Origin of the sequence: Campylobacter sp. JMF_11 EL3 (assembly GCF_027736965.1) — a bacterium.
Lineage (GTDB): Bacteria > Campylobacterota > Campylobacteria > Campylobacterales > Campylobacteraceae > Campylobacter_B.
The window spans coordinates 57335-115005 of sequence record NZ_JAOVTJ010000002.1; the positions used below are offsets into that span (position 1 = coordinate 57335).

59 protein-coding genes, 1 tRNA gene and 3 pseudogenes (2 of these 63 running past the window's edge) are annotated in these 57671 nt (G+C 41.0%); 22 read left to right on the top strand and 41 right to left on the bottom strand.

What is annotated here, in order from left to right; translation table 11 throughout:
- The 4 genes from OFN67_RS03815 to OFN67_RS03830 form a co-directional block, all read left to right on the top strand.
- Positions 1–987 carry the 3' portion of an L-lactate permease gene (locus OFN67_RS03815; protein ID WP_270868538.1) on the top strand. 642 nt of this gene lie to the left of the window's left edge, so the window shows 987 of its 1629 coding nt (coding positions 643–1629); its start codon lies off the left edge, out of view; it ends in the stop codon at positions 985–987.
- Between the two features lie 245 nt (positions 988–1232).
- Entirely contained in the window at positions 1233–1970 is a 738-nt protein-coding gene (locus OFN67_RS03820; RefSeq protein WP_270868455.1) for a (Fe-S)-binding protein, read from the top strand.
- Entirely contained in the window at positions 1967–3394 is a 1428-nt protein-coding gene (locus OFN67_RS03825; protein ID WP_270865878.1) for a LutB/LldF family L-lactate oxidation iron-sulfur protein, read from the top strand. The genes OFN67_RS03820 and OFN67_RS03825 overlap by 4 nt, the downstream gene beginning before the upstream one ends.
- Positions 3387–4007 carry a LutC/YkgG family protein gene (locus tag OFN67_RS03830; RefSeq protein WP_270858394.1) on the top strand — a complete coding sequence of 207 codons (621 nt, stop codon included), beginning with the start codon at positions 3387–3389 and terminating at the stop codon, positions 4005–4007. The genes OFN67_RS03825 and OFN67_RS03830 overlap by 8 nt, the downstream gene beginning before the upstream one ends.
- Positions 4008–4035: 28 nt before the next feature.
- On the opposite strand, the gene OFN67_RS03835 is transcribed toward OFN67_RS03830, so the two are convergent.
- The 22 genes and pseudogenes from OFN67_RS03835 to OFN67_RS03935 form a co-directional block, all read right to left on the bottom strand.
- On the bottom strand, positions 4036–6957 hold the full coding sequence (locus OFN67_RS03835) for a RecB-like helicase (protein WP_270868456.1): 2922 nt from the start codon (positions 6955–6957) through the stop codon (positions 4036–4038).
- Positions 6950–9391, bottom strand: coding sequence for a PD-(D/E)XK nuclease family protein (locus OFN67_RS03840; protein ID WP_270868457.1), 2442 nt, complete (start codon positions 9389–9391; stop codon positions 6950–6952). Before OFN67_RS03840 ends, OFN67_RS03835 begins: the two co-directional genes overlap by 8 nt.
- A complete protein-coding gene (locus tag OFN67_RS03845; protein ID WP_270868458.1) occupies positions 9321–9857 on the bottom strand; it encodes a 4-hydroxy-3-methylbut-2-en-1-yl diphosphate synthase in 537 nt (178 codons plus the stop codon). The genes OFN67_RS03840 and OFN67_RS03845 overlap by 71 nt, the downstream gene beginning before the upstream one ends.
- Complete coding sequence (locus tag OFN67_RS03850; RefSeq protein ID WP_270868459.1) at positions 9844–10443, bottom strand: TPM domain-containing protein; 600 nt, start codon at positions 10441–10443, stop codon at positions 9844–9846. The genes OFN67_RS03845 and OFN67_RS03850 overlap by 14 nt, the downstream gene beginning before the upstream one ends.
- Positions 10444–10546: 103 nt before the next feature.
- Positions 10547–10768, bottom strand: a complete 222-nt coding sequence (locus OFN67_RS03855; protein WP_270858399.1) for a DUF4006 family protein — start codon at positions 10766–10768, stop codon at positions 10547–10549.
- Positions 10769–10778: 10 nt separating this feature from the next.
- On the bottom strand, positions 10779–11630 hold the full coding sequence (locus tag OFN67_RS03860; protein WP_270868460.1) for a c-type cytochrome: 852 nt from the start codon (positions 11628–11630) through the stop codon (positions 10779–10781).
- A 1-nt stretch (position 11631) separates the two neighbouring features.
- Positions 11632–11850 carry a cytochrome c oxidase, cbb3-type, CcoQ subunit gene (locus tag OFN67_RS03865; protein WP_270868539.1) on the bottom strand — a complete coding sequence of 73 codons (219 nt, stop codon included), beginning with the start codon at positions 11848–11850 and terminating at the stop codon, positions 11632–11634.
- Positions 11851–11860: 10 nt separating this feature from the next.
- The gene (gene ccoO, locus OFN67_RS03870) at positions 11861–12553 is read right to left on the bottom strand and encodes a cytochrome-c oxidase, cbb3-type subunit II (RefSeq protein WP_270868461.1); all 693 of its coding nucleotides are present in this window, start codon (positions 12551–12553) and stop codon (positions 11861–11863) included.
- A gap of 10 nt (positions 12554–12563) precedes the next feature.
- Positions 12564–14015 (bottom strand): cytochrome-c oxidase, cbb3-type subunit I, encoded by a 1452-nt coding sequence (gene ccoN / locus OFN67_RS03875; RefSeq protein ID WP_442867883.1) that lies wholly within the window; start codon positions 14013–14015, stop codon positions 12564–12566.
- 182 nt (positions 14016–14197) lie between these two features.
- Positions 14198–14446: pseudogene (locus OFN67_RS08055) on the bottom strand (helix-turn-helix domain-containing protein); the annotation flags it as partial.
- Between the two features lie 90 nt (positions 14447–14536).
- Positions 14537–14884: pseudogene (locus OFN67_RS08060) on the bottom strand (response regulator transcription factor); the annotation flags it as partial.
- A 65-nt stretch (positions 14885–14949) separates the two neighbouring features.
- A complete protein-coding gene (locus tag OFN67_RS03885) occupies positions 14950–15612 on the bottom strand; it encodes a sulfite exporter TauE/SafE family protein (protein WP_270868462.1) in 663 nt (220 codons plus the stop codon).
- Positions 15609–16727, bottom strand: a complete 1119-nt coding sequence (gene carA, locus OFN67_RS03890) for a glutamine-hydrolyzing carbamoyl-phosphate synthase small subunit (protein WP_270864827.1) — start codon at positions 16725–16727, stop codon at positions 15609–15611. The genes OFN67_RS03885 and carA overlap by 4 nt, the downstream gene beginning before the upstream one ends.
- On the bottom strand, positions 16724–17275 hold the full coding sequence (locus tag OFN67_RS03895; RefSeq protein WP_270858407.1) for a DUF507 family protein: 552 nt from the start codon (positions 17273–17275) through the stop codon (positions 16724–16726). The genes carA and OFN67_RS03895 overlap by 4 nt, the downstream gene beginning before the upstream one ends.
- Before the next feature lie 12 nt (positions 17276–17287).
- Positions 17288–18538 carry an adenylosuccinate synthase gene (locus OFN67_RS03900; protein ID WP_270868463.1) on the bottom strand — a complete coding sequence of 417 codons (1251 nt, stop codon included), beginning with the start codon at positions 18536–18538 and terminating at the stop codon, positions 17288–17290.
- A gap of 2 nt (positions 18539–18540) precedes the next feature.
- Positions 18541–19398, bottom strand: coding sequence for an ATP phosphoribosyltransferase regulatory subunit (locus OFN67_RS03905; protein WP_270862199.1), 858 nt, complete (start codon positions 19396–19398; stop codon positions 18541–18543).
- Positions 19395–23504, bottom strand: coding sequence for a sensor domain-containing diguanylate cyclase (locus OFN67_RS03910; protein ID WP_270868464.1), 4110 nt, complete (start codon positions 23502–23504; stop codon positions 19395–19397). The genes OFN67_RS03905 and OFN67_RS03910 overlap by 4 nt, the downstream gene beginning before the upstream one ends.
- 49 nt (positions 23505–23553) lie before the next feature.
- Positions 23554–24243 (bottom strand): molybdate ABC transporter permease subunit, encoded by a 690-nt coding sequence (gene modB, locus OFN67_RS03915; protein ID WP_270868465.1) that lies wholly within the window; start codon positions 24241–24243, stop codon positions 23554–23556.
- Positions 24236–25099, bottom strand: coding sequence for an ABC transporter ATP-binding protein (locus tag OFN67_RS03920; RefSeq protein WP_270868466.1), 864 nt, complete (start codon positions 25097–25099; stop codon positions 24236–24238). Before OFN67_RS03920 ends, modB begins: the two co-directional genes overlap by 8 nt.
- On the bottom strand, positions 25092–25475 hold the full coding sequence (locus tag OFN67_RS03925) for a hypothetical protein (protein WP_270868467.1): 384 nt from the start codon (positions 25473–25475) through the stop codon (positions 25092–25094). Before OFN67_RS03925 ends, OFN67_RS03920 begins: the two co-directional genes overlap by 8 nt.
- Positions 25472–26239 carry a molybdate ABC transporter substrate-binding protein gene (gene modA / locus OFN67_RS03930; protein WP_270868468.1) on the bottom strand — a complete coding sequence of 256 codons (768 nt, stop codon included), beginning with the start codon at positions 26237–26239 and terminating at the stop codon, positions 25472–25474. Before modA ends, OFN67_RS03925 begins: the two co-directional genes overlap by 4 nt.
- A gap of 51 nt (positions 26240–26290) precedes the next feature.
- Positions 26291–27067, bottom strand: a complete 777-nt coding sequence (locus tag OFN67_RS03935) for a TOBE domain-containing protein (RefSeq protein ID WP_270868469.1) — start codon at positions 27065–27067, stop codon at positions 26291–26293.
- Between the two features lie 186 nt (positions 27068–27253).
- On the opposite strand from OFN67_RS03935, the gene OFN67_RS03940 reads away from it, so the two are divergent.
- From OFN67_RS03940 to OFN67_RS03955, 4 genes are all read left to right on the top strand, one after another.
- Positions 27254–27964: an MlaA family lipoprotein gene (locus OFN67_RS03940; protein ID WP_270868470.1), complete on the top strand. Its 711-nt coding sequence runs from the start codon at positions 27254–27256 to the stop codon at positions 27962–27964.
- 2 nt (positions 27965–27966) lie between these two features.
- Positions 27967–28554: a Tgt2/MlaC family protein gene (locus tag OFN67_RS03945; RefSeq protein WP_270868471.1), complete on the top strand. Its 588-nt coding sequence runs from the start codon at positions 27967–27969 to the stop codon at positions 28552–28554.
- A gap of 3 nt (positions 28555–28557) precedes the next feature.
- A complete protein-coding gene (locus OFN67_RS03950) occupies positions 28558–31050 on the top strand; it encodes an efflux RND transporter permease subunit (RefSeq protein ID WP_270868472.1) in 2493 nt (830 codons plus the stop codon).
- 38 nt (positions 31051–31088) lie between these two features.
- Positions 31089–31186, top strand: a tRNA-Sec gene (locus OFN67_RS03955).
- A 182-nt stretch (positions 31187–31368) separates the two neighbouring features.
- Here OFN67_RS03955 and trxB read toward each other — a convergent pair.
- The 18 genes from trxB to mqnP all read right to left on the bottom strand — a co-directional run bounded on the left by trxB (position 31369) and on the right by mqnP (position 44051).
- Positions 31369–32310 (bottom strand): thioredoxin-disulfide reductase, encoded by a 942-nt coding sequence (gene trxB, locus OFN67_RS03960; RefSeq protein ID WP_270862209.1) that lies wholly within the window; start codon positions 32308–32310, stop codon positions 31369–31371.
- Positions 32311–32391: 81 nt separating this feature from the next.
- Positions 32392–32709, bottom strand: a complete 318-nt coding sequence (gene trxA, locus OFN67_RS03965; RefSeq protein WP_270862210.1) for a thioredoxin — start codon at positions 32707–32709, stop codon at positions 32392–32394.
- A 78-nt stretch (positions 32710–32787) separates the two neighbouring features.
- The gene (locus tag OFN67_RS03970) at positions 32788–33126 is read right to left on the bottom strand and encodes a YraN family protein (RefSeq protein WP_270868473.1); all 339 of its coding nucleotides are present in this window, start codon (positions 33124–33126) and stop codon (positions 32788–32790) included.
- Complete coding sequence (locus tag OFN67_RS03975) at positions 33126–34391, bottom strand: homoserine dehydrogenase (protein WP_270868474.1); 1266 nt, start codon at positions 34389–34391, stop codon at positions 33126–33128. Before OFN67_RS03975 ends, OFN67_RS03970 begins: the two co-directional genes overlap by 1 nt.
- Positions 34388–35599, bottom strand: a complete 1212-nt coding sequence (locus tag OFN67_RS03980; RefSeq protein WP_270868475.1) for an LL-diaminopimelate aminotransferase — start codon at positions 35597–35599, stop codon at positions 34388–34390. The genes OFN67_RS03975 and OFN67_RS03980 overlap by 4 nt, the downstream gene beginning before the upstream one ends.
- Position 35600: 1 nt before the next feature.
- The gene (locus tag OFN67_RS03985) at positions 35601–36356 is read right to left on the bottom strand and encodes a hypothetical protein (protein WP_270873967.1); all 756 of its coding nucleotides are present in this window, start codon (positions 36354–36356) and stop codon (positions 35601–35603) included.
- Positions 36350–37300 (bottom strand): helix-turn-helix domain-containing protein, encoded by a 951-nt coding sequence (locus OFN67_RS03990; protein WP_270868477.1) that lies wholly within the window; start codon positions 37298–37300, stop codon positions 36350–36352. Before OFN67_RS03990 ends, OFN67_RS03985 begins: the two co-directional genes overlap by 7 nt.
- Positions 37293–37973, bottom strand: a complete 681-nt coding sequence (gene rlmB / locus OFN67_RS03995; RefSeq protein ID WP_270868478.1) for a 23S rRNA (guanosine(2251)-2'-O)-methyltransferase RlmB — start codon at positions 37971–37973, stop codon at positions 37293–37295. The genes OFN67_RS03990 and rlmB overlap by 8 nt, the downstream gene beginning before the upstream one ends.
- Before the next feature lie 35 nt (positions 37974–38008).
- Positions 38009–38824 (bottom strand): 16S rRNA (cytidine(1402)-2'-O)-methyltransferase, encoded by an 816-nt coding sequence (gene rsmI / locus OFN67_RS04000; RefSeq protein WP_270868479.1) that lies wholly within the window; start codon positions 38822–38824, stop codon positions 38009–38011.
- A complete protein-coding gene (gene rpmE / locus OFN67_RS04005) occupies positions 38825–39025 on the bottom strand; it encodes a 50S ribosomal protein L31 (protein WP_270858428.1) in 201 nt (66 codons plus the stop codon). It lies immediately after the preceding gene.
- 71 nt (positions 39026–39096) lie between these two features.
- On the bottom strand, positions 39097–39753 hold the full coding sequence (locus OFN67_RS04010; RefSeq protein WP_270873968.1) for a 16S rRNA (uracil(1498)-N(3))-methyltransferase: 657 nt from the start codon (positions 39751–39753) through the stop codon (positions 39097–39099).
- Entirely contained in the window at positions 39753–40250 is a 498-nt protein-coding gene (locus OFN67_RS04015) for a hypothetical protein (RefSeq protein ID WP_270873969.1), read from the bottom strand. Before OFN67_RS04015 ends, OFN67_RS04010 begins: the two co-directional genes overlap by 1 nt.
- Complete coding sequence (locus OFN67_RS04020) at positions 40250–40435, bottom strand: hypothetical protein (RefSeq protein WP_270858431.1); 186 nt, start codon at positions 40433–40435, stop codon at positions 40250–40252. Before OFN67_RS04020 ends, OFN67_RS04015 begins: the two co-directional genes overlap by 1 nt.
- Positions 40435–41016, bottom strand: coding sequence for a 6-pyruvoyl trahydropterin synthase family protein (locus OFN67_RS04025; RefSeq protein WP_270858432.1), 582 nt, complete (start codon positions 41014–41016; stop codon positions 40435–40437). The genes OFN67_RS04020 and OFN67_RS04025 overlap by 1 nt, the downstream gene beginning before the upstream one ends.
- On the bottom strand, positions 41013–41762 hold the full coding sequence (locus OFN67_RS04030; RefSeq protein ID WP_270873979.1) for a 7-carboxy-7-deazaguanine synthase QueE: 750 nt from the start codon (positions 41760–41762) through the stop codon (positions 41013–41015). Before OFN67_RS04030 ends, OFN67_RS04025 begins: the two co-directional genes overlap by 4 nt.
- A 2-nt stretch (positions 41763–41764) precedes the next feature.
- Positions 41765–42730 (bottom strand): GTP 3',8-cyclase MoaA, encoded by a 966-nt coding sequence (moaA, locus tag OFN67_RS04035; RefSeq protein ID WP_270873970.1) that lies wholly within the window; start codon positions 42728–42730, stop codon positions 41765–41767.
- An 82-nt stretch (positions 42731–42812) separates the two neighbouring features.
- Positions 42813–43172, bottom strand: a complete 360-nt coding sequence (locus OFN67_RS04040) for a hypothetical protein (RefSeq protein WP_270864803.1) — start codon at positions 43170–43172, stop codon at positions 42813–42815.
- Positions 43173–43181: 9 nt separating this feature from the next.
- Positions 43182–44051 (bottom strand): menaquinone biosynthesis prenyltransferase MqnP, encoded by an 870-nt coding sequence (gene mqnP / locus OFN67_RS04045; RefSeq protein ID WP_270873971.1) that lies wholly within the window; start codon positions 44049–44051, stop codon positions 43182–43184.
- 127 nt (positions 44052–44178) lie between these two features.
- Between mqnP and miaA the strand changes: the two genes are divergently transcribed.
- Entirely contained in the window at positions 44179–45057 is an 879-nt protein-coding gene (gene miaA, locus OFN67_RS04050; RefSeq protein WP_270873980.1) for a tRNA (adenosine(37)-N6)-dimethylallyltransferase MiaA, read from the top strand.
- 43 nt (positions 45058–45100) lie between these two features.
- Positions 45101–45226, top strand: coding sequence for a hypothetical protein (locus OFN67_RS04055; protein WP_270868483.1), 126 nt, complete (start codon positions 45101–45103; stop codon positions 45224–45226).
- A gap of 254 nt (positions 45227–45480) precedes the next feature.
- Here OFN67_RS04055 and OFN67_RS04060 read toward each other — a convergent pair whose 3' ends face one another.
- Positions 45481–47043 carry an inorganic phosphate transporter gene (locus tag OFN67_RS04060; protein ID WP_270862945.1) on the bottom strand — a complete coding sequence of 521 codons (1563 nt, stop codon included), beginning with the start codon at positions 47041–47043 and terminating at the stop codon, positions 45481–45483.
- A 207-nt stretch (positions 47044–47250) separates the two neighbouring features.
- Here OFN67_RS04060 and OFN67_RS04065 point away from each other — a divergent pair, with 207 nt between their 5' ends.
- The 12 genes and pseudogenes from OFN67_RS04065 to nuoL all read left to right on the top strand — a co-directional run.
- Positions 47251–47640, top strand: coding sequence for an NAD(P)H-quinone oxidoreductase subunit 3 (locus OFN67_RS04065; RefSeq protein WP_270864801.1), 390 nt, complete (start codon positions 47251–47253; stop codon positions 47638–47640).
- A pseudogene (locus OFN67_RS04070) lies at positions 47622–48133 on the top strand (NuoB/complex I 20 kDa subunit family protein). Before OFN67_RS04065 ends, OFN67_RS04070 begins: the two are co-directional and overlap by 19 nt.
- The gene (locus tag OFN67_RS04075) at positions 48133–48930 is read left to right on the top strand and encodes an NADH-quinone oxidoreductase subunit C (protein WP_270868484.1); all 798 of its coding nucleotides are present in this window, start codon (positions 48133–48135) and stop codon (positions 48928–48930) included. Before OFN67_RS04070 ends, OFN67_RS04075 begins: the two are co-directional and overlap by 1 nt.
- Positions 48930–50156: an NADH dehydrogenase (quinone) subunit D gene (gene nuoD / locus OFN67_RS04080; protein ID WP_270868485.1), complete on the top strand. Its 1227-nt coding sequence runs from the start codon at positions 48930–48932 to the stop codon at positions 50154–50156. The genes OFN67_RS04075 and nuoD overlap by 1 nt, the downstream gene beginning before the upstream one ends.
- Complete coding sequence (locus OFN67_RS04085) at positions 50153–50383, top strand: NADH-ubiquinone oxidoreductase subunit E family protein (protein WP_270868486.1); 231 nt, start codon at positions 50153–50155, stop codon at positions 50381–50383. Before nuoD ends, OFN67_RS04085 begins: the two co-directional genes overlap by 4 nt.
- The gene (locus OFN67_RS04090; RefSeq protein WP_270868487.1) at positions 50380–51087 is read left to right on the top strand and encodes a hypothetical protein; all 708 of its coding nucleotides are present in this window, start codon (positions 50380–50382) and stop codon (positions 51085–51087) included. The genes OFN67_RS04085 and OFN67_RS04090 overlap by 4 nt, the downstream gene beginning before the upstream one ends.
- Complete coding sequence (locus OFN67_RS04095; protein WP_270868488.1) at positions 51087–53423, top strand: NADH-quinone oxidoreductase subunit G; 2337 nt, start codon at positions 51087–51089, stop codon at positions 53421–53423. Before OFN67_RS04090 ends, OFN67_RS04095 begins: the two co-directional genes overlap by 1 nt.
- Positions 53416–54411, top strand: coding sequence for an NADH-quinone oxidoreductase subunit NuoH (gene nuoH, locus OFN67_RS04100; protein WP_270858444.1), 996 nt, complete (start codon positions 53416–53418; stop codon positions 54409–54411). The genes OFN67_RS04095 and nuoH overlap by 8 nt, the downstream gene beginning before the upstream one ends.
- A gap of 5 nt (positions 54412–54416) precedes the next feature.
- Positions 54417–55031 (top strand): NADH-quinone oxidoreductase subunit NuoI, encoded by a 615-nt coding sequence (gene nuoI / locus OFN67_RS04105; RefSeq protein ID WP_443101025.1) that lies wholly within the window; start codon positions 54417–54419, stop codon positions 55029–55031.
- A complete protein-coding gene (locus tag OFN67_RS04110) occupies positions 55028–55567 on the top strand; it encodes an NADH-quinone oxidoreductase subunit J (RefSeq protein ID WP_270862936.1) in 540 nt (179 codons plus the stop codon). The genes nuoI and OFN67_RS04110 overlap by 4 nt, the downstream gene beginning before the upstream one ends.
- On the top strand, positions 55564–55884 hold the full coding sequence (gene nuoK, locus OFN67_RS04115; RefSeq protein WP_270858447.1) for an NADH-quinone oxidoreductase subunit NuoK: 321 nt from the start codon (positions 55564–55566) through the stop codon (positions 55882–55884). The genes OFN67_RS04110 and nuoK overlap by 4 nt, the downstream gene beginning before the upstream one ends.
- Positions 55877–57671, top strand: the 5' portion of a protein-coding gene (nuoL, locus tag OFN67_RS04120) for an NADH-quinone oxidoreductase subunit L (RefSeq protein WP_270868490.1). 53 nt of this gene lie beyond the right edge of the window; 1795 of the gene's 1848 nt are visible here — the first part of the coding sequence; it begins with the start codon at positions 55877–55879; the stop codon falls past the right edge of the window. The genes nuoK and nuoL overlap by 8 nt, the downstream gene beginning before the upstream one ends.

Consider the following 57671-nt stretch of genomic DNA (forward strand, 5'->3'; position numbering starts at 1 on the left):
GCATTGCTTGCTTCTTTAAGCTTCATAGTTCCTTATTTGATAGCTGCGAAATTTTTGGGTATTGAGTTACCATCGCTTCTTGCTGGTCTTATATCTCTTGGTATTCTTATTGTAGCTGCAAAAGCCGGATTTATGACACCAAAAGATAATTGGGATTTCGTTCCTCGCGCACAATGGCAAGAATTTTGGATAGGTTCAACTCAGGCTTCTGAAAATGCACCTAAACAAGAAGAGAGTAGCAAAAAAGAGATGCCATTGTTTATGGCTTGGTTACCATACATCCTTATTTCATTTATACTAGTTGTTACTCGTATTCCTGCAATCGGATTAAAACCAATTCTACAAAGCTGGAAAATAAATCTATTTACTGCTCCTGATAACTTGATGTTTGGTGTCCCTGGCACTGCATATAGCTTCAACTACGGCTATTTACCAGGTATTATTCCATTTATTTTGGTTGCTATCCTTACTATATTCTTGCACAAAATGAGTGGCAATGATGTAAAAGAGGCTTGGAGCAAAACTTTCAAACAAGTTGCAGCAGCAGCAATTCCACTAGCAGCTGGTTTGGCTTTGGTTCAAATCATGTTAAATGTCGGCACAACAGTCGATGGAACTAACTACTCTATGATTAAGCTTATGGCGAAATTCTTTGCTGATATTTCAGGTCAAGCTTATGTTGCTGTTGCGCCACTAGTTGGTATTCTTGGAGCATTTTTCTCTGGTTCAAACACAGTATCAAATATGCTCTTCTCAGGTCTTCAATACGAAACAGCTACGCTTGTTGGCTTAAAAACCGAAGTTATTGTTGCACTTCAAAATGTTGGTGGTGCTATCGGTAACATGGTTTGTATCAACAATATCGTTGCTGTGTGTGCGACTGTTGGCTTGCTAGGTAAGGGTGAGGCTAGATGTCTTACTTACAATATAGCCCCAGCAGTATTTTATGCAATAATAGCCGTTATAATCGGTGTGATATTGCTATAAATTTTATAAGTGAAATTCTATCTTTGTGGATAGAATTTCACTATTTTTTATCCTGTTTTTGCGCTTAAATTTTAAAATTTTCAAATTTTTCTTTTTTTAAACTTAAAAAATGTTGTAATAAAAAAATTACATTTCATTTTAATTATAATTTAATGTTATTTTAATCCAAATTTAATACAAAATATTCCAAAAGCGTGATAAAATAACTAGTTAAATTTAAATTTATTCGAGAAAGGAGAATAAAGGTGAATAAGGTTTATTTTTTTGCAACCTGTCTTGGCAACGCGGTTTTTACCGATACCGCTTTAAATGCAGTTAAGCTTTTAAGAAGAGAGGGTGTAGAGGTTATTTTCAAAAAAGATCAAACTTGCTGTGGCCAGCCAAGCTACAATACAGGTTATTTCGAAGACACTAAAAAAATAGCCCTATACAATATCAATCTTTTTAGCGAAAATTATCCTGTTATCGTTCCATCTGGTTCGTGTGCTGGTATGATGAAGCACGATTATGTCGAGCTTTTCAAAGGCACAGAATACGAAGGAAAAGTCAAAGAATTTAGTTCTAGGGTTTATGATTTGTGCGAGTATTTAGACAAAGTTTTGCATGTCAAATACGAAGACAAAGGCGAAAAAGTAAAAATCACTTGGCACTCGAACTGCCACGCTTTGCGCGTCCAAAAATCAATCCAAAACGCTAAAAATTTGCTAGCTCAATTCAAAAATGTAGAATTAATCGAGCTTGAAAGAGAAGAGGAGTGTTGCGGATTTGGCGGAACTTTCGCTGTAAAAGAGCCTGAAATTTCTAACGCTATGGTTCAACAAAAAATTAAATTCATAGAAGAAAGCGGAGCTGATTATATCGTTTCAGGTGATGGCGGCTGTTTGATGAATATCGCAGGAACTATGAAAAAAAATGGTTCAAGAGTAAAAGGTATTCATCTATATGATTTCATAATCAAAAGAATTGAAGGAGCAGCGCTATGATGAATCATGAAAATTTAGTAAATCAAAAGCTTGCTGACAAACAACTAAGAGCAAACCTTGACTCTGCAATGCACACTCTTCAAGGTAACAGAAACAGACTTAGCACTACAAAATTTAAAAATTTTGATGAGTTAAGAAGCAGAGCAAGAACCGTTAAAAATAACTCTCTTGCGACACTTGATGAAAGACTACTCGAATTTGAAGCAAATGCTACAAAAAACGGCATGAAAGTGCATTGGGCAGTAAATGGCGAGGAAGCAAACGAGATAATTTATCGAATTATAAAATCTCACAACGGAGATAAAGTTCTAAAACAAAAAACAATGGCTAGTGAAGAAATTCACCTAAACCACTATTTAGAAGAAAGAGGCATCAAAGCCCAAGAAACCGACCTTGGTGAGTTGATTATCCAATTAATCCAAGATCCGCCTGTTCATATCGTCGTCCCTGCGATTCACAAAAACCGCAATGAAGTCGGTAAAATTTTCCAAGAGCGCTTAGGTGCGCCATTAGAGAGCGAACCTGAAAAACTAAATGCAATCGCTAGAAACCACCTAAGAAACGAATTTAGAACGATGAAAATCGGAATTTCAGGCGCAAATTTTGGTATTAGCAAGGCAGGAGCCATTTGGTTGCTAGAAAACGAAGGTAACGGTAGAATGTGTACCACAGCCCCTGATGTGCATATCGTAATCTGTGGTATAGAAAAAGTTTTAGAGACATTTGAAGATGTAGTAAGCGCTCACTCGCCTGTTACTCCATCAGCCGTAGGTGCGCCTATTACTTGCTATAACAACATCATCACAGGCCCTAGAAAAGAGGGCGAGTTAGACGGTCCAAAAGAAGTCCATGTTGTCTTACTAGATAACGGTAGAACCGATATGCTAACAAATGAAGAATACTTCGAAGCTCTAAGATGCGTTAGATGCGGTGCTTGTATGAACTACTGCCCTGTTTATGATAAAATCGGCGGTCACACATACCACGCTGTATATCCAGGACCAATCGGCGAAGTAATCAGCCCACAACTTTTTGGTATGGAAAAAAATGCAGATATTCTTAATTTCTGCTCACTTTGTGGTAGATGTAGCGAAGTTTGCCCTGTTAAAATTCCGTTAGCAGAGACAATCAGAAAGCTAAGAAGCAATAAAGTCGGTGAAGGTAAGAAAAAGGCAAAAGGCTCTGATTTGCTAGAACACAGCAAAATCGAAGCAATGGGATTTGCTGGATTTAGAACAGTTGCTACAAATGGATTTATGTGGAGAACTGGAATTTCCATAGCTTCTAAATTCTCAAATTTCGTAGTTAAAAAGGCAGATTCAATCCCTGTGGTAAAACTATGGACAAGACATCGCTCAGCACCTGTCTTAAAAGGAAATCTACACGCAGATATCCAAAAAATCGAAGGAGTAATCTATGAGTAGCAAAGAGACAATTTTAGCTAAAATTAGGTCAAACAGAGTAGCTAAAAGAACAGAAATCGAACCACTAGATATAACCAAATTTGTCGAAAACGAAGGCGATAAATATGAAAACTTTAAGACAAATTTGACAAACAATAAAGCCGTTGTTCATGAGACAGACGAAAAAGGACTTCAAGCGCTAGTAGAAGAGATCGTCAAAACAGTCGGCGCAAAAACAGTTATGTTTGGTTCAGATTTGCCAATTAAAACAGACAAATTGCAAGCAGAAAAATTGCCGTTTGACAAACCAGTAAATGAGATAAGAGAAGCGCTTTTTGATGCGGATACTTCGATTATTCAAGCAAAACTTGGCGTTTCAAACTTTGGCGTATGCTGCGTAGTTAGCTCAAAAGCACAACCAAGACTTCTTAGCTTGCTTCCGACAAACTGCATTATTTTACTTAGAAAAAATGCCCTTGTAGAAAGCTTAGATAAAGCCTTAGCAGAGGTTACAAAAGATGAGTTGCCTACAAATATCAACTTTATCATGGGACCATCTCGCACCGCAGATATCGAGCTTATCACAGTTCTTGGCGTGCATGGACCACGAAATGTCCATGTAGTGCTATACTAAAATTTAACTCCCATTTTGGGAGTTAAATTTATTCTTTTACCTCTTCGATTTTTACAGAATTTTCTAAAACCACGATAAATGTGCGAACACTCAAATTTGGATTTTTGCTTGATAGGATTAAATCTTTTTTGTATGATTTAATCTGTTTTTTGTTTTTTTCTAAAAAATACGGAGAGCTTTTGTAGTCAAAAAGCAAAACCTCATCATCTCTAACGCACATCAAATCCACCCTAGAAACTCCGCCATTTTCCCGTTTTATCGAAATTTCTTTGTAAACTTCGCACCCTGATATGTATGATAAAAACTCCTCATTAGCGCACAAGCTTTCGACCTTTTGCCTAATCTCATCAAAATCGCTCGAATCCAAATATTTCGCGTAGCGATTTTTTGCCAAATTTAGCGCACTCTCCAAGCTAGAAATCTCAAAATCATCGAGCATTTCAAGCGTGTAGTGCAACGCCTCGCCCTTATAAACCTTGCTAAATTCCGCCACGACAGCCCTATCGCTGGCTCTTTCATACTCTGTGATATTTTGTTTCGCGACTGGTTGTAGATTTATCTTTTTTGGTTTTTGCACTAGCGCTGGCGTAACGCTACTTGGTATGATGTAGCCATACTCAAAATCCTCGATTTCTAAAAATTTCTTATCCACTTTATTTGAAGTATAAGGCGTAAAATAGCTAGGATTGTTTCCGTTTAAAACACCGCCTTTTTTTACGATTATCAGCGATTTTTCGGCTCTTGTAAAGCCCACATATAGCTTGTTGAAAACCTCAGCTCGTTCCAAATTTTCGCTATCTTTTTTAAATTTTGCATACTCTGCATCGTAAATTTCTCTATTTGTCATGCGGTATTTTATGCGCCACTGCCCGTCGTAACCTAGCATAAATTTATCCCTATCGCCGCCTCCTTTGCTAAGCAAATCGCACAAAATCACATGCGCAAATTCTAACCCCTTTGACTTATGCACTGTCATAATCTTGACCCCGCTAAGCTCCTTGGCATAGGCGTCGCTGTTATCATCTGCGAAAAGATACTGCGCGAAGCTATCATACTTTTGCAAAATTTCAAAAAATATGAGCAAATTTTCATCGCCAAAATTTAGCCCCAAATTTTCAGCGATTGTCTTAGCTACGCTCACAGGCTCATCACTTAGCGAAACTGGGCTAAATTCTAGCTTGTCGCTTAAATTTAAAAGCGATTTTATATTTAAAGCGTGAATTTCATCTTTGCTAATTAGATACTTCGCATACTCGCTAATCGCCTTAACTTGGGGCGTAGCAATTAGTTTTTTCGTAGCGCCGGTCGATGATGAAATATTTTTTAGCGACAAAAGCTCTTGTATCTTTGCTACATCTTTATTCGTCCAGCACAAAATCGCTATATCGCTAGGGCTTACACTATGCTCTTTAATCAAGCGTATAGCCTCGCTTACGGCGCCCTCGCAAACATCTTCGTATGTCTTAGCGCAAATATAGCCAAAATCGTCGTCATCTGGCGTAAAAAACGATAAATTTTTATTTTCTTTTGGGAATTTTAAAATTTTATCTAAAACCTCTGCGCTAAATTTGCTCTCATTAAATTTATTTGCTTCTTGCGGTTTGTAATCGTATTTTTCGCCCGTTTCTTCATTTGCCACCAAATCCCCAAAAATCGCATTTACGAATCGAACCAAAAGCTTTAAACTGCGATAATTTTTTGGCATAGTTTCCAAAACTATTTGATTATGCCTATCTTTGAGCGAATCGAAAAGCTCCTTTTTTGCCCCGCGAAATTTATAGATACTTTGCTTTTTATCGCCCACATAAAAAAGGCTTCCTAGCCCACTTTGACCGAGCCCAGCGACGATTTCATCAATCAAAGGAAGCATGATTTCATACTGCAAAACGCTGGTGTCTTGAAACTCATCGATTAAAAGGTGCTTGATTTTCGAATCGAGCCTAAAATAGAGCAAATCATTGTGCTCTCCAATCTCGCCAGTTTTGCAAAACAGCTCATGCACGCCCACGCTAACATCAGAAAATGTCATCTTAGCGCTTTTTTTACTAAGTTCTTTTTTGTTTTGCGAGTAGAAATTTAGAAATTTTGCCAAAGATGAAATTTGGTAATTTTCAAATTTTATCGCATATTCAAGCATTGCGCGTTTTAAATTTGCAAATGCATCATCTAAATCAGGCGAAAAAGCCTTAGCAAAAGTTCTGTAATCTAAACTTGGTTTATCAAACCACGACCTGCCACTTAATTCGCTAATATTGTTAGTTTGCAACATAAAATTTAGTTGTTTATCGCTCGCTTTATTGCGCACTAAAATTCCGTGCATACGGGCTAAAATTTCATTGATTTCGTCTAAATTCGGGGCTTTGCTTTGGCTAATATCTGCACTTATTCCATTTTCCCACAGCTCGCTAATGCCCTCAAAAAACGCTTGTTTGTTTAAATTTGCATCGTTTATATATTCATACATTTTGCCCGATAATTCATCGTTTTTGAAAGCTTCTTTGATAAAGGCGTCATTTTGGGCTTTTAGTATATTATCGTCGTTTTGAAAATTTGGATTAATCCCCGCATTTAGGGCGAACGCGCGCAGTATTTTGCCAAAAAACGCATCAAAGGTCGAAATATTTAAAGCGCAATCCATAAATTTCGCCAAATGCTCATCTCTAAGGCGCAAAATTTCCTCTTTTTCCTTGCTCAAAAGCACGCAAAGCGCGTCAAGCTCAGCCTCTTTTTGTGGCGTGTGAAGCAGCGAAAATGTATCGATTATACGCACCTTCATCTCAGCGGCCGCTTTTTTAGTAAAGGTCAAGGCCAAAATTTCATTTATATTCTCGCCCAAAAGCACGAGCCCCACAAACCTAACCGCCAAAGAAAATGTCTTTCCACTACCCGCACTAGCTTCAAGCGCTAGATATCTTGCGTCCTTGCCTTCATTTGTTTTCATCTTAATCATTGATTTCGCCTTTACAGATTATTTTATACGCGCAATATTTGCATGCACCGCTCTTGCTCGCGCGCTCAAAGCTGATTTCGCTTTCGCAAAGTGCTCTGATTTCTTCAAATTTTTCAGATAAAATTTCAAATGCACTTTTTCCGGCATCATCTTTTTCGTTTTCATCGAAAGCGAATTTTTTATCCCTTAGCGAGAGATACGCAGCCTCCATTTCATCATCACCCAAAAGGGCTTTGTAGAATTTTAGCTGCATTGATTTGGCGTTGTAATCGCCTCTTTTGTAATCAATAATAAATCTATCGCCGCTTTCGTTTGTGTCTATGCGGTCGATTTTTCCGCTAATTGTGGCAAATTCGTTAAATTTAACGCCGTCAAAATTCGCCTCACTTTGCGCAAAATTCCACTTTTGTTCATGTTCAACTATGGTTTTAGCCAAAAATTTAACCCTGCATAAATCATAATAAATGCTGTAAAAATCGACATTTTTTTTCATAGCCTTTTTAAGGTAAATTTCCACAAATTTTGCGTAGTCAAATTTAGGGTATTTAGCGTAATACTCCTCAAACGCCTCGTGCAAGATATTTCCCATAGAAGCGTTATCCTCGCCAAATTTCAGCCCCTCTTTGATATTTAAAATATATGAATAATAATACTTTCTTTTGCATGTGCTAAATGTATCAAATCTAGCGTGCGAAACAGGCTCGGCAAAAAAATCGTGCTCCATCTTTGGCGTAAAATCGCTAAATTCTGGCTTTTCATAGATTTTGCCATTAAAAATGCGCAAATAATCTTGCATGCTAAACTCGTCCATATCTTCTTGCGTGTTAAAATTTTTCAAAAACCTAGACGGCGATTTTTCCGCCATGTCGTGGTAGCAAATCGCTACTTTTTTCGCGCCAAAAATCAAACAAGAGTAATAAAACCTCTGCAAATCCTCCCTGTCTTTGTGGCTAATTAGCCCAGCCTTGGCCCGAAGAGTGCTGTTTAAAAACATCTCGCCCTCACTTCGCTTTGGCACAAAGTCATCGTTGAAATCAGGGATTATCACAGCCTCAAAGCTTGCGCCACGACTCTCCAAAAGCCCCATTACGGTAACCTTTCCGCCATTAATATCATCGAGTTTGACATTTTTTAGCTCGCCAAGGAAAAGATCAATCAAATTTGATAGCGTAAGGTTTTCGCCAAATTTTTCGTTTAGAATTTTGATTAAAAATTTTGGCGATTTTAGCTTGTTTGCTAGGGCATCGTTTTTGGTTTTGACTGCGCGCAAAAGCTCATTTATACAAGCATCAAAAACTTCAAATTCTACGCTTTTGTTGAAATTTTCTCTAAATTTATCAAAAATTTCTTCACTAATCCCAGCCTCTTTAAAAAACAAATCATACTCGTTTGGCAAATCCCGCGGCGTATCTTTGCCTAAATTTAGATATTGTGGATTGAAATTTGGCCTTATGTTTTCTTTAATGCACTCTGAAATTTTAGCCAAACTCACACCAAATAGGCTATCTCTGACACTTTCGCCCATAGCAAAATTCAGCATTGGGGCGTTTTTGTTAATTTTTTCGTCCAAAGCTTTAAGGGTTTTAGCAAATTTCTCATCAGGCAAAATTACTGCGATTTTTTCCGGATTAATTCCAAGACTAATAAATTTTGAAATTTTCTCAAAAATATAGCAAGCCTGCAAAGCCCTAAGCTCAAATCCTTTTAGCACGATTTCGCTATTTTGCGGGATTGGCGCAGTGTAAGACTCTAAAATTTTATTCTCGCTTAAATTTAGCTTGTAGCTAAATCCGCTCTCAAAGTTAAGCCCACAAAGCTCGCTAATACTACGGAGCGTTTTTTGATTAAATTTACTTGCCTTAAAATTTAGATAAATTTGCGTAACCTGCGAAGCTCGCTTTAAAATTTCAAACTCAAATTTACTCGGATTTCCGTCAATATCAATCTCAATGCTATCAAATCTTTTTAGATAATTTTCGTTTAATTCATAAATTTGCGGAAGCGTGATTTCATCGTAGCTTTTAGCGTTTTGCAAAAAATTTTGGTAATTTTGCAAAAGCTCTTTTAAGATTTCGAAATGTTCGCTGTATTGCGCGTAAGTATCGCTAAAATCGAGAGTTTGCAGGCTCACCTTTTCGCTAGCAAGCTCTTTGAAAAATTTAAACAGATAATCTTTGTGTTGCATAAATTCGAAAAATTCACTTGGGAAACGGAGTTTTTCATTTGCATTTTTGGTATTTTTGACGGCCTCTTGCATAAAAAGTGTGCGCTCGATCTGCCCGCACTCATCAAAACCATTTACAAAAACCGCCTTTTTGTAAAATTCGCTTAAACTTTCGGCGAAAACTATTCCGCCCTCTGCCCTATTTACGGCCTCCTTCAAGGATCTGTAAGTCGTAAATACCCGAAGTTGTTTTGGTTGCGTTGAATTCAAATTTGTAAAATCCTGTGTCTATGGAATCTGAAATTTTCGCCATTACCTGCCACCTGCCAAGCTTTTCGATACTAAAATTTTCGCTTCGTAACGCACCATCTAAAAACTGCGTATTAAGCCTTTTATCAAAAGTCGTGCTATCTGGTCTAGTGAGTAAAATTTCGGCTGAGATTTTATCAAATTTGGCATTATTTTTCGCTTTTATCGGCAAATTTAGGCTAAATTTTTCTGTATTTTGCGGATTTGAAATTTCAAAATTTACCTCATATTTTTTTTCGAAATTTTGCTGTTTTAGCTGGATCTCATTGTAATTCTCATCGACTTTTTGGTATTTATCGAAGTAAAAATTATCGCTATGCACCGGATAATCTAGCGAGAAAATTATCGTCGCTACGCACGCTGCGATGATTGCTACTATGCTAAATGCGATACCGTAGGGCCAGAGAGTTTTTTTATTTTGCACCATTTTTTCTGCCTTTTTTGTATAGATATGAGCCTAGCGCGAAAATCAGCGTCGCGTAAAAAATATAGCGCAAGAAATTTATGAAATTGTTGTTTGTATTGCCGATAGAATTCTCCAAGCTCACACCCTTTGAAGCGGCGATTTGGTCGCAAATCTCGGCATATCCGTTTAAAAGCGCAGCGTTATAAACGCCGATTTTTTGGGTTTGGTTTAGATCTTTTTTTTGCGAGGCGATGATTGGGATTATACGCCCATTACTTCCCACACTTAAAATTTGCTCTCTATCAAAAAGCGCTAACGCCTCAGGCGAGCCGTAAATTTCAACCTTATGCTCGGTCTCGGCAAAGACTAAAAGCGCATAAGGCGAGCTTAAATTTGAAGCGAAATTTAAGGCATAATTTTCTAAACTCTCATCTCCAAGGCTCTTCGTGGCTAGAACATAGACGCCTACGCCAGTTTTATCCTGCGTCTCAGCGCCTAGAATTTCGATTTTTTCTGCAAGCATAGGCGTGATAATCTCGCCTGTGTTTAAAACAAATTTTGCCTGCGCTAAAATGCACAGGCAAAAAATCGCAAAAATTGCTCTCATCAACCGATAAATAGGATATTTCTAGTCAAAACAGAGGCAGCAGTTGCCACAGCCAAAGCGATACAACCAAGTAAAATCAATTTTTCAATCAATGCATCACTCATCACTTATCCTTTATCACAAATACTTTTTTTTGCGTATCGACTGAGCTTTTTTCGCTTACAGAGCTAATATCTTTTAGCTCATAAGGCTTATCCATGACAGCTTGCTGTGTCTTAATGCCAAGGCAGGTAAGGCATGCAAGAATCGCCAGCAAAAGCGCAGTTGCGATTAGCATTCCAGTTACGCCATTTAGCGCAAAAACCGATCTTTTTACATTTTCCATAATCGCCCCTTTATTTGATAGAGTTGATATACTCGCCAACGGCGCGTTTTTGCACATCGTTTAAACGCCCGTCATCAAAGGCTGGCATTGTGCCGATAAAGCCTTTTTTGCCACGATTTAGCACATCGACACTAAATTCAGCTGAGCCGTATTTACTAAGATCTGGCGCTGAGCCGTCCATACCCTTGCCGTCATCACCATGGCAAGCAGCGCAAGTAGGCCATAGCTCTCTACCTTTTTCAACCGAATTTTCATTTTTTGTGGCTTTTAGGCTAGAAATTTCTTTTGCCATAAATGCAGCTACTGCTTTTGCGTCATCAGGGCTAACCATACCTGCTGGCATTTCGCCAAGTGGATAATTTAGGCCTTTTGAGCCTTTGTTGATAGCATCAATTATACCAGCCTCTTTGCCCCATTTAGTAAGGTCAGCAGACTCGCCATCGATTCCATCGCCGTCAAGTCCGTGGCATTGTGAGCATTGCACCAAATATACTGATTCGCCCATAGCTTTTAGCGTAGTGCTATCAGCGTTTGCATAGGTTTTTTCAAATTTAGCATTGTGTGCCTTTACCTCATCGTTATACTCGCCGATTTGTGAGTATGAATTTAGCGGATAAGCGATGAAAAAATACACTAATGCATAGACAAACATCAAAACAAAACATATAGCCCAGCCTTTTGGCAAGCCATTTTTTAGCTCGGCAATTCCGTCAAAATCTTCGCCAGTTGTCTCAGTGGTTTCGTTTAAGCTTTTACTTTGACCAGCATATTTTTTAACGATAAAAGCCGTAACTGCGACAAGTATAAACGACGCTATCAACGCCGCAACATTAACATTATCGCTTAAATTTAGCCATTTCATATCATTTTCCTTTTTCTTCTTTCGTAGGTGTGCGAGACTCTATGATTTCACTGCCAAGCTCATCATCAAGCGCCAAATTTGCATACTTTTCGTAGTTTCTGCGCCCTGTTTTTTCAGAGTGTTTCAAATGAAACCAGTATCCATAAACTCCAATGCAAGCTAGCACTACAAAGGCGATAAAGCCATAAGCTTGTAGCTGCCTTATGAAATCAATGCTCATCACAAACCCCCTATTTTAAGCTATTTAAATATGCTATTAACGCAACGATTTCGCGTATTTCGCCGTTTTTAAATGCCGCTTTGACATCTTCGTCGCGCATATCATTTACGATTGCCTCAGCCTCTGCCATCATTTCAGCTTTATAGCTTTCGAAATTTGACATAGCGTCCTTGTTAGGATCAGCTTCGAGCTTTGGTGCGCCAGCTGTATCATAAGGGACATTGAAGGCTTTTTTAATCGTCAAAGCCTCAGCATAGGCTGTTTGCATATCTGCGTTTTTCTTAAACATAGATTTGTATGCAGGCATGATTGATTTGCCGACTAAGACTTTTGGATCTTTCATGTGAGTTTCATGCCAGCCTGTGGTTCTGTTGCGTCCGACCCTAGCAAGATCCGGGCCAGTTCTTTTAGAACCCCACAAAAATGGTCTATCATAAGCAAATTCACCACTTTTTGAATAATCACCATATCTGTCAGTTTCTGATTTAAACGGACGGATAAGTTGTGAGTGGCAGGCATTACAGCTTTCTTGGATATAGACATGGCGACCAGCGAGTTGCAAAACAGTATATGGTTGTTTGCCCTCGATTGGACGAGCGCTATTAGCAAAATCTGGCAAAATCGTAACGATACCAGCATAAGCGATGACTACAAAAACACCAACCGCAAAAAAGAACGGATTTTTTTCTAACCAACTAAACATCTTTCTCTCCTTACGCAGCCATAGGTGAAGCGCTTCTAGGCTCTTGGTCTAAGCTTCTGCCTGCGCGAATAGACATCAAGATATTATATACAAACATACACAAACCTATGAAGTATAATAAACCACCAATCGCTCTAATCCAGTAATAAGGAACTAGCGCGCTAACTGTATCTATAAATGAGTATAGCAAGTTGCCATAATCATCAGTTGCTCTCCACATCATACCTTGTGTGATACCAGCAATCCACATTGAGCTGAAAAATAGCACAACGCCTGTTGTTTGGATCCAAAATTGAGCTGTCATTAAAGATTTTGAATAAAGCTCTCTTTTAAACATTCTAGGCACCATGTGATACATAGCAGCGATTGTCATAAATCCAACCCAGCCAAGTGTGCCGTCATGGACATGTCCTGGGATCCAATCTGTAAAGTGCGCTAGGGCATTTACTGATTTGACAGAAAGGATTGGACCTTCCAAAGTAGAGAATAGATAGAAAGTAGAAGCCAAAATCATAAATTTGATTAGCGGGCTCTCTCTTAGCTGATTCCACTCGCCTCTCATTGTAAGGAGCATATTAATACCTGTTCCCCAAGACGGCAAAATCAAAACTACTGAAAAGACAGAACCCATAGTCTGAACCCAATCAGGAACTGGACCGTGAATAAGGTGGTGACCGCCAGCCCATAGGTAGATAAACATCAATCCCCAAAATGAGAACAAAGATAGTTTGTATGAGAAAATCGGCTGACCGCTCTCTTTTGGCAAGAAATAATAAATTTCAGCGATAATCGCTACGGTAAATACGAACGCAACGGCGTTGTGACCGAACCACCATTGAACCATAGCGTCGTTTGTGCCAGCATACATTGATACAGAGTGTATCCAGCTACCCATGCCAGTAAGCAATCTAGTCGGGATTTCCATGTTGTTAAACAAATATAGCATAGCAACGCCAAGGAAGGTAGCGATATAATACCAAACAGAGATATAAAGCGTTTTTTCGCGTCTGATACCGATTAGACCAAAAATGCTAATTCCCCACAAAACCCACACGACAACAACCAAAATATCGATAGGCCACTCTAACTCAGAATACTCTTTTGATGTCGTAACACCAGCCAAAAGCGAAACCACAGCGAGTAAGATGATTAGGATATAAATCACAAAGTGCAATTTACCCACGCACATCAAAAATTTTGATTCGCTCATCGATGCTTTTAAAACTCTCTGTCCTACATAATACCATGTAGCCCAAATTCCAGATAGCATAAAACCATAAATGACACCATTTGTGTGTAATGGTCTAAGTCTGCCAAATGTACCATACTCTCCAAGCAAGTAGTTAAGATCTGGATATGCTAGCTGAAATGCTATAAGCGTGCCTATAAGCATACCGATGATACCAAATGCAAGAGTAGAATACAAAAACAATTTCGCCACTGTATAATCGTAGCTTAGCATCTTGCCACTGCGTAATGCCTGTTCAGGATTCATAAAACCCTCCTTTAAAATTTGGTTAAAAGTCGAGAAACTTTATGGAGGATTATAAGAGTTAATAAGTTTTAAAAAGCTTAAATTTGACTTTTTATTAACTTTTTGTTTGCAAAAGTTTTAAACTTGTGACATTTTTATCAACAAAAATTTTACTCTTTTTTAGATTCGATTTTATAGCCCAAACTTGGGATATTTTTGATAACATCTGCGCCGATTTTATCTCGAATTCGTTTGATAAAAGTTCTGATTGCCACATCTGAGACTGAGTTGTCGTTCGCCCAGACATATCGTTTAATCTCTTCGTGCAAAACCAAAGTATCGATTCGCGAGACCAAAAGCGAAATGAAGGCTAGCTCTTTTTTCGTAAGCGAAATTTCCTCTTCGCCGTGAGTTAAGACCCTTTTTAGCGGATCAAAACTATATCCGCCTGAAATTTCTACCACGCTACTGACGCTAAGTTTCGCGCTCATTAGGCTTTTTATCGCTTCTTTAAATTCTTCCATATCAACCGGTTTTATGAAGTATTTGGCTACACCTGCCTCGATTGCCCCTAGAAGCTGAGCCTTCTCGCTAAATCCGCTAAGCACGACAACTGGGGTATCTGGGGAGATTTGTTTGATTTGGCGTGTCATTTCAAGCCCGTCTTCGATAGGCATCAAAATATCTGTAACGACCAAATTTGGATTGTATTTTTTAAATTTTTTAAGTCCCTCTACGCCATCTTTGGCCTCATAGACATTTTTAAAAATTCCTTCAAATGTATTTCTTAGAGAGTTTCTCATCTTACTCTCATCTTCGACCAACAATATGCTTAAATTTTTTAAAATATCACTCATAAAACGCCCCTTAAAATGTAATTTGTCATTTTTTCAAAATTTAACTTATATAAGACTTAAAAAATTTATCTTGTGAGAATAAATCCGCAATAAGCCCAATAAATTCCAAAGATAATTATGATAATTGAAGAGATATAGAGCATAGCGCGCGAGAATTTTGCGCTAATAAAATTCGCCACGCCACCAAAAGCTAATAGCGCAGGCAAGGTAGATAATCCAAAAACCGCCATTACAAGCGCGCCCTGCATGGCATCGTGGCTCATTATCGCCATGGCTAGGTAGGTATAAACTAGCCCGCATGGCAAAAGCCCGTTTAAAAACCCAAGCAAACAAAACCCCAAAATATCCTCCCTGCCAAGGGCGAATTTCATAGGTTTGGCTAAAAAAAGATTATAAATTTTTTGATTTTCGATAAATTTTAAAAGTGCGCCCCGTTTTAATAGCGCAACGCCAAAAATAATCAATAAAATTCCCGCGCAAAACTGCATAAAACCAGCTGTTTTATCACCAAAAACTATGACCGAGCCAAACGCCCCGCCAAGCGCACCAAGCATGATATAAGCGCAAATTCTACAAATTTGATAAACAAGCGAGAAAAAAAACGCCCTAGCAGGGCTAAGGCTAGCTAGTTTGGCATTATAAGCTATCACAAAGCCCCCGCACATGCCAATGCAGTGCGTCAAGCTCAGCATTAGCGTGGCGGGTATGATAGCAAAAAAACTAATCATAAAATTTCTAAAAATTCTTTGAAAATGTATTTGCTTTCGTTTGGTCCGGCACTCGCTTCTGGGTGGTGTTGGACTGAAAAAACAGGGTAATTTTTGTATCTCACGCCCTCAATCGTGCCGTCAAATAGATTTCTGTGCGTGATATCGCAAATCTCAGCTATGGATTCTGGCACATTGTAGTTGTGGTTTTGCGCTGTGATTTCGATAGATTTGTTAAACAAATTTTGCACAGGGTGATTTGCGCCGTGCTGGCCAAATTTGAGTTTGTATGTCTCATAGCCCATAGCGTTTGAGAGAAGCTGATGACCAAGGCAAATGCCAAAAATCGGAATCCTAGCCTCGATTATCTCTTTGATTTGCGCGATTTCGTCTTTTAGCATTTTTGGCTCGCCAGGGCCGTTTGATAAAAATACGCCGTGAATTTCGCCAGAGTTAAATTTATCAATCAGCGTTTTTGCCTTAGTATTATACGGAAAAACCTCCACGCTAAGGCCCAAATCGCAAAGCTCATTTAGGATATTTCGCTTCACACCATAATCCATTACGGCGATTTTTTTGCCATTTTTTTTCGGCGTGCTATAAGCGCCCTTGACTGCGTCCCAATGACCTTTTTCGTGGATATATGGGGTTTTGGTACTTACAATGCTGACATAATTAACCTCTTCAATCCTAGCTGAGTCTTGAAGAGCTTTTTTCAAGGTTTCCTTGTCGCTGATTTCAGTCGAGACAAAAACCCGCAAATTTCCCTCATCGCGAAGCATTTTTGTAAGATATCTCGTATCTATATCATACACGCCAAATTTGCCGTTTTTGATGAAATACTCTTCCAAATTTTGCTCGGATCTGAAATTTGAGGGAGTGTTGTTAAACTCGCGGATAAAAATTCCACTAGCGTGGATTTTGCCACTCTCCTCATCGTCGCTGTTCGTGCCTACAATGCCGATTTCTGGCATAGTGAATACTATAAACTGCCCAGCATAGCTAGGATCTGAGATGATTTCTTCATACCCTGTAATAGAGGTGTTAAATACAAGCTCGCCAAAGGCACTTCCACCCTTGCCAAACGCCTTTGCCTCCAAAAACACGCCGTTTTCTAAATAAACATACGCTTTCACAGCATACCTCTTTTTTTAAGCTCTTTTTCGTAAGTTTGCGCAAACACAAGCTCGTATTCCTCGGTGCCTGGGATTAGCTTTTTGCCATGTCCTTGCATGAGTTCATAGACATCTTCTTCGATTTTTTTGTAAATTTTCAAATACCCCTCGATTGAGTTGTAAATGATAGTTTTAATGCGATTTTCGCTCACTTGATAATCTACTAAATTTTTCTTCCAAATCGTTTCTAAAATTTCATGCGAGATATTTGAGTATCTATCCTCGAAAATCAGCTCGAAATTCTCTTGTGCGGCGAGTTTGCGCTTGATGAGCCAAAACATATCTTTTTTATTTACATTCATTTCGTCAAATTCATCAATTCTTTCGTCCATTAGCTCATTTGCGCGCTCGTCTATGGCTTTTTCTTTTTGCAAATCAGTTTTGATGATTTCTGAGGCTACCTTGGCTATGGGCTCGACGCCAGAGCTAAGTGTAACCATGCCAGAATTTAATATATCTATCGCAATTTTTTGCGCTATGTATGGAACATGTGCTAGTTGTATTCGCATTATCCGCCTTTCTTATAATATAATTGTATCTGTTCGCTCAGGGCTAGTAGAGATAAACCCTACCTTTGTGCCTGTTAGTTCCTCGATTTTTCTAATATAATTTTGCGCATTTTGTGGCAAATCTTCGAATTTTTTGATTCCTTTTACGCTATCCCAGCCCGGCATTTCCTCATATACAGGCTCTACCACGCCAAGCTCGATTGGGAAATAATCAATCACTTCGCCATTTATTTTATATGCTTTGCAAATTTTAATACTCTCAAATCCGTCTAAAACATCGAGTTTCATAAGGGCAAATTTATCAATTCCGTTGATTCTAGATGTGTATTTCGCTGCTACGCCGTCAAACCACCCACATCTGCGTCTTCTACCTGTCGTAGTGCCAAACTCATGTCCGATTTCGCAAAGCCTGTCGCCATACTCATCTTTGGCCTCTGTTGGGAAAGCGCCATTTCCTACGCGCGTAGTATAGGCTTTGATAATTCCGATGACCTCGCCAACATCTTTTGGCGCTAGTCCAAGACCCGTGCAAGCCCCAGCTGCGATAGTCGAAGAGCTAGTTACATACGGATATGTGCCGTGATCGATATCTAGCAAGCTTCCTTGTGCGCCCTCTACAAGGACTTTTTTATCATAATCAAGCGCCTTCCAAATCATATTAGTTGTGTTTGCGATATATGGTTCTAGCACAGATTTGTAGCGTTTGATTTCCTCGTAAATTTCCATTTTATCAGGAATTTTGATATTTAAGCTCTCAAAAAGTTGCGCCCTGCTCGCAAAATCCCTAACTAGGGCTTCTGTTAATTTCTCAGGCTCTAAAAGCTCGATTATGCGGTGTCCTGTGCGCGAAATTTTATCCGCATACGCAGGTCCGATACCCTTGCCTGTGGTGCCAATAGCCTTATCGCCTTTTAATTTTTCCTTAGCTTGGTCGATTAGCGAGTGATACTCTAAATTTAAAAACGCCTTTTCGCTGATAAAAAATCTACCCTTCAAATCCCCAAATTGCGCCATTTCAGTGATTAAAACATCAGGGTTAATAACCACGCCATTTCCGATGATATTTATGATATTTTTGTGCAAAACACCGCTTGGGACTAAGTGAAGCGCGTATTTTTCGCCATTTACGATGATTGTATGACCGGCGTTGTGTCCGCCGCAGCTTCTGCATACGAAATCGTAATTAGCACTAATCATATCTACGATTTTACCTTTTCCCTCATCGCCCCATTGAGCGCCTACGATTACATCAACCTTACTCATGTTTAATCCTTTATCATTAATTTTTCTATCAATGCATCAACCAAAAGTGCAAAACCACTCGACTTCAATCCGTCAATCTCATAATTTCCGCCATTGCAAAGCACGCTATTTTCGTCTAAAAATCTAAAAAATAGCGCCTTGTAATAGCGCATTTTTGAATAATACAAAAGTGAAACTCTGATATTTTTATACTCTACGCCTAAATTTAAAATTTCATCTAAACAAGGCTTGATCTCCTCTGGCACGATTTTTCGTAAATTTTCCACATCGCCCAAATTTGTCGCGCGCGCTGTTTTGCCTAGCCAGTCGCAGTTTTGAGCCAAAATCGTCTCGATCTCGCCCTTTTCAAAAACGCTAATTGGCAAATTTAGTATTTCGCAAATTCGCTTTGGAATTTCGATATTGCTTAGTTGCAAAACAGGTTCTAAGCTAAATTCTCTAAAAATTTGTATTGCGATTTTTATCGCCAAGGCTAGGTTGCTCTCATCTATTAACTCTGCGCCGATTTGGTAAAATTCCTCGCTAGGGTATTTAAATGTAGGCTGGATATAAAAAAGTCTTTTTAGGCTTTCATCTTTTAGTCTTCGGCGCACGATTCGCACGACATCGACCGTGCTATCGGCACGGAGTGCGATTTCGTGGTTGCTAGGATCGGAAAATTTCAAAAGCTTCGCCCCAGCCACGCTTAAATGCTGATGATACGAAAAATACGGCGTGAGAATTTCGCTGAATCCGTGATTTTCTAAAATTTTGCTAGCTTTATTTTCGAGTTCTCTTTTTAGTTTTGCGCTTGTGCCAAAATATAGGCGCGAACCATTTGGTATTTCGTGATCAAAGTCCGCACTGACGCTATTTATCATGATTCCTCCAAATTTAGTATAAACTTATCTACTCGCGCTTTGTATTTTGTAATGAAGTTTTGTAAATCTTCAAATTCAAGCGCAAGAATATCCAAAATTTGCTTATTAATTTCTGTATTTAGCATAAATTTATGGCTTGTGGATTTTTCGATTCTGGTTTTGATCTCTTTGATTTCTTCTTGGAAAACTTCGAAGCGAAGATCTGTGATATCGCCGTGTTCTGCGTTTTCTAAAAATTCAAGCGCGATATTTTTGTAATCAAGGGCAATCAAAAAGTTTTCAAACTCATCTTTTGTGATTGGTTTAGCGCCCTTGGCCTCTTTTAGCTTGGCGATGATAGCGGTGATTTCCCTTCTATCGACGGCTTTTCCGAGGAAATTTCCTTGCATAAAATTAAATTTGAAATTTTTAAGCAAACGGCGTGAGAGCGCGTTTTCGATACCCTGCGCGCCTAGTTTTTCAAATTTCAGCTCGCCGCGCAAGTATTTCACCAAATCTAGCAGATTTTTTATACCTTCGCGCTTTTTGGCGACATCTAGGCAGAGCCTCATATCGATTTTAATGATATCAAAAGGCATACCTTTTAGGTATTTTGAATTTTGGTGATTTGCATTATTTAGAGCAAATTTAATGCCAAAATCAGCGTATCTTTGTCTAATGAGTTTAAAATCAGCCGCGGTTCTGTCGTTAAAATCGGTGATTTCAAACATAAATAGCTCAGTCTTTGGCGCGTATTTTTCTATCGCGCGCGAAGCAAAATGGTAAAATTCATCGCTTTTTAGCACTTCTAGGCTGATATTTATCGAGCAGAGAGAATTTGTCTCTTTGTTAAATTTCAACATTTGCGTAAATGAAAATTTAGAGATTAAAATTTCAAGTTTCGGCTCTCTGATATCAAATAAAAAGTCGCTAGGCAACAAAACGCCCAAATTTTCGCGTCGCCAACGAAGCAAAAGTTCGTAGCCGTAAATTTTGTCTTTATCATCGATGATAGGCTGATAAAGCATGAAAAATTCGTTGTTTTCGATAGATTTTTTCAGCCTTTCCTCGCTGATTTGCAAATCGTCGAAATTCTCTTTATCAAAGATACAATATCTATTTTTTCCGCTCGTTTTAGCGCGGTACATCGCTCTATCTGCCCTACTTAAAAGCTCATTGAAATCGATTTCTTCGCTTCCGTCGTAAAACGCCGCGCCCACGCTCACGCTCGCACTTACCTCGTTGCCGTCGAGGTTGAATTTTTTATTCGCAATTCCTAAAAGTCGCTCTAATAGCGCGTGCGCTGCTTTTTCGTCTTTCAAATCCCCGATAATCGCGCCAAACTCATCTCCGCCAAGTCTGGCTAAAATATCGCCCTTGCGAAGTAGGTTATTCATAGTCTTGCTGACCTCTTGCAAAAACAAATCCCCCACATCGTGGCCGAAATTATCATTAATCGCCTTAAATCCGTCAAAATCTATAAATAGCACAGCCGCAAGCCTGTTTTGTTCCTTTGCCGCGCTTAGATACTCGCCCGCTGCGTTCATAATGTAGATTCTATTTGGCAAGCCTGTAAGCGCGTCGTGGTGAGCGATTTTGACAAGCTCGCTCTCTTTTTTCTTAATCTCAGAAATTTCGTTAAACATTAAAATATAGTTGCTTACCACGCCAAATTCATCTTTTATCGCGATAGCCGAAAACAGCGCAGGGAAATCATCGCCGTTTTTCTTGACGCAGTAAATTTCATCTGTATAGCTTAGGCTCTCTTTGTCTAGCTTTTCCTTGATTTCGCCCATTATACCGCCGTCGTGATCTACTCTGAAATACTCTGGCACCTCGCCCACGACATCGGTTTCGCTAAATTGCATAATCGTATAAAATGCCCTATTTGCGCGGATAATCCTACCGATATCATCTGTGATAACAATCGCCTCTAACGACCTTAAAAATACATTTGAATTTAAATTTAGCTCAGCTTCAATGTCTTTTTTAGCGGTAATATCCTCGATAGTAGCGACGATTTCTTCGGCACCGCCACTTCTTTTTTCTTTTTTGCTAGCATATCCTTGCAGGCTAATCCACGCGTATTTTAACTCGTCGTTATCGCTTAGCTCGTCGTTTAGCTTGATTCTGATTTCGCATGAAATCTCATCGCTTATGCCTAGCTTGCATTTGTTAAGTTCGTCGTTAAATTTCTTCAAATCCACATAGTAAATTTTCGCTACGAAATCGCCTATACTCATCTCTGTATCGACGCTAGCTTCCTTACTACCTAAAATCTCCATATACTCTTTGCTAAGCATGATTTTTTTGGCTAGCAAATCAATCGTGCATGGGCTATACGATCTGGTTTTTAAAAGCTCTTCGTTGCTTTTCATATCTGATTTGAGTTTGTTGATTTCCATGAGCTTATCGTGTATGTTGGTAAAATACATAACGACTTTGCGCTCTTTTTTATACAGACAAATCGTAATCTCATAAAACGCCCTAATCGAATTTCTATGCAAAATCGGATAAACCCGCTTAGTAACTTCATTATTTTGCCTAGTATCGCTCATAAGGTTTCTTAGCTCGTTTTGCAAAGAATCGGCGTCGCTTTTTTGAAATAGGCTCCAAAAATATGTTTTACCCTCTAAAATTTGAGTATTTTCATATCCCCAAATTTCACGCGAACTAGTGCTGACATCGATTATTTCGCCGCCTTTGATGACTACGGTTACGATTGGGGCGTCATTTAGATATTTATACTTTTCTTTGGTATCGGTGTAAAATTTGCGGTATTTTGAAGCGTCTAACAAGACATAAAGCACCAAAATATCCTCTCCATTGCGCACAAAGGTCTTTTTGATATACATATCCTTTTTGCCGTTTGGAGTATCGTGCGTGTGGATAACATAATTTTCTTTGGTATAAAGCGAAATTTGGCTTTGGCGGGCGTTTTCATACAGCGAAGTCGCTTCTAGCGTAAAGATATTTTTGCCCACGATATCATCGCCGTAAAGCTCCTTGGCTCTAAGGCTAGCGTTGTTTATCATACCATTTGTGTTTTCGACGCTAAAAATCATTAGTGAGCTTTTTTTCAGCGCGTCGATAAATGTGAAATCCACCTTGCTAGCCCTACCAGAATACTGCACGCTTTCATCGAGTTTTTGCGCGATTTCTAAAATTTGATCTAGCGCGCCCATGGTTTCGATTTTAGTCGCTGTGGATTTATACACGCCACCTGAAACCGAGCTGTGAAGCAGGTGCAAAGGATCGAAAATTCGGCGTTTTAAGAATTTGTAATTTGTCAAAGTGATTAGCAAATACAAAAACAAAAACCCAAGCGCTAGCAAAACCAAAAGGTTTTTTAGGCTTAGATATTCTTTTAAATTTTTGCTTATCATTATAAAATTGTTAGAGTCGTCAAATTTCTCAAAATAGACAAATTTGCGCTCGCCAAGGCTTTTTAAAATTTTGAGTTTTTTCTCGCCTTCAAAATCAAATCTATTTGTATAAAGCACGAAAATATCGTTTGTGATATTAAAAATTTCGCCCTCTTTGTTAAAAATCAAAATTTCGCCAAGGCCGGCAAATTTGTCATTTAGCGAAGTTGTGTTTGCAAAGGCTATCAAAAATGTATTTACCTCGACCCTTTGGATCAAAAAATATCTATTTGCGCCATTAATCTGCATGAAGCGCGATATATAGCGGTTGTCTTTGATTTTTGAGATAAAATTATCAAGCCTAAGTTCGCCCAAACTTGCCATAGCCGAATCATTAAAATACGAGGCTATAACCTCGTCTTGATTACCCACAGCCCTGACATAAAAAATCGCGTCGAAATTTTGCTTTTGTAAGGCTGTATGCTCGATGAGACGGAAATACAAGGTTCTTCTTGCATACTCGTTTTCGGTTTTTAAACCTTGATAGGTTTTAAGGTTTTCAGATAAAATTTCAAGTTCGCTAAAAAGCTCGGCGTTGCGGTCTTTTACAGCGTTTTTTGCTACGCTTAATTTGGTAGAAAGCTCGGCTTGGATATTTGAGCCTACAAAGCCAAAAATGCAAAAAACAAGCGCGAAAATAGCCAAAATTCCAAGAATCAAAGCTATAAAAAATCGTTTGGTTATTACTCTTTTATCTTCCATTTTTATGCCAAAAATTTAAATTTTTCGCGCCATTTTAGCAAAAAAGTGATTAAAGTCTTATTTTATTTGACCTTTCTCCCAAAAAATGCATAGCCAAAAGCACCAAAAAGCTAAAAATCAGCATAATCGCCGAGTATAAATGCGCGCTGGTAAAATCCAAAATTTCAGTCGCCTCATAAATCGCAATCGAAGCTACCTTGGTCTGCTCGCTCACAGAGCCTCCTATCATCAGCACCACGCCAAATTCGCCCATAGTGTGCGCGAAGCATATCACCACAGCGCTTATCAAGGACGGTTTCATCGCAGGTAGTAGCACCCTAAAAAGCGTGGTAAAAAATCCCTTACCTAGCGACCACGAAGCGTGGCGAAGCGAGATTGGAAGCGAACGAAACCCGCTAAGCATTGGCGAAAACATAAATGGTAGAGAGTAAATACAGCTTGCAATCACCAAACCACTGAAATTAAAGACAAATCGCACACCAAAATTTTCATCGAAAAACCTGCCAAGCGTCGAATACGGCGATAAAAACACGAGCAGATAAAATCCTAGCACGCTTGGGGGAAGCACGAGTGGAAGCGAAATGACGCTTTCAATCACGCTTTTGGCTTTGAAATTTTTATACGCCATAAAATATGCCAAAAACAGGCAAATCCAAAACAGAGTAAATGTCGTCACCACTGAGAGTTTAAGCGAAATCAAAAACGGCGTGAGATCTAAATTTCGTAAAGCTTCAATCATTGTTTTCCTCGATTTTTTTCAAATTTATATTAAAGGCTTTTGCGCCCACGCTCACGCTATCGCCCACGCGCAAATCCCTAGCCTCGCTCACGCTTAAAACCACTTCACAAAGTTGCGCCCCAACAGCGATTATAGCGATATTTACACCACCTGCTTCGCGCAAAGCAACCACCTTGCCACGAAAGCTAAATTTTTGCGAACCGCTAGTTTGCAAGAAAATTTCACTTGGCGAACCCTCGCGCACAAGGCTTCCATTTTTTAGCTCATACACACGCTCGCACAGCCTGTAAATCTCGCTGATATCGTGGCTGACAAGGATAATTGTAGGGCGAAATTTCTCATGGATTTTTTTGAGATAGTCTTGGATTTTTTCACGAATTTTGTAATCCAGCGCCGATAATGGCTCATCAAGTAGCAAAATTTCTGGGCTTTGCATGAGCGCACGAGCCAGTGCCACGCGCTGTTTTTGTCCGCCAGAGAGCTGCGAAATGGCGAAATTTGCGTATTTTTCAAGCTCTAAAAATTTTAGCATTTCGCCCGCTTTTTGCAAATCTTTTTTGGCAAAAAGCAGATTTTCTATCACGCTCATATTCTCAAAAAGCGCGTAGTCTTGGAACAAAAAGCCGATTCTTCGCTGCTTAGCGTGCATAAATTTTTGCCCATTATCTAGCGTGATTTCGCCGTTTCTAATCGCCCCGCTATCTATTTTCATAAAGCCAGCAAGTAGCCTTAAAATCGTGGTTTTACCAGATCCGCTAGCCCCATACAGACAGACAAAGGCGCCTTTTTTTATCTCTAAATTCACACTAATTTTAAAATTTTCGTTTAGCCGTTTTTCGCAATCAATCTTAATCATAAATTTTCTCTATAAAAATCGCGCTTGCATTTGCGTAAATGTAAATTTCATCGCCCACGCAAAGCCCTAAATTTCGCACGCTCTGCGTGGTTGCGATAATGTCAAATTCTAAATTTTGCTCACTTTTGCAAAAGCTTAAATTTGATAAAATTTCGCCAAATTTAATATCTGAAATCTCGGCACAAATTTCATTTTCTGCTGAAATTTCGCATTTTTTGCGCGCTAATACTGCCTGCGTCGCTTTAAAGCCAATTTCTACGCCAGATCCCACACTAAGGGGCTTTGGGAGTTCTAAAAAAACTCCGCAAAGCCCGTGAGAGAAATGAATTTTATAAATTCCCTCACTCGCTAAAATTTGCTCTACCCTAACTCTCAAAACTCATATCCGTATTTAGCGAAAATTTCCCTGCCCTTTTCGCTTAAAATAAAGTCATAAAACGCCTTTGCTTCGGCGTTGTTTTCGGCTTTTTTGAGTATTACCATACCTTGCGCGATCGGCTCGTAAAGCGCGCTAGGCACTAGCACGAAATGTTTGCCCTCCTCGCATGCACTTTCATTGCAGCCACTCTCTTTCATTTTTGGCGCATACATCGCACTGGCTGCGATAAATCCCACATCAGCGGCACTTAGCGCCTGAGTTAGGGCTTCGCCGATTGATTTAGCCTCGACGATTTTTCCTTTTACGCTATCAAAAATTTCAGCCTTTTGCATAGCTTCCACGCTAGCAGTGCCATAAGGGGCTGTTTTTGGGTTTGCGATAGAAATCGTTTTTACCTTTTCGTCTTTTAGCGCATTAAGCCCTTTTGAAAGATCCACGCCACGCACGCTTAGCATTGCAACCTTGCCTTTGGCGTAAGTTTGCGCTTTTGCCGTAGCAAAACCAGCCTCAAACAAATCATCGGCAAATTTCATATCAGCTGCCATAAAAATATCAAATGGTGCGCCGTTTTTGATCTGCGTATTTAACGCACCACTTGCACCAAGGCTCACATTTAGCTTAGTATCTGGGTTTAGCTTTTCAAACTCAGACTTAATCTCGTCAAAAGCGTAAGTCGTATTCGCAGCCGCTGCGATAGATACCTCGCCCGCATTTAACGCACCACATAGCGCAAGAGCGCAAAGTAAAAATTTGTGTTTCATAAATTCTCCTTAAAAAAATGGATTTTAAATTTTAAAATTTTTTCGTGCAAATCACACGCCGATAATGATATCATCGGGCTCGATACAAGCGCATACCTCATCGCCCACGCCCAAATTTAGCTCATTTGCGCTTTTGCGCGCGATTATGGCGATTATGTTTTGATGACCTGCGGTATCAAGGCAAATTTGAGCGTTTTTAATTCCGATTTTGACATCACTGATTTTGCATTTCACGCCGTTACACTCGCCCAAATTTTCGCCTTTTAAAATTTTCACGCTTGGAGCTTTAAATATTAGCAAAACCTCTTTGCCAGGCCTTAATTCTAGGTTTTTTTCACTTTCGATTGTGATTTGCGCGTCTAGCTTCTCGCCGCCTGAAAGCGTGAGCGTGATTATGCTATCGACTGCGCCTCTGCTAATCTCGCTAATTACGGCGTTTAATTGATTTCTGGCTGAGAGTTTTATGCCAATTCTTTCAAGTCCGATTAAATTTTCATCGCTGATATCATCAGCCTTTAAAATTTGCTCCAAAAAGCTATCGCCGACCCTGCTGATGATATCATAGGAGCGAATTAGGCTTTTAGCGTAGTCAGTGAGCTCCGAGCCACTATTTTTTTTCGAGCCTTGCGCGCGAGAAATCAGGGGCTTTTTGCTCGCGTTGTTTATCAAATTTAGGCTATCCCAGCAGTTTTTATAGCTAATGCCGATTTTTTGGGCGGCTTTGGTGATTGATTTGGTCTCATCGACAGCTTTTAGCAAGGCGATATGGCGTGAAATCAGCGTCGTATCCTTGCTAAGATAAAGTTCTAGCGCAAATTTGGCGTTCATAAATTTTCCTTTTTATTTCATTTACTTTTTGTGATTTTGTCTGTATAAAATAATATATTTAAAAAGCTTAAAAATACCTTTTTATGGGATTTTATTTCATTATTTTAATTTTAATTTCACACATAGACAAAAATTTACTTAAATTTTGTAAAATCGCCCTTTCGATTAAAGTTAAAAGGATAAGGGTTGAAATTTCATAGAGCTTTTTTATGCGCTGTTGCGTGTAGCTGTGCGCTGTATGCCACCGATACTAGCGCTGAGATTGATGAGTTTGACGCCGAGTATAGTCAAAAGGAAGTTTTCGATCCGCTAAGTGGCTATAACCGCGTAATGACGGGCTTTAACGATGTGTTTTACCGCTATTTGGTGACACCTGTGGCCACAGGCTATGATTATGTCATGCCAGATCCCATACAAGGGGCGTTTGCGAACTTTTTCCACAATCTAATGTATCCAATGCGCCTGACAAACAACCTTTTACAAGGCAAATTCGAAAACTCATGGGACGAGACAAAGAGATTTTTGATAAACACCACAATCGGTTTTGCTGGGCTTAGCGACGCGGCGACTTTGCATTTTCAAATTCCACGCCACGATGAGGATTTCGGGCAAACGCTAGGATACTGGGGCGTGCCAGCAGGACCGCATATCGTGTGGCCTATACTAGGGTCTAGCAACCTGCGCGATACTTTCGGGCTTGTGGGCGATTTTTTCACCAATCCGGTAAATTATATCGACGATAGCACCGTGAGCATGTCGATAAATGCGTTTAGGATTTTTAACGATTACTCTCGCGATCCTGAATTTTACGAGAAAATGACAAGCGGAGCTGTGGATTTATACCCATTTTTACGCGATGCTTATGAGCAGAGCAGAGAACAAAAAATAAAGGAATAAAAATGAAATTTTTTAAAATTTTAACTTTGGCGTTTTTGCTTTTTAGTTTTTCACACGCTATTAGCGACGCTGATATCGAGCCAGTAATGAGCCAAAAGGTCGCCACAGCAGTTTCGATTATGAGGGACGGCGCGCTCGCAAAGGACGCTAAACCAGCCAAAATTTTCGCTCTATTTGATGAGTATTTCGACTATAAACAAATGGCAAAACTATCCCTTGCCAAGCATTATGCGAACCTTTCAGACGCCCAAATCGCCGAGTTTAACAAAGCTTACGAGGCGCATTTGAAACACTCATTTATCGACAAACTCTCGCTTTATACCGACCAAGATATGAAAATTTTAAGCAAAGAAGCTCCAAGCGAAAAAAGACGGGTGCTAAAAACGCAAATCATCGGCGAGGATAAAAACTACGCAATAGATTTTAAATTTTTCCCGGCTGGAAGCGATTGGCGCATTTACGATGTCGATATCGTGGGCGTTAGCCTAATCCAAACCTACCGCTCACAATTTGGCGATGTCGCGCAAAATTTGGGCTTTGACGAGCTATTAAAACGCCTTAATGCGACCGTAATTGAAAGTGGCAAATAACGCTTGAAACGCATTTTTCGCTTAATTGTCAAATTTCCAAAGAGCGTTTTAGCTATATTTAGCGCTCTTGCGCTCTTTTTTGGTTATTTTTGCACTCACCTTGAAATTGACGCTTCTAGCCAAACCCTGCTTTTAGAAAACGACAAGGATTTAGAGATTTGGCGCGAAGTTAGCGCGAGATATGCTACGCCGAATTTTTTCGTCGTAGCATACACGCCCTCGCAAGACTTGCTAAGCAAACAAACACTTGAAAATATCGCAGAGCTTAACGCCAAATTTAGCGCGCTAGACTTCGTTGATAGCGTGGTGGATTTGGGAAATGTGCCGCTTTTGTTAAACAAAAAGGGCGATTTGAGCGAGCTTTTAAAGCATATCCCCACGCTAAAAGACGCAGATATCGACCTAGCCGCTGCCAAGCGTGAGCTACTAACCAGCCCATTTTACGCTTCAAATTTAGTCAGTGCGGATTTTGGCACGACTGGAATTTTGATAAATTTAAAACCAGAGAAAAAATACGAAGAGCTGCTTCGTGCGCGAGATAGTGCAAAAAACGCCCTAAATTTGGCAAAAAAATCAAATTTGGCGAATTCCGAAATTTCAAATTTAAAGCAAAATTTAAAACTTGCCGAGCAAAATTTCAAAGCTTACAGAGATGAACTTCGTATCAAAGACCACGAAAATTTACAAAACCTTCGAGCCATAATCGCCGAATTTTCTAGCGCGCACCCTAGCGAGCGGCTGTTTTTGGGCGGTATAAACATGATAGCCGATGATATGATAAGCTATGTAAGAAATGATCTTAGCACTTATGGCGTGGGCGCGCTAGTGCTCTTGCTAGCGTGCTTTTGGCTCTTTTTTAGGCAGGCGAAATTCATCGTGCTTCCGCTTATCATTTGCGCTTACTCGGTAATGATTAGTAGCGGGCTTTTTGGGCTTTTGGGCTTTGAAATCACCGTAATTAGCTCAAATTTCATCGCCCTTGTACTAATCATAACGGTTTCAGTATGTATCCACCTAATCGTAGCTTACCGCGAATACAGCGCCAGATTTCCTAGCTTTTCGCAACGCCAGCTAGTATATGCGGTCTTGCGCGAGCGGGCCAAGCCATGCTTTTTTGCGATTTTTACCACGATTGTGGGATTTATGTCGCTAATTTTCTGTGATATTAAGCCTGTGATTTCGCTAGGAATTATGATGAGTGTGGGAATTGCGTGCTCGCTAGTCGTGGTGTTTTGCCTCTTTGGCGCGGTGATGAGCATATCTAGGCGCACGCACAATAATCGCAGTTTTGAGAAGCAGTTTCGCTTCACCCATTTTTGCGCGAATTTAGCCCTAAATCACAGAGGCAAAATTTACGCAGTTTGCGCGCTAGCTGTTTTGGCTGGGCTTTTTGGGATTAGCAAATTGCGTGTGGAAAACAGCTTTATCGGATATTTTAAGGAAAATACCCCGATTTATGCCGGTATGGAGGTCATCGACACCAAGCTTGGAGGCACGATTCCACTCGATATCGTGATAAAATTCCCAAAATCGCAGAGCGCGCCAAGCGAGGAAATGGACGAATTCGAGGCTGAATACGCCGCGAACGAAAATGACCCAAAATACTGGTTTAGCTCCCAAAAAATGCGCATTATCAATAAAACTCACGCATTTTTAAAAGACCAAAACATTAGCGATCACAAATTTATCGGGCAAGTAAGCTCTCTAAGCTCGCTTTTGCAAGTCGGGCGCGAGATAAACTCAGGCGAGGAGCTAGATGATTTAATGCTAGCCCTGATTTACTCCGAACTGCCTGAGAACTACCGAGAAATGGTGCTTTCGCCCTATGTTAGCATAGAAGAAAATGAGGCGCATTTTAGCGTTCGCACGATTGATAGCGACCCAAATTTGCGCAGAAATGAATTTTTGCAAAATTTGCAAAATGATTTAGATAAATTGCTCGCAAATGACGGCGTAAGCGTGCAGGTAAGCGGTATAATGGTGCTTTATAACAACATGCTCCAAACCCTAATGAGCTCGCAAATCGGCACGCTTGGCATTACGGTTGGGGTTTTGTTTGTGCTGTTTTGCTTGATTTTCCGCTCGCTAAGCTACGCATTTATCGCGATTGTGGTAAATCTAATCCCGCTTTGCGTATGCTTTGGGATAATGGGGATTTTAGGCATTCCACTAGATATTATGAGTATTACGATTGCCGCGATTAGTATCGGTATCGGCGTAGATGATGTCATACACTATCTATTTCGCTTCCGACGCGAGTTCGCGCGCACGCAAGATAGCGCAGAGGCAATCCGCGCAAGCCACGCTAGTATCGGGTATGCGATGTATTACACTTCGTTTGCGATAATTCTGGGATTTAGCGTTATGATGATAAGCAATTTTTGGCCGACGATTTATTTTGGGCTTTTGATCTGCCTTGTAATGGCACTTTTGTTGCTTGGCGCGCTCATAATCCTGCCTTCACTCTTAATAAGCAAATCTAGGTTAAAAATTTAATCTAAAATCAAATTTAGCCTGCTATAATGGCGAGTTTTGGAGAGGATGATGACCTGGTGGCGTCTGCGGACTTCAAATCCGATAAGAGGGCGGTTGACCGCTTTCTGGGGGGTTCGATTCCCTCACTCTCTCGCCAAAATTTAAATTTCAAAATTTCAAATTCTTAGCGCAAAATTTTCCAAAATTCACAATTCTGCAAATTTTATACAAATTTAAAATTTAACTCAATGTTTTTGCAAATTTTAAAATTTTAAAATTTACATAAACCCCAACCACAAGGCGTGGCTGGGGTTTGAAATTTAAGAATTTAGAATTTGATTAATTTGAGTGCTCTAAGTATGAAATCACGCCAAGGGCGGCTGTCGCGCCGTCTGCGGCTGCGCAAACGACCTGTTTTGGCGCATCTATGCGCAAATCACCCGCCGCAAAAAGACCTGGCAGGCTTGTTTGCATTTTTAGATTTACCACGACCTTGCCCTCGTCGTTCATATTGCAGATAAAATCGCCGTTTTCGTCCCTTAGCACGCTGTTTCGCACATCAAGCCCCACGAAGGTAAAAATCCCAGGCAGGCTCAATTCTCTTTTTGCGCCTGTGTTTTTATCGCTAACGACGATGCCCGTTACTCCGCTATTATCGCCTTTGATCTCATCGACAATGGCATTTGTGATAAGCTCGATTTTTTCGTTATTTTTGACCTTTTCGATAGTGTTTGGCGTAGCGCGGAAGCCGTCTCTTCTGTGGATTAGATAGACTTTCGAGCAGATATTTGCTAAATACAGCGCCTCTTCGAGCGCAGTATTTCCACCGCCAAGCACCGCTACTTCTTTGTTTTTATAAAAAAATCCGTCGCAAGTAGCGCATGTGCTAACGCCACGCCCAAAAAACTCGTCCTCGCCCTTGACTCCTGCTCTGCGAGGTTTCGAGCCTGTGGCTACGATTACAGCCTTGGCACGAGCGGTTTTGCCACCCTCTAAAAATATACTAAATGCGCCGTCTTCGTCTTTTTTGATACGCTCGACGCTTATCATTTCGTGTTTTAGCCCGAAGCGAAAGCACTGCTCCTGCCATGGCGCCATAAAGCTCATGCCGTCCATCACGGTCGCTACGCCGGGGTAATTTTCCATTTCGGAGCTACTTGTGATTTGGCCTCCTGGCATACCCATTTCATACATTACGACATTTTTAAGTCCGCCCCTTGTGGCGTAAAGTCCCGCACTTAGCCCAGCTGGACCGCCACCAATGATTGCTAAATCTAACATTTTTTCTCCTTTGTTTTATTTTTTAATCAAATTTAGGGCTAAATTTCAGTGAAAAATAAAAAGGGCTTTCGCCCTTAAATTTTAAAGTAATGAGTTGATTTTATCAGTGATTACTTGTTTTGATTGCGCGCCGATTAGTTGAGCTGCAACTTCGCCGTTTTTGAAAAATAGCATAGTTGGGATCGAGCGAACGCCAAATTCTACTGCCAAATCTTGCGCTTCATCGGTATTTACCTTGCAAATTTTAGCTTTGCCCTCAAACTCGTTTGCTAGCTCGTCGATGACAGGGGCTATCATACGGCATGGTCCGCACCATGGAGCCCAGAAATCAACTAACGCAACGCCCTCGCCTACTACATCTTTGAAATTTGCAGATGTAAGTTCGATATATTTTCCCATAAATTCTCCTTTAAATAAATTTGGTTGAAAATCGGACTATTATAGTTTTACAATATTAATGAAAGGTAAAAATTTGGGTTATAATGAAATATTATTGATAAAATTTATCCGTTGCGGATAAATTTCAATTAAATCAATCTGCCAATCATCGCAAATTTCGTTTGTCAAAATGTAATAATCAATCGCCTTTAAAATTTTGCTCATCTTTGCAGGCGTTACACGGCTAGCAGCGCAGTAATCGCCACTAGTCGCCTTAACTTCGATAAAGTGCAAAATTTCATCTTTGCTCGCGATGATATCAATCTCGCCAAATCGTGAGTGAAAATTTCGCGCGATTATCTTAAATTTATTCTCTTCTAGCCAAGATACAGCTCTATCTTCTGCTGAAAATCCAAAAAGATATTCCCTTAGCCCCATTACTCTTCGATTCTAATCATAAATGGTCGCTGTATGATAAACTCCTGCGCGTCTAGCTCGCCCATAGCGCGCTTGACATCGGCCTCCAAGCTCGTGTGAGTGGTGAAAAACAGCGTAACGCACTCCTCGGTTTTTTGCTTTGGTTTTTGCAAAAAGCTATCAATTGAGAGGTTGTTTTCGCTTAATATATTTGTGATTTTAGCCAAAACGCCCTTTTCGTCTTTGACGCGAATTCGCAAATAATACTTCGTGCGAATTTCACCCATAGGCGAAATTGCAAAATCATTTTCAAGCTCTTTTTTATAGCCTAAAATCGGGCTTTTGTTACCGCGAGCTATATCGATTAAATCGCTTATAACTGCACTTGCCGTAGCCTTGCCACCAGCTCCTGGCCCATAAAACATACTCTCGCTCATACAATCCCCAAAAACGCTCACGCCGTTCATTGCCCCACCGACCTTAGAAAGCATTGCGTTTTGTGGGATTAGGGCTGGATGGACACGAAGCTCGACACGGCTTTCATCAATGCGTTTTGCAATCGCCAAAAGCTTGATTACATACTCAAATTCATGCGCGAAATATATATCTTCTTTGCTAATCCTATCAATACCTTTTATCAAAATATCCTCAGGCCTACCTTGCGCCCCATAAGCAATGCTAGCTAGGATTAGCAGTTTGTGTGCTGCGTCAAATCCGCCTATATCGAAGGTCGGATCAGCCTCAGCGTAACCTAGCTCTTGCGCCTTTTTTAGCGCGTCTTCGAAATTTTCGTTTTTTTGCATCATATTTGTGAGGATATAATTGCTAGTGCCGTTTAATATACCGATGATTTTTTCGATTTTATTCGCACTTAAACCCTCGCGCAAAGCCTTGATTATCGGAATTCCGCCCGCTACGCTAGCTTCATAACCAAAAGGCGTGGAGCCGGCTAAATTTTCAAGCTCATATCTATGATAAGCCAAAAGTGCCTTATTTGCGGTAACGACAGCCTTTTTGCGTTTTAAAATTTCACTAACTATCTCATAAGGCTTTTCGACCCCGCCCATGAGTTCGACAAAAACATCGATATCATCGCGGTTTATGACTGAATTTAAATCATCGCTTAGCGGGATTTTAGCACTGCGCTTTTTGCTTAGGTCTCGCACCACGCCGATAACTGGCTCGATTTTAACCCCAGCGCGCGCAGTGATTAGCTTTTCGTTTTCGATGAGTATGTTTGCTACCTCGTTACCGACGGTTCCGACGCCTAAAATCGCTACTCTCATTTGACCTCTTTAAGATATTTTTTGATATTTCGCGCTGCTTGGCGGATTCTATTTTCGTTTTCGATAAAGGCAATTCGCACATAATCATCTCCCGCACTTCCAAAGCCAATTCCTGGGCTAACAGCCACGCAAGCCTGCGTTAGAAGCTGTTTTGAAAACTCCATGCTCTTTAATCCAGCGCATTGTGGAGGCAGTTTTGCCCATGCAAACATGCTAGCTTGCGGGGTAGCGATCTCCCAGCCCGCGTTGCCAAAGGCTTCTAGCAAGACATCTCTTCGTTTTTGGTAAGTCGCCCTTATCTCATCAATGCACTCTTGTGGGCCATCAAGCGCGATTGTAGCGGCGACTTGGACTGGGGTAAACATACCATAATCAAACCACGATTTTATCTTTTTAAGCGCGGCAACTAGGCGTTTGTTTCCGCATACAAAACCCACGCGCCAGCCAGCCATATTATAAGTTTTCGATAGTGTGTATGCCTCGACTGCGACATCTTTGGCACCATCGACCTCAAAGATACTTGGAGTTTTATATCCATCGAAGCTAATCTCAGCGTAAGCGATATCGCTGATGATATAAAATCTCTCTTTTTTCGCCATTGCTACAAGGCGCTCGTAAAAGCTCTTTTCGACGGTTACGGTTGTTGGATTGTGCGGGAAATTTACCACGACATATTTTGGTCTAGGAATACTCTCATCAAATGTTTTTTGAAGCTCGATGAAAAATTTATTCTCGTCAAATTCCAAAGTTTGCGCATCGTAAGGCAAAGGGATTTTCACCACATTTCCGCCTGCTATAATGAAGGCTTGGGTGTGGATCGGATAGGCAGGATCTGGGACTACGGCTACATCGCCAGGGTTGATTATCGCGCTTGTTAAATGCACAAAACCCTCTTTCGAGCCCATTGTCGCGACGATTTCGCTATCTGGGTCAAGCATGACGCCGTATTTGCGCTTATACCAGTTAGCACATGCCAAGCGAAGCTTGTAAATGCCCTGACTTACGCTATATCCGTGAGTTTTGTCCTTTTGCGCGCTTTCGCAAAGCTTGTCGATGATGTGCTGTGGCGTGCGGCCGTCTGGGTTACCCATAGAAAAGTCGATTATATCATCGCCCTTGTGGCGTGCTGCCATTTTAATCGCATTGACCTCAGCAAAAACATAATTAGGCAATCGCTCGATTTTGCCAAATCTAATCTCGTCAAACATCTCATCCTCCTATAAGTTTGATTTCTAAGCCTTGTTTGATATTTTCCCCAGCAAATGCGTCGCAAAGGTGCATATAATGCGCATTTGGCGGGAATTTAATCTCCAACTCTTTTACTTTTGCTTCACTGATTTTGTTTGAAATTTCGTCTAAATTTTTGTCATAAAAGGCTATGTTTGGATACCAAACCTGCGCACCTTTGGTTTTAACAACTGCTTTTTTTGTATTTGCGATATTTATAAAATAGCTACTTTTTAGCTCGTTTTGTTCTTTGTTTGTGAGTAAATTCATACTCTCGAAATTCAGACGAAACAGCATTACATCGCCTAAAATCATAAAATCCTCGACATAAATTTTATGCTTTTTAAGCTCTGCGTAAATCGCGCCTGGGTCAATCATGCGGTTTGTGCGCAAAAGTATGCTTCTTAGCTTTTCGCCCTCGTCTAAATTTAGAAAAGATAAATTTTTGTAATTCTCTAAATTTAGCCTGTCAAAGACCAAATTTAGCGGTTTTAAAAGAAATTTTGAATTTTGCTTTGTAAGAAATTTTATCTCAATCCCGCGCGCCCCATCGCTTGGAGTGAAATTTAAAATTTGGTTTTTTTCTAAAATTTTGCTTATCTTTGTAAGGTCGGCAAAGCCGTTTTTATCGCTCAAATCTTCACTTGCGTTGATATCGTAACGCGCCAAAATTTCACTAGGGCTCGCACAAAAAGCCAGCCCCAAACAAAACGCGAGCGCGAAAACGATTTTTACCACTTTTTGCCCTTATTTAGCCGAATAAACTCTTCGTTTGAAATTTTGTTTATTTCGCCGTTTTTGATGTGGAGTTTGATTGTGTTTTTCTCGCTAAATTTCACTGGATCGCCTGGCTTTCCTATGTCAAACATACCATGCCCAGTAGCGATTAAAAGCTCGTCGCTAGCACTTAGCGTATAGCTTTCGCTTGTGACAAATTCTCGTTTTTTGCCAGTAGTTAAATTTATTATTCCTAGCCAAATTTTAACATGCGGTGTAAGTTTAAGCTCGTCGCTTGGGCTAAATTTCGCGCTTGTGTTATTATCGCTAGCATTGCTATCACTTGCGTTTGCGTCGCTTGCATTAGCCTCTGCTTTGATGATTTGTATGCTTCGATCTAGCGCATTTGGCGCACTTGCGTTGTAATCGCTGACGCTATAAGCACTAGCGTTAAATTCCGATGCGCGCGGCGATTCATAAGGCTTGATGCCTACATTTTCTAGCTGTTTTTGCGTATCGCTAACCACGCTATTATCGGAGTATGTGGCGTTAGTTTCTTCATTTAGCATGGAGCCTAAAAATTCGTTAAATTTCTTATGAAGCTCGAAATAAAAAATCGCAGCGATTATCAAAAATATAGCCACTAGCCATATTATCCAGCCTCCACCCTCTCTTTTGCTACCGCTTGCACGCGCATAGACCTTTTCGACATGAGCTCTTTTGTTTGGTTCAAAACTAGCCTTTGCAGCCCTAAACTCGCTCAACCACTCGCTCAAATCCAGCCCAAATTCGCGCTCTAAAATTTTGATATATCCAGCGACATTGAAATTCACAAGTTTTTGAAAATCTTTATCTAAAATCGCTTTTAAATTTTCCACTTCGATATGCGTTGCATTGGCGACCTCGCCTAAATCCATGCCTCGCAAACGCTCTAAATCTAGATCTTTTTTTTCCTTCTCATCCATTTAAAATCCTATCACAAAGTATCGCAAAAGCGGCGCTTACATTTAGCGAATCCCAACCCTCGCGCATTTTTATAGATACTTTTTTATCGCATTTTTTAAGCACTTTTGCAGGGATTCCAAATCCCTCGTTACCCATAACAAGCGCCCTTTTTTTGGCAAATTTAAGCTCTTTGAAATTCTCTCCGTCCGCACTAGCAGCGCAGATTTCAAACCCAGCTTGTTTTAGCTCATTTAGCGCGCTAAGTCCGTCAGCGAGCCTTACGACATTTAGCTCATAGGCTGCGCCCGAACTAGCCCTTAAAATGCCTTCGATGTTTAGATTATTTGCGACAATTATCACGCTATTTGCGCCCAAAGCGTAAGCCGTGCGCATAATCGCGCCGATGTTTCCCACATCGGTCAGCCCGTATAAAACGACCAAAAATTCATCGTTTTTCACACTCGCAAACTCAGCGAATTCAAACTCGCCAACCTCAGCTAAAAAACCTTGATGATTGCCACCATGCGCCAAAGCTTGGGCTTTTTTGCTATCTACGCGCTCGACTTTGACGCCAGTGCGCGCAATCCGGCGAAAAATATCGCTCTCGCACTCCTTAGCAAGCATAATGCGAACAAATTTTTCGCTATGGTGTTCTAAAATATGTAAAAATAATTGTTTTCCGTAAATAATCATTTTGCGATTTTAGCAAAAAATGGTTAAGAGATGCCTTATTTTATTAAATCGTTGTAGATTTCTTTGACAGATTTTCCGGTGATTTTGGCAAGCAATTTTGCCTTGATTTTGGGCGAAATTTCAAGGCTTTTGATGTCATTTTCGCTAATTTTTTCGAAATTTGCCTCTTTTGCGCCAGCTACCACCACAGCCCACTCGCCGTTTAAATTCGCGGTTTTTAGGGTGAGGGCTAGCTCTTTTGCGCTGCCAAAAAATTTGGTTTCAAACTTTTTACTCGCCTCTTTTATGGCAAAAATTTGACGATTTTCATCTAAATTTTCGATACCGCAAACAAGACTTAAAATCCGCTTTGGCGATTCGTAAATCACGCATGGATAGGGATTTTTGAGCATGTTTTCTATGGCGATTTTGCGCTCTTTGCCAGTATTTGGCAAAAAACCTAAAAAGCAAAATTCCTTTTCCACTATCCCGCTAGCCGCAACTGCGAGCAAAAGCGCGTTTGCCCCGCTTAAAATTTCGTATTCGATGCCGTTATTTTGGGCAAATTTCACAAGCGCAATCCCTGGATCGCTAATGCAAGGCATGCCAGCGTCGCTTAAAAATGCGCAATTTTTTTGAGTGAAATTTGAGATGTCAAATTTGGCGAAAAATTCGCTTTCGTTGTGCGTGTGAAGCGAATAAAACTCTTTTGGAGTGAAATTTATCTGATATTTTTCGCTAAGTAAGTTTAGAAGTTTTTTACTAAATCTTGTGTCCTCGCAGATAAAAATCTCGCATTTGGTGAGTATTTCAAGGGCATGGGTTGAAATGTCAGCGAGATTTCCTATCGGCGTAGGAACGAAATAAAGCAATTATTTCATTCCGTATTTTTGTTTAAATTTCTCAACACGACCCGCGCTATCTACGATTTTTTCGCTACCTGTGAAAAATGGGTGGCAGTTTGAGCAGATATCTACACGGATTTCTTCTTTGTTCGAGCGTGTTTTAAAAGTGTTGCCACAAGCGCAAGTTACGGTTGTTTCAACATAATTTGGGTGAATATCTTTTTTCATTTTAACTCCTTGCAAATTTTAAAAGGTCGCGATTATACAATAAAATTTTTAAAAAATCAAATTTGACTTTTTTAGAAAATAAGCCTTGCGCAAGCAGTCATTATCGCGGTGTTTGAGCGTAAAATATATGGTAAATTTAGCTCGTAAGATTTGCTAAATTTTTTGCGTTCATTTTCGGAAAATCCACCCTCAGGTCCTATAAAAGGAATCTCATTTTTATCAAAAATCTCCAAACTTTTGCCCTCAAAGTCAATCAAAACCGAATTTGGATATTTAGCCAAAAGCTCGTCAGAGCTAGATAAAATTTCAAGCTCTATGATAGAATTTCGCCCGCACTGACACGACGAATTTATCAAAATTCGCCCCATGCGCTCCAAATCCAGCCTAACATTTTTTTGCGAAAAATCGCTATAAACAAAAATGATTTTTGCCACGCCCATTTCATTTAGGCTAGGAAGTGTTTTTTCGATTACGCTTGGCTCGACCACCGCCCAAGCAAGGCAAAATTCGTGCTTTGGCGCGATGACTGAGTTTTTAAAAACCAAATTCGCTACCGCGGTTTTGCGCGAAATTTCAGTGATTTCATAGATATAATTTCTCTCATCGCGCAAATTTCTAAAATCCACTCTATCGCCCACGCTAAGGCGTCTAGCCTTTAAATGCGAAAAATTTTCGCCCGAAATTTCCAAAATTTCGCTTCCTGCGTTTTTATCATAAAAAAATACCATTATATAAAACTCACTATCAAAATTATCGCAAAAATTGCGCCCAAAATTTTAGCTATTTGCGCGCGGTAAATTTCAAATTTTTGCCCCAAAAATGCGCGTTTAAGGCGTTTGTATCCCACCGCGCACAGCCCCATTATGCACACTGCGCCCACGCACATTAGCCCCACACTCACACTCACGCTAGCCATTACTGGCAACATTACAGCCCCAGTTGTTACAATCGCTGCCAAAACAGCGTAATACACGGGCAAAAATTTACGAATTCTAGCTAAATATTTTCGCCCGTTAAAAAGCTTTTTGCGCGCTTTTATCCCCCTTAAATTTCGCAAAGCAGGAAATTTCACGATGCCGTTTTTCACAGCCTCGTTTAAAGTATAAAATGTAATGTTTTTATCGATTTTAAGGCGCGTTAGAGCAAAATACACAATCGTAAGCGCGCCAAAGACAAAGGCGAAAAATTTATGAAAGCCTAGCGCGCTAGCAAACATATACTCCATTACTCTACCACTGGTTCTGGCGGGAGTTGCGGGTTAATTTGCGGGAGCGGGTCAGGGTTTGCGATGCTCACATCACTAGGCACCTCGCTAGATACAGGCGGCTTTTCTAGCACCTTTTCTTCCTCTTCTTTGCACCCCGTAAAAAGTGCTAAAACCGCAAAAATACCCAAAATTTTCGCTCTCATTAGCAATCCTTTTCGTAGCTAAATTTTACGCCATTTACGAGCTTTTCAAACATTTTTTTATCCCTCCACTCAGCCATTACACCTGGGGAAAATTTAATCTCTTCTAGCTCGATTTTGCCCATATTTTCGTTATCGGCGTCTTCTTCGAAGCACTGCGCATAGCCCGTGGAAGTCTCATGCACGATAACGCTATGAAGCCTTACTTCGCGCTCGCCGTTTTTCATTTCGCTTAGTTCTAAAAGTCTGCGAATTAAGATAAAAAATATTCTCGCGAACTGCTCCGCGCTCGCATTTTGCGGGATCTCTATCCAGCGCGCGCTGTATTTTTTCAAATCGTTTTTGTATTCGTCGCTCTCGCCAGAAAATATCGTCGTAGCATGGTCGAAACTATCGATTATATCCCTAATCCCAAGCTTCATATAGCCAAAATCATAGACCATGCCAGCATTATCAAGGTAATTTGAGCTAAGCAAAACCTCGCATTTATAAGAGTGCCCATGGATACTCTGTCTGCACCTTTGCGACCCGCAAAAGCGCACTATATGGGCGTTTTCAAACTCATACATTTTTCTGATTATCATACACTTTCCTTATCGTTCCAAATTCTAATATGCGCTCTATCGGAGTAATTATAACCATTTTTTATGCAAAATTTAGCGACAAATTCTGCGTTTTGCTCCAACTCCGCCTTATTTGCGCCAAGAGGCATACAAAAAACCTCGTTTTCGCACTCTGCTAAAATTTCGCAAATTTCAGCTTTGGCGTCAAATTCGCGCGAAATTACAAATTTATAAAAACTATCTTTTGCATTTTTCTTAATCGCTTTTAAAGCCTCGAAATTTAGCCGTTTTTCGCGCGGTTCGCCCGAATTTGAAAGCTTCGGCGAGATAGCAAAAACGCAATCTTTGTAAAACGCAAACTTTTCAAAATCGATTAAAATCGTGCCGTTTGTTTCGAAATGCACCTCGAAATTTAACCTTTGTAAATTTTGGATAAATTCGATAAAAATTTCGTTTTTGTGATGCAAAAGTGGCTCGCCACCAGTAATGATTATAATGGGTTTTTGCGAATTTGCATTTGAAATTTCGCCATTGATTTTTTCTATTAAATACTTCGCCGAAATTACTTCTTCACTCTCAAAATGCCCCGTCTGCACCGCGCGAATCGTATCGCACCCAACCAAAATTTCGCTAGTTTTAGGGGAGTGAGCGCTCACACCAAATCCAGCGCATTTTAGATTGCACCCTGCAAAGCGCATAAACAGCGCAAGTCTGCCTGAGTATTTGCCCTCGCCTTGGATACTTAAAAAGCTCTCTACTAGGCGCAATCTCAACCACCGGTTTGGTAAAATGCACGGCTTGAAATTTCGTTTTGAGCGCCGATTTCCCAGCGATTTTTTTCTGGTTTGTTTTCTAAGACCTGCGCTAAAATTTCGCTAGCTTTTGCGATGTCGCCGGCGCGCACAGCCTCTTTTATGCTTAGGGCGTCCTCAAAATACAAACACGGTATCAAATGCCCCTCTGCGCTAAGTCTTAGCCTATTGCAACTAGCGCAAAAATCGTGTTTGTGCGGATCAATTATGCCAAAAGTGTAGCCGTCATCTAACGCATAAAGCGAAGCTGGGGAGGTGGCTTGCTTTTGAAGTGGTGAAATTTGGTATTTTTCACCGATGATTTTTAAAATTTCATTTGATTTCACGCCTTTTAAATTTTGCGCGTGAGTGTTTTCCATAAACTCTATAAAGCGAATTTGCACCCCTTTTTCTCTGGCAAATTCGATTAAATGGCAAATTTCATCATCGTTAATCCCGCGCAAAACGACGGTATTTAGTTTGACTTTTAGCCCCACTTCCAGCGCTGCTTCAAGCCCTTCTAAGACATTGTATAAAACACCCTTTTGAGCGATGTATTTGGCGCGCTCTGGGCGAAGTGAGTCAAGCGACATATTTATGCGTTTTAGCTCAGCCTCAGCTAAATCTTTGGCGTAATTTTTGAGATAATATCCGTTTGTGGTAAGGGCCAAATCAATGCCGGGCGCATAATCGCTTATCATTTTGACAAATTTTGCGATATCGCGCCTGATTAGTGGCTCGCCACCTGTGATACGAATCTTTTCTATGCCCTTATCGATTGCGACCTTGACGAAGCTAAACATCTCCTCAAAGCTTAGAAGATTTTCCCTAGGCACCCACTCAAATGGGGTGTTTGGCATGCAGTAACGGCACCTGAAATTACACTTTTGGGTAACTGAAATTCGCAAATAATTAATATTTCTACCAAATTTGTCGATTAGCATTATAAACCTTAAATTTCTAAATTTCAGCGATTATATATAAATAAAATTCTTTTTGCAAAATTTTATTTTTATATTGATTGGTTTATTTTTTCACGCTTACTAGTAACTCTTTTAACTGCTCCAAAAGCGGGCGGATTTGCGCCTCGACCCTAGTATCGACCAAAGATGAAACCCCGCTTAGTCTTTGCTCGATCACCTCATCGATGACATCAGCGACTGCATTGATATCTAGGCTGGCTACGCCATTGCCTCCATTTTCAACCATAGCATGAAGCTCTTCGAGCTTTTTCTTTAACATATAGTTTTCTTGCATGCTATCGGTGATGACCTGATCGAAGCGTTCGAATTTTTTATCTGTCTGTTTGTCCTTGATAAACATAACGATTAAAATCAAAACTATAACTACACAAAGTCCCAAAATAATAAGCATATTTAAATCCACTTTGTCTCCTTAAAACAAACTTATCCAAACAAATATAAAGAATATAATACCCAAATATCCGTTTAAAGTAAAAAACGCTCTATCGATTTTGCTAAAATCTTTTTCGACGATTTTATGCTCTTTGTATAAAATCAGCGCACACACAGCCACGCCGATATAGGCAAATGTGCCTAAATTTGCCAGCGCGCAGTATAAAAACCAAAAAATCACACAAATTGCATGAAAAAGCTTTGAAATAAACATCGAAGCCTCTTTGCCATAACGCGACGGTATGCTAAATAGCCCATTTTGCCTGTCATACTCCATATCTTGGAGCGAGTAGAGCACATCAAATCCACTTACCCAAAACACCACGCCCAGACACAGCACCACAGACCAAATCGAAATCGCGCCTGTTACTGCGATATTTCCGGCAATCGGCGCAAGGCCTAGGCAAAGACCTAGCATTAAATGCGCAGTTTCGCTAAATCGCTTGAAATACGAATACGAGCCAAGCGCGATCAAAATCGGCACGCTAAGCCCAAAGGCAAGGCTATTGATAAAATAGGCTACAACCACGAAAATCACGGCATTTACCGCGATGAAAGCTAGCATATTTTTGCGACCTATGCGCCCATCGACACTTGGGCGAGAAGCGCAACGAGGGTTGTTTCGGTCAATCTCTTCGTCCAAATAGCGATTTACGGCCATTGCGAAGCTTCTAGCACTCACGGCGCACAAAATACCCAAAACAAAAAGTCCAAAACCAAACCACATTGAGCCGTTTTGCGCCTTTGAGGCTGTTATCATCGCCACGAAAATAAACGGCAGGGCAAAAACCGAGTGTTTGAAAACTATTAATTCGTTGATATCTTTTAAAATTTGTTTAAATTTTTCCATAAATTCCCTTATTTCGGGCGGTATTTTAGCAAAAATTTGGCAAAAAATCTATTTATAATTAAATTTTTCTATCTTAAATTTGCTAAAATTAGCCCCAAAATTTAATAAAAGGCAAAATTTGAGCGAAATTTTACAACTTGCACTCATCGGCACGACAGCCAGCGGAAAGACGGATTTAGCGCACAAAATCGCCCTAAAAACAGGCGCTGTGATTTTAAGCCTCGACGCACTTTGTGTCTATAAGCTAATCGACATCGCTAGCGCAAAACCTAACAAAGACGAGCTAGCGCAGGTGCCGTATTTTGGGATAAATTTGATAGAACCAAACGAATATTTTAGCGTGGGCGAGTTTATCAAAGAATACGAAAAAGCGCGCGAATACGCCGCGCAATCGCAAATTCCACTCATCATCACAGGCGGAAGCGGATTTTACCTAAAATCCATGCTCTCAGGCCTTGCACCCAAAATCCAAGACGCCAAATCTTTCCCGCAAAATAGCGAAATTTTCGCGCTTGCGCAAAAAATTGATAGAGAGTTTTGCGCCAAATTTAGCGCATTTGATACATTTAGACTGCGCAAATGGTATAGCATTTATGTCGCTACAAAGGAGGTTCCAAGCGAATTTTTGCGAGCAAATACAGCCCAGCCCGTGATAAAAAATCTCAAAATTTTTGAAATTTTGCGCGAAAAGGACAAAATCAACGAGCGAATCGCACTTCGAACCAAAAAAATGTTTGAAGCAGGAATTTTAGATGAGGCGAAATTTTTGTTTGAGCGATATGGATATGAGTGCAAATCCCTATCCTGCGTGGGTTTGAAGGAGTGCGGCCAGTATTTGCGGGGCGAGATTTCAAGGGCTAGTTGCGAGGAGCTCATCACAATCCACACGCGCCAACTCGCCAAACGCCAGCGCACATTTAACAAATCGCAGTTTGAGGGCAAAATACACGCCCCAAGCGAAATTTTAGAGAGAGAAATTTTAGAATTTTTGGGTAAAAACGGCTAAATTTGACACCAAATCTGTCATTGTAAAAAATGTGGCGCAAGCTATGAGTGTAAAATTTTGTGTCATTGCGAGGCGTGATAACGCCGAAGCAATCTACGAAATAAAAATTCCAAATTTACAAATTCGCTGTCATTGCGAGAATTTGCGTAGCAAATTCGAAGCAATCTAGGGAAGTTTAAATTCAAATTTCAACCTAAATTTAGCATTGAACGATTTTTTTTAAATTTTAGATTGCGCCGTGCTTTTCTCGTAAGGGGGAAGGGGGCTTGAATTGCGAGGTCGCGCCCCTTCCCCCTTACAATCCCCCAACCCCCGACGACGCTTTACAAGGTGGCTAAATTTAGAAAAACTTCGTTTTTCTAAATTTAGCTGGCTTTATTTAACTAAAATGCTTCGCATTTCTCGTAACGCCAAATTTAAAATTTAAATCACATGCCTTAAAACTATAAACATCACCGCGGCTAAAAGCGATGAGGCAGGAAGTGTGATAATCCACGCTAGCCCTATTGGCTTCATCAAAGACCAGTTTGTGTTGCCATTGACCACGCCGATTCCCAAAATCGCGCCGATTAGCACATGCGTCGATGAAATCGGAAGCCCTAGCACAGAGGCTACCATGACTACGATTGCGCTAGCTAGCTCCGCGCTAAATCCAGAGGCAGGGTGTATCTCGGTCAGATTCGTCCCCACGGTGGCGATTACCTCTTTTCCTACAAACCAAAGCCCCACGATAAGCGCTACGGCGAACATTACCATGATTTGCGGCGGCACAGGGCTATCGCCGTTAATCGAACCACTCGCAAGCGTATCAAGTATCGCAGCAAACGGCCCTACGGCGTTTGCGATATCGTTCGAGCCGTGCGAAAAGGCAAATCCGCACGCTGTTAAGACCTGCAACCAACTAAACATCAAAAATGTCGATTTATGCAGATCGGACCTGCGCAAAGTCTTGGCGAAAATAAACATCAAAAGCCAAGTTACCACCGTAACCATGCCGATAATTAGGTAGTTGTGAATATCGCTTAGCCCTAAATCTAAATTTTGAAGTCCCTTAAAAATCAGCATTGATGAGATTACAAACGCACCAATCCCTGCCACGGCTGGAATTCCAAATTCTAGCGCTCTATGCGATTTTAAGCCCTCTTTTTTCCTATCCAAATTTACGATTTTTTTATAATAATCGCTATCTAGCTCGCTCGGATCAAAATCAGGGTCTTTCATAGCGTAAATATCGTGATTGACAGCCTCTGCGTAGGCAATTTTTTGGATATCATCGAGCGTTTCAAATGTTTTTTTATGTAGTTTGCGAAGTGCCTTTTTTTCGCGTTTTATGCGGTCAATGCGAATTTGGGCGTATTTGTTATAATCCAAAATATAGTGCTTAATCAGCCAAAACACCCCATACGAAATGAGTCCCCCAAGAAGTGGCGATAGCACCCATGAGCTGGCGATTTTGCCGATTTTGCCCCATTGCACCAAAGATAGAGCTGAAATTTCAGGATTATTCATCAAAAATCCAAGCGTTACGCCAGAGCCGACAATTCCGCCTACAATCGCGTGTGTGGTCGAAACTGGAAGTCCGTGCTTGCTAGCGAAAAGCAGCCACGCCCCAGCCGCAAAAAGCGCACTCATCATAATATAAATAAAATCGCTCGGGTGTATGTGAGAGCCGCCAAAATCGATAATCCCGCTTCTAATCGACGCCGTAACCTCACCACCAGCGATGATTGCGCCACTTGCTTCAAACACAGCCGCGATACAAAGGGCTTGCGTGATAGTCAGCGTCCCGCTTCCCACGCTTGTGCCAAAGCTATTTGCCACATCGTTTCCGCCGATGTTAAACGCCATAAAAACGCCCAAAAATACGGAGATTACGAAGATTAGTTTATTAGCATTTCCTATAAATCCAAAACCCCAAATAAAAAAATAAATCAGTGCGCCAAGAGTTATGCCGATTAAAAGGAGGTTGATTTTTTGTGTTTTCAAAATTTATCCCCAAAAATTTAAAAATAACCTTTCAATTCTACCCTTTATCCATTTAAAAAAAACTAAAAAACAGGGGCAAAATTTATATTGACATTTTTTATCTTTTTTCTTAAATTTTTATGAAAAAGCTTATTTAAAACGCAAAGTAAGATTTTATAAATCATAAAATGATAAAATTAAGCCAAATTTTCAAATTTAAGGTAAAAAATGTCAAGACTTCCAAACGATTCGTCATATTTAGGCATTTTTATTATGTTTATTTTGGCGTTTTGCGTGTTTTCACTCACCGTAAAATTAAGCTCGATTATCAGTAAAAAACTCGCCAATCGCAATGATGAGAGATTGAAAAATGATTTTTACGAAGCAGGCCCAGAGGCCGTAAAACAGCCAAATTCGATAAATTCACACTTTTACATAGTCGCGGTTTTGTTTATACTTTTTGATGTTGAGATTATCTTTATGTTTCCGTGGGCGGTGAATTTCAAACTCTTAGGCGCGTTTGGATTTGCCGAGATGATTTTATTCATCGCATTGCTTGGCGTGGGATTTGTTTATGCGTGGAAAAAAGGAGCGCTTTCATGGCAGAGCACAAAATAGACTACACCAAAGAAAATGGCCTTCCTATCGTGCTTACCACTGCCGATAAGCTGATAAATTGGGGCAGGTCAAATTCACTGTGGGCTATGACCTATGGGCTAGCGTGTTGCGCGATAGAGATGATGGCCGCGGGCGCGCTGGCAGGTATGATTTCGACAGGTTTGGGACGATTTTTCGCGCCTCAGCCAAACAAGCCGATGTGATGATAATCGCAGGCACGCTTACGAAAAAACACGCCGAATTCACCCGCAGACTATATGACGCGATGCCTGAGCCGAAATGGGTGATTTCAATGGGTTCTTGCGCCAATACAGGTGGTATGTTTAACACATACGCCACGGTTCAGGGCTGCGATAGAGTGGTGCCTGTGGATATCTATCTGCCGGGCTGTGCGCCCAGACCAGAGACATTGCAGTTTGCGCTGATGATTTTGCAGAAAAAAATCCGCCGCGAAAGAGCATGTAGAACGCAAAAACCAAAAAGGCTGATTTGATGAGAAAATACACACCAAAAGGCGATAAAAGCGCGAAAAACTACTACAACGATAGATTTTTCGTCCCCAAAAAAAGCGAAAAATTTGACCCGAAAAATTCCAAATTTAGCGATGATTTTGAAAATTTATCAAATTTAGCCAAATTTGAAATTTTAAACGCTTATGTCGAATTTGACACCCTTGTAATTTACACGCAAAAAGATGAAATTTTGCCTGTGCTTCAAGCATGCAAAGAGCTAGGATATGAAATTTTATGCGAGCTAAGCGGGGTTGATTTCATAGCTAAAAGTGGCGGAATCGAGGTCTTTTATCAGTTGCTTGACATACACAGAGCGCGCCGTATGAGAACAAAATGCTTCGTAAAAACCGGCGAGTATCTGCCAAGCGCGACAGGTATTTTTAAAAGCGCGAACTGGGCGGAGCGTGAATTATACGATATGATGGGGGTATGGATTGCGGGCCACCCAAATTTAGGGCGAATTTTAATGCCAAATGACTGGTTTGGCCACCCACTTTTGAAATCATATCCGCTCCAAGGCGACGAATTTGCCAAATGGTATGAGGTGGATAAAATTTTCGGGCGCGAAAATAGAGAATTAATCGGCGAGGAAAACCGCGATTCGGCTATGGTTGATGACAAAGATACATTTAATTTCTCGCGCATAAATCACGAAACCCCTTACGGCGAGGCTAGACCGAGCAAAGCTAGCGCGCAAGAATACCAAGAACCTAGCGGAGTGCGCTTCATCAAAAAGGCCAAACGCGGCGCACACAAAATCATAACAGAGAGAAAATAATGCAAAAACCAACCAAACTTAGACCATTTTTCGAAAATGCCGAATTTACGCGCGTTGGAGGCAATATGATACTAAATTTCGGCCCCCAACACCCTAGCGCGCATGGTCAGCTAAAATTAGTCTTGGAACTCGATGGCGAGCTAATCGTGCGCGCACGCCCAGAGGTTGGCTTCATGCACCGAGGCGTGGAAAAAATGGCAGAAAATATGATTTATAGCGAATTTGTGCCAGTAACTGATCGCATGGATTATATCGCAGCAAGCGCGAATAACTACGGATTTTGCGCTACTGTGGAGAAGCTATGTGGTATCGAGGTGCCACGCAGAGCGCAGATTATTCGCACGATTTTATTAGAGCTAAATCGCATTAGCTCTCACCTGCTTTTTTTGGGCACGCACGCCCTAGATATCGGGGCTATGAGCGTGTTTTTATACTGCTTTCGCTCGCGCGAGCATGTATTGGATCTCATAGAAAAATACTGCGGCGCAAGGCTAACGCACAATAGTATAAAAATCGGTGGCGTTTTTGTGGATTTGCCTGAGCTTTGGTGCGAGGAAATGCTTGGCTTTTGCGATGATTTTCCAAATGATATTAAAGAATTTGAAGATTTACTAGATAATAATAGAATTTGGCTTTTGCGCACCCAAGATGTCGGTGTAATCTCCAAAGAAGACGCCCTAAATTTGGGCTGTTCTGGCGTCATGCTAAGGGCAAGTGGGCATAAATGGGATATCAGAAAAGAGGAGCCTTATCTCATCTACGATGAGCTAGACTTCGATGTGCCTTACGCGAACGCTGGGGATTGCTACGCTAGGTATAAATGCTATATCGCTGAAATGAAGGAAAGTCTTAAAATTTTGCGCCAGTGTGCGGGGCTGTATAAAAGCTCGCCAGCTGGAATTTTAGCCGATAATCCGGAATTTGTAAGCCCTAGCAAAGAGCAGATTATGACGCAAAACTACTCGCTAATGCAACATTTTGTCCTAATTACACAAGGGCTAAAACCCCCTGCTGGCGAGATTTATCACGCTACCGAGACCCCAAAGGGCGAGCTTGGATACTACATTTACTCCACAGGTGATTCGCGCCCGTATCGGCTCAAAGTGCGCACACCTAGCTTTTGGCACTGCGCGCTGTATGAAGAGATACTGCCAGGCCACTACCTAGCCGACGCAGCCGCGATAATCGGTAGTTCAAACATACTTCTTGGCGAGGTGGATCGATGAGGCGATACGATTTGCGCCATTTACGGGGAAATTTCCTAAACCGCATGGGGGAAATTTTGAAAAACTCTGCCCCAAACGAGACTATGATTTTTATCTTTGAAATGGGCGAATTCGACCAAATCAAAGCCAGTGCAAACCTCGTGGAAGGGCTAAATTCGACACTTTTAAACTCACTTAGATACAACCAAGCCGACTGGATAATAGTCGCTAGAAAAGGAAAAAAATGAAAATACTAAATTGCGCTTCGTTGCTAAGATTGCAAGCACCAAATTTATGGGGAAAATTTAAAGATGATGAAATTTTAACCCTTTCTGCCCTGCAAGATGAGGGCTATGAAAATTTAATCAAATGCGAAATTGGCGCACAGGGCTATGTTTTGGCGCTTTTGTGTATGAGTTTGCCAAATTTGAGCGCCACGCAAAAGGCGTTTTTTGAGGATTTGGACGATGCGTTTATGAGTGCAGAGAGCAATGTCGGAGACGAGGAAATCGAGGTTTTGAGCGAATTTTTGAGTGGTTGCGAAATCCTCATTATAGATGACGCTCTTATCGACACTCACAGCGACAAAGAAAATATCCAAACATTTTTATCGCTTTTGCAAGATGAGTATAAATTTAAAATTTTGCGCCTAAATGGCGAGGAATTTTGCCCGCAAAAGCAGGAATTAACCGAGCTAAAAGAGCTTGAAAACTTCGACGGCGCCGTGGTTTTCAAACACAGCCTCGATGATAAATTCGTCGGTGGGGCGTATTTTAGCATGGTCGCAAAGATCAAAGACGGCGATATGTGCGAGATAAGCACGCCAAATTTTAGCGTAAAACGCAAATTTGAGTTAGACGCAAATTTAAAAGGCACGGTCGCAAGACTTGGTTTTGGGGGAGAAAATTTCAGTGGCTATGACTTCGAAATAGCCAAAATAAGCAGGGTTTAATGGCAAAAATTACAATTGACGGGCAAATTTGCGAATTTAGCGAAGGGCAGAGCATTTTAGAAATCGCGCGCGAAAACGGGATTTATATCCCGACTCTATGCTACTTGCATGGCGCGTCGCCCACGCTAGCGTGCAGGCTGTGTATGGTCGAAGCCGATGAAAAGGTAGTATATAGCTGTAACGCCAAGGCAAAAGATGGCATGAGCGTGATCACAAACTCGCCAAATTTAAGCAAAGAGCGCAACGCCATAATGCAGGTTTATTGTATAAATCACCCATTAGAGTGCGGTGTATGCGATAAAAGTGGCGAGTGCGAATTGCAAAACCTAACCCAGCAAATGCGCGTTAGCACTCAATCCTTCGCCGTGGTTGATAGCGCGAAAAAGGTAGAGGATTGGGGGTTTTTGAGCTACGATCCTAGCCTTTGCATTGTGTGCGAACGCTGCATAAAAACCGCCAAAGATCGCCTTGGATTCGAGGCTTTCAAGCTAGTAGCGCGCCAGAGCGAGCCACTAAGTCCAAATTTAAAAGATTCCATGCCAAAAGACGCCTACGCCGTGCTAAATAAAATGCAAAAAAGCCTAATCGCGCGCGTTAGCGATGATGATGATTGCGTAAATTACGGCGAGTGCGCGGCCGCATGCCCTACTGGCGCACTAAGCGTGAGTGCGTTTAAATACAGCTCAAATGCTTGGGAGCTTCGCAAAATACCAGCCTCCAACCCGCACACGAGCGATTGCGAACTGCTTTTTTACGAGGTAAAACGCACTTCAATTTCCGAGCCAAAAGAGAAAATTTACCGCGTAAGTAGCGATATAAATTTTGCCCCTCTTCACGCTGGGGCGCGCTTTGGCTGGGATTTTTCAAACGAAAACGCGGTTAAAAATGAAGCCAAATTTAATGAAATTGTAGAAAAAATAAAAACTGGCGCGATAAAAAATATCAAATTTAACAGCTTCATTACAAACGAGGAAGCGCGAATTTTAGAGCTTTTGCGCGAAAAATTTGACCTAAATTTGATAAATTTTGAGGCCAAAAGATATCAAGATTTTTTGCGAAATTTTAGCGAATATAGCGGTATGAAATTATACAGCGGGAGCGAACAAGCCGTGCGAAATAGCGATTTTATCGTGTGTGCGGGCAGTTTTTTGCGCTCGGACGCGCCGAATTTGGCTTACGCGCTAAATAACGCCCTAAAAGTGCGAAAATCGCACGCTCTGTATTTTCACGCCGTGCGTGATAGCGGGCTAGACGCATTTGGCAAAAATCTCATCTCATGCCAGCACAAGGCGGGTTTGGAAGCGCAAATTCTGCTATGGATTTTGCAAAATTTTGGCGCGCAAATGCCAGAGTGGCTGGATAAAAAACTGGGCGTAAATTTTGAAATTTCAGGCGAAAATAAAGTTTCAAATTTCGTAAAAAACCTAAATTTAGACGAAAACGCCCTCCGCGAAATTTGCCAAAACGCCCAAAATCCCGCCCTAATCATCGGCGAGGATTTTATCAAACATCCGCACTCTGACACCCTTGCGAAATTGCTTGGCATGATTGAGCGATACACGAATTTTAGCGTCTTAATCATACCGCCTCGCACAAACAGCCTTGGCGTGGCGCTAATCTGCAACCTTAGCAAGAATGGAGCTGGCGAGATTTTAGGATACAACGAGGACGGCGATTTTAAATTTGGCGTGAGCGAAGCGGATTTACACGCGCCTAGCCTAGTACAGCAAGAGGGCACCTTCACTAACTATGACAAGCGCGTAGTGCCGACAAATGCGGCATTGGCATACGACGGATACGAGCTAAACGATATCGCAAACGCCCTTGGCATTAATGCCATTTTTGCGATTTCATACACGCCAAATTTGGGCGAGTATTTCGAAAAAATCAAATTTGATGATTTAGAGAATTTTTACGACAACTGCGGGGAAAATCACCGCGGATACACTCTGCAAAACCGCCAAATTTCGCCAAATGCTGATAAATTTGACATTTTTGTTTCAGATGAGATTTGCGCTAAAAATAGCGAAATTTTAATCTATGAAGCAAACCCGCTTCACCAGTTTAACGCCTTTACTGGCATTAGCGCAGCTCTTGGCGAAAGTGGCGCGATATTTATGCACCCAAGCATTGCAAAAGAGCTAAATTTAGCTAATAACGATATGGTAAAAATCGAGTGCGAGGGCGAAAAAATCGTAGTCAAAGTCAAATTTGACAATGAATTTTGCGGAATTTATTTGCCGTATTTCGACGCAAAAATCCCTACGCAAGATATTTTTGTAAATTCGCGCTACAAGGCCGTAAAAATCGAAAAAATCGGAGGCAATAATGAGTGAGTTTGCCCTAAATTTCGCATTTACCTTCGCTAAATGTCTAATCATCATCGCTCTAATCGCCACAATGGCGGGCTTTGCGACATATATCGAGCGCAAGGTCATCGCCTATATGCAGCGCCGCTTAGGTCCTGCTATCGTGGGGCCTGCTGGCGTGCTTCAAGTCGTAGCCGATATGATTAAACTAATCACCAAGGAAGATACGATTCCAACGCATGCAAATAAGTTTCTTTATAAAATTTCGCCGATTATCTCAGCTGCCGCTGCGCTTGTGGCTATTAGCGTGGTGCCACTTTTGCCCGAATTTAGCCTTTTTGGGCACACTATTCGCCCGATTATCGCTGATATAAATGTCGCGCTTTTGTTTTTGCTTGGAGCTAGTGCTGCTGGCGTTTATGGGCTAGTGATCGGAGGTTTGGCAAGCTATAATAAATACGGCCTAATCGGCTCATTTCGCGCCTTTTTGCAGCTAATTAGCTTTGAGGTTATTAATGCTTTAAGCCTAATTCCGATTATTATGATTGTGGGCTCACTCTCGCTAATTGATATCGTAAATACCCAAAGTGGCGGGATTGAAAAGTGGTTCGTGTGGAAAGAGCCAGTATGCTTCGCGCTATTTTTAATCGCTTCGTTTGTGGAGTGTAACCGCACGCCACTTTGCCTTACCGAGAACGAAACCGAGCTTTTAGCAGGGGCTAGCACAGCGTATTCTGGGCTAAGGGGCGGTATGTTTTTCATCGGCGAATACGCCAATATGATAACCTACTCTATCGTAATCTCGCTCATATTTTTTGGCGGATACAATAGCTTTTGGTTTATTCCTGGCTGGGTGATGATAGCCCTTAAAGCGGGCTTTTTCTTCTTTTTGTTTTTATGGAGCAGAGCAGCATTTCCGCACCTGCGCCCAGACCAGCTAATGGCGCTTTGTTGGAAGGTTTGCATGCCACTAGCGCTACTTAGCATTTTAATCACTGGCATTGTGATTTTATAGGAAAGATTATGGGAATTTACAAAGAAATCGACAAACGAAAACCACTTTTAAATAACAAAGACAAATTTAGAGAATTTTTAATTCGCACATTTAGAGGCGAGCTTTTTGTAGGGCTTTGGGTCGTGCTTCGCCAAATGCTTGCCCGTGGCAATACACACACCCTAATCTATCCGCAAGAAAAATTTGATTTAGGATTAAGGTATCGTGGTGTGCATAGGCTAATGAGACTGCTAGAAAGCGGAAATGAGCGTTGCATAGGCTGTGGGCTGTGCGAAAAAATCTGCGTCTCAAACTGCATTGCCATGCAAACTAGCCTTGGAAGCGACGGACGCAAAAAGGTCGAAAACTACTCCATAAATTTAGGCAGGTGCGTGTATTGTGGGCTGTGCGCTGATGTCTGCCCAGAAATCGCAATCGTGCATGGTAGCGAATACGAGCTAGCAAGCGAACAGCGGGCGTATTATGGATTTAAAGAGGATTTTTTAAGCAGGGGCGAGGATTTGTGCTTGGTAGAATCAAATAAAGAATTCGAGGGCTATGGAAGCTTGGACGCGGACGCAGGAGCGCGCGTGAAGCGCACGCCTACTGCGTATTTTAGCGATGAAAAGGAGAGCTTATGATAGAGGCTTTTGCGTTTTATTTTTTCGCAATCCTTACCTTGGGGCTTTTTAGCGTGAGCGTGTTTTCGCGAAATTTGCTTTATGCTATGAGCGCGCTAGCTGGTGGCATGATATTTTTAAGCGGATTTTTCTTTTTGCTTGGGGCTGAATTTTTAGGCGTAGTGCAAATCATAGTCTATACGGGCGCTGTAATGGTGCTGTATGGATTTTCGCTTATGTTTTTTGACGCTAGCAAAAATGTTAAAGAGAGCGCAAAACATGCCAAAATTTTCTACACCTTAGCCGTTTTTATCGCGCTTTTGCTAGTGCTAATCATCTCAGGTGCGCTCATCGCAAATGACGCGCCAAGCCTTAAAATCCCAAATAGCGACAATATCCAAGCTATCGGGACTCTGCTTTTTACGAAATATTTGCTGATTTTCGAGGTGGTCGCCATAATGCTACTTGTGGCGATGATTTGCGCCATCGTGCTAACTCACAAACAAATGGATATTTGCCAAAGCTACGAAGAGAGCGCGATAAAGGAGGAAGCATGAGCCTAAATCACTATTTAATCGTGGCAAGTCTTATGTTTGTTTTGGGGCTTGTGGGGGTTATGAAAAGACAAAATTTAATAATGCTATTTTTCTCAACCGAAATTTTGCTAAATTCGGCAAATTTAGCCCTTGTGGCAATCGCTAAATTTCACCAAAATTTAAATGGCGAAATTTTTGCCCTTTTTATCATCGCAATTGCTGCTAGCGAGATTGCCGTGGGGTTAGCGCTTTTGATTTTGTGGTATAAAAAAACAGGCAGTATCGAAATAGATAGTTTTGTAAATTTTAAAATTCCACGCGGAGAAAAAAATGCTTGATACTATGTTTTTTTGGCTATTAATCGCGCTTTTCGCCCCGCTAGTTTCGGCGATTTTCGCTGGGATTTTTATCAAATTTAGGGATAAATTATTCGTAGGCGTCATCTGCTCGTGCCTAATAGTGCTTGGCACAATCGCTTCGCTGTGGCTAGTGGAATTTGTCCTGCAAAACGGCGGTATGGACATCGCGCTAGCAAATTTCATAAGCGTGGGCGAACTAAACATAAAATACGGCGTGATGATTGACGCTCTTAGCACGATTATGGCGATTACCGTGGGGATTGTAAGCTCTGTGGTGCATATTTATTCGATTTATTATATGCAAAAAGACCCGGGCTTTGCCAAATTTTTCGCTTACCTTGGGCTTTTTGTCTTTTCAATGCTAGTTTTAGTGCTAAGCGATAACTTTATCGGGCTTTTTATCGGCTGGGAGGGCGTGGGGCTTTGCTCGTGGCTACTAATCGGCTTTTGGCACGATAGGGATAATAACAGCTGGTGCGCGAACGAAGCCTTTATCATGAACCGCGTAGCCGACCTTGCCATGCTACTTGGAATTTTTGCGATTTATCTAAATTTCGGCTCATTTGCCTATGATGATGTCCTAGCAAACGCTAGCAGTGCCGATAGGGGCGCACTTGCGCTCATTGCTGCCTTGCTTTTCATCGGTGCTATGGGCAAAAGCGCGCAGTTTCCATTTCACACATGGCTAGCTGACGCTATGGCGGGACCGACGCCGGTTTCTGCGCTAATCCACGCTGCGACTATGGTTACGGCTGGTGTTTATTTAGTGATTAGGGCAAATTCTATCTTTGCGCTCGCCCCTGATGTGGCGCAAGCTATCACCTATCTTGGGGCATTTGTAGCAATTTTTGCCGCGTCAATGGCGTGCGTGCATAATGATCTTAAAAAAATCATAGCCTACTCTACGCTCTCGCAACTTGGCTATATGTTCGTAGCAGCAGGGCTTGGGGCGTATGCTATCGCGCTTTTTCACCTTGTAACTCATGCGTTTTTTAAATCGCTTCTTTTCCTTGGGGCTGGAAATGTAATGCACGCTATGGCGGGCAAACTAAATATCCAAAAAATGGGCGCGCTGGCTAAATTTATGAAGCCTAGCCTTGCGCTTATGAGTATCGGTTCGCTAGCACTTTGCGGGTTTTATCCATTTTCTGGCTTTTTCTCAAAGGATAAAATTTTAGAAACTGCCTTTGCTAGCGGGGCTCACTTTATCTGGGCGGTTTTGTTTTTTGGCGCGATTTTGACTACATTTTATAGTTTTAGGCTTTTAATGCTTGTCTTTTTTGGCGAGAAAAAATACGACCACCACCCGCACGAGGCGAAGTCTTATGCTCTGCTTGCAATGAGCGTTTTGGCGGTTTTAGCCATAATTTCTGGCTTTTTTGCGCCTGAGTTTTACGGCTTTGTGGGCTATGTCTTGCCAAGCTTTCATAATGAAATTTCGCACAACACCGAAATTTTGCTAATCACTTTGACGCTAGGTGCTATTAGCCTTGTGGCAATCGCTACAATTTTTGCGTATAAAAACGCAAAATTTAGCCCAAATTTGAAAAATTCTGAAATTTACAAAATTTTAAGCGCGCAGTATTTCATACCGCAATTTTACGACATTTTCATAGTAGGAAGCTATAAAATAATAAGCCAAATTTGCGCCAAAATAGATAGCGCGATCATTGATAGCATTGTAGATCTAATCGCAAAAGCGCTACTAAAAATGGGCTTTACGCTCCAAGGCGCAAACGACGGGACAAATTTGGGCGCAAATTTGA

Coding starts and splice junctions, on each gene's coding strand:
- OFN67_RS03865 (WP_270868539.1), bottom strand. CDS start 11,850: ATGAGCATTGATTTCATAAGGCAGCTACAAGCTTATGGCTTTATCGCC.
- moaA (WP_270873970.1), bottom strand. CDS start 42,730: ATGCTAATCGACAAATTTGGTAGAAATATTAATTATTTGCGAATTTCA.
- rlmB (WP_270868478.1), bottom strand. CDS start 37,973: ATGATTATTTACGGAAAACAATTATTTTTACATATTTTAGAACACCAT.
- OFN67_RS03835 (WP_270868456.1), bottom strand. CDS start 6,957: ATGATTAAGATGAAAACAAATGAAGGCAAGGACGCAAGATATCTAGCG.
- OFN67_RS03825 (WP_270865878.1), top strand. CDS start 1,967: ATGATGAATCATGAAAATTTAGTAAATCAAAAGCTTGCTGACAAACAA.
- OFN67_RS03990 (WP_270868477.1), bottom strand. CDS start 37,300: ATGGATGAGAAGGAAAAAAAAGATCTAGATTTAGAGCGTTTGCGAGGC.
- OFN67_RS03830 (WP_270858394.1), top strand. CDS start 3,387: ATGAGTAGCAAAGAGACAATTTTAGCTAAAATTAGGTCAAACAGAGTA.
- OFN67_RS04095 (WP_270868488.1), top strand. CDS start 51,087: ATGGCAAAAATTACAATTGACGGGCAAATTTGCGAATTTAGCGAAGGG.
- OFN67_RS03920 (WP_270868466.1), bottom strand. CDS start 25,099: ATGATTAAGATTGATTGCGAAAAACGGCTAAACGAAAATTTTAAAATT.
- OFN67_RS04110 (WP_270862936.1), top strand. CDS start 55,028: ATGATAGAGGCTTTTGCGTTTTATTTTTTCGCAATCCTTACCTTGGGG.
- ccoO (WP_270868461.1), bottom strand. CDS start 12,553: ATGTTTAGTTGGTTAGAAAAAAATCCGTTCTTTTTTGCGGTTGGTGTT.
- OFN67_RS03910 (WP_270868464.1), bottom strand. CDS start 23,504: ATGGAAGATAAAAGAGTAATAACCAAACGATTTTTTATAGCTTTGATT.
- OFN67_RS03895 (WP_270858407.1), bottom strand. CDS start 17,275: ATGCGAATACAACTAGCACATGTTCCATACATAGCGCAAAAAATTGCG.
- OFN67_RS03850 (WP_270868459.1), bottom strand. CDS start 10,443: ATGAGAGCAATTTTTGCGATTTTTTGCCTGTGCATTTTAGCGCAGGCA.
- trxA (WP_270862210.1), bottom strand. CDS start 32,709: ATGGGAAAATATATCGAACTTACATCTGCAAATTTCAAAGATGTAGTA.
- OFN67_RS03845 (WP_270868458.1), bottom strand. CDS start 9,857: ATGGTGCAAAATAAAAAAACTCTCTGGCCCTACGGTATCGCATTTAGC.
- nuoK (WP_270858447.1), top strand. CDS start 55,564: ATGAGCCTAAATCACTATTTAATCGTGGCAAGTCTTATGTTTGTTTTG.
- ccoN (WP_442867883.1), bottom strand. CDS start 14,015: ATGCTAAGCTACGATTATACAGTGGCGAAATTGTTTTTGTATTCTACT.
- modA (WP_270868468.1), bottom strand. CDS start 26,239: ATGAAACACAAATTTTTACTTTGCGCTCTTGCGCTATGTGGTGCGTTA.
- OFN67_RS03935 (WP_270868469.1), bottom strand. CDS start 27,067: ATGAACGCCAAATTTGCGCTAGAACTTTATCTTAGCAAGGATACGACG.
- OFN67_RS03855 (WP_270858399.1), bottom strand. CDS start 10,768: ATGGAAAATGTAAAAAGATCGGTTTTTGCGCTAAATGGCGTAACTGGA.
- OFN67_RS03885 (WP_270868462.1), bottom strand. CDS start 15,612: ATGATTAGTTTTTTTGCTATCATACCCGCCACGCTAATGCTGAGCTTG.
- OFN67_RS04090 (WP_270868487.1), top strand. CDS start 50,380: ATGAAAATACTAAATTGCGCTTCGTTGCTAAGATTGCAAGCACCAAAT.
- OFN67_RS03860 (WP_270868460.1), bottom strand. CDS start 11,630: ATGAAATGGCTAAATTTAAGCGATAATGTTAATGTTGCGGCGTTGATA.
- OFN67_RS04020 (WP_270858431.1), bottom strand. CDS start 40,435: ATGAGAGCGAAAATTTTGGGTATTTTTGCGGTTTTAGCACTTTTTACG.
- trxB (WP_270862209.1), bottom strand. CDS start 32,310: ATGTTAGATTTAGCAATCATTGGTGGCGGTCCAGCTGGGCTAAGTGCG.
- OFN67_RS03980 (WP_270868475.1), bottom strand. CDS start 35,599: ATGTTTGACGAGATTAGATTTGGCAAAATCGAGCGATTGCCTAATTAT.
- OFN67_RS03975 (WP_270868474.1), bottom strand. CDS start 34,391: ATGAGAGTAGCGATTTTAGGCGTCGGAACCGTCGGTAACGAGGTAGCA.
- OFN67_RS04015 (WP_270873969.1), bottom strand. CDS start 40,250: ATGGAGTATATGTTTGCTAGCGCGCTAGGCTTTCATAAATTTTTCGCC.
- OFN67_RS04065 (WP_270864801.1), top strand. CDS start 47,251: ATGTCAAGACTTCCAAACGATTCGTCATATTTAGGCATTTTTATTATG.
- OFN67_RS04010 (WP_270873968.1), bottom strand. CDS start 39,753: ATGGTATTTTTTTATGATAAAAACGCAGGAAGCGAAATTTTGGAAATT.
- nuoD (WP_270868485.1), top strand. CDS start 48,930: ATGCAAAAACCAACCAAACTTAGACCATTTTTCGAAAATGCCGAATTT.
- mqnP (WP_270873971.1), bottom strand. CDS start 44,051: ATGGAAAAATTTAAACAAATTTTAAAAGATATCAACGAATTAATAGTT.
- OFN67_RS03900 (WP_270868463.1), bottom strand. CDS start 18,538: ATGAGTAAGGTTGATGTAATCGTAGGCGCTCAATGGGGCGATGAGGGA.
- rpmE (WP_270858428.1), bottom strand. CDS start 39,025: ATGAAAAAAGATATTCACCCAAATTATGTTGAAACAACCGTAACTTGC.
- OFN67_RS04055 (WP_270868483.1), top strand. CDS start 45,101: ATGAGTGTAAAATTTTGTGTCATTGCGAGGCGTGATAACGCCGAAGCA.
- modB (WP_270868465.1), bottom strand. CDS start 24,243: ATGATTGAAGCTTTACGAAATTTAGATCTCACGCCGTTTTTGATTTCG.
- OFN67_RS04075 (WP_270868484.1), top strand. CDS start 48,133: ATGAGAAAATACACACCAAAAGGCGATAAAAGCGCGAAAAACTACTAC.
- OFN67_RS03945 (WP_270868471.1), top strand. CDS start 27,967: ATGAAATTTTTTAAAATTTTAACTTTGGCGTTTTTGCTTTTTAGTTTT.
- OFN67_RS03905 (WP_270862199.1), bottom strand. CDS start 19,398: ATGATAAATAGCGTCAGTGCGGACTTTGATCACGAAATACCAAATGGT.
- OFN67_RS04085 (WP_270868486.1), top strand. CDS start 50,153: ATGAGGCGATACGATTTGCGCCATTTACGGGGAAATTTCCTAAACCGC.
- OFN67_RS04025 (WP_270858432.1), bottom strand. CDS start 41,016: ATGATAATCAGAAAAATGTATGAGTTTGAAAACGCCCATATAGTGCGC.
- OFN67_RS03970 (WP_270868473.1), bottom strand. CDS start 33,126: ATGGGGCTAAGGGAATATCTTTTTGGATTTTCAGCAGAAGATAGAGCT.
- nuoH (WP_270858444.1), top strand. CDS start 53,416: ATGAGTGAGTTTGCCCTAAATTTCGCATTTACCTTCGCTAAATGTCTA.